Source organism: Blautia sp. BIOML-A1, assembly GCF_009883055.1.
Taxonomy (GTDB): Bacteria; Bacillota; Clostridia; order Lachnospirales; family Lachnospiraceae; genus Blautia_A.
Genome location: NZ_WWVR01000032.1, coordinates 1 through 40943, shown reverse-complemented (window position 1 = coordinate 40943; position 40943 = coordinate 1). Strand labels below are relative to the sequence as shown.

31 protein-coding genes, 1 other RNA gene and 1 other annotated feature are annotated in these 40943 nt (G+C 44.3%); of the genes, 27 read left to right on the top strand and 5 right to left on the bottom strand.

What is annotated here, in order from left to right:
- Positions 1-215: 215 nt before the first annotated feature.
- The 18 genes from GT674_RS13055 (at position 216) to GT674_RS12970 (ending at position 21379) form a co-directional block, all read left to right on the top strand.
- Positions 216-836, top strand: coding sequence for a metallophosphoesterase family protein (locus GT674_RS13055; RefSeq protein ID WP_161286108.1), 621 nt, complete (start codon positions 216-218; stop codon positions 834-836).
- Between the two features lie 624 nt (positions 837-1460).
- A complete protein-coding gene (locus GT674_RS13050) occupies positions 1461-2537 on the top strand; it encodes a DNA cytosine methyltransferase (RefSeq protein WP_192926033.1) in 1077 nt (358 codons plus the stop codon).
- 181 nt (positions 2538-2718) lie between these two features.
- Entirely contained in the window at positions 2719-3339 is a 621-nt protein-coding gene (locus GT674_RS13045) for an HNH endonuclease (protein WP_161286107.1), read from the top strand.
- Between the two features lie 84 nt (positions 3340-3423).
- Complete coding sequence (gene ylxM / locus GT674_RS13040; protein WP_161286106.1) at positions 3424-3747, top strand: YlxM family DNA-binding protein; 324 nt, start codon at positions 3424-3426, stop codon at positions 3745-3747.
- A gap of 3 nt (positions 3748-3750) precedes the next feature.
- Positions 3751-5097 (top strand): signal recognition particle protein, encoded by a 1347-nt coding sequence (gene ffh / locus GT674_RS13035; protein ID WP_161286105.1) that lies wholly within the window; start codon positions 3751-3753, stop codon positions 5095-5097.
- 50 nt (positions 5098-5147) lie between these two features.
- Positions 5148-5393, top strand: coding sequence for a 30S ribosomal protein S16 (gene rpsP / locus GT674_RS13030; protein ID WP_005424344.1), 246 nt, complete (start codon positions 5148-5150; stop codon positions 5391-5393).
- A 61-nt stretch (positions 5394-5454) separates the two neighbouring features.
- Entirely contained in the window at positions 5455-5685 is a 231-nt protein-coding gene (locus GT674_RS13025; RefSeq protein WP_005424345.1) for a KH domain-containing protein, read from the top strand.
- 58 nt (positions 5686-5743) lie between these two features.
- Positions 5744-6250 carry a ribosome maturation factor RimM gene (gene rimM / locus GT674_RS13020; RefSeq protein WP_161286104.1) on the top strand — a complete coding sequence of 169 codons (507 nt, stop codon included), beginning with the start codon at positions 5744-5746 and terminating at the stop codon, positions 6248-6250.
- Complete coding sequence (gene trmD, locus GT674_RS13015; protein ID WP_161286103.1) at positions 6251-7015, top strand: tRNA (guanosine(37)-N1)-methyltransferase TrmD; 765 nt, start codon at positions 6251-6253, stop codon at positions 7013-7015. It abuts the gene before it with no gap.
- An 11-nt stretch (positions 7016-7026) separates the two neighbouring features.
- Complete coding sequence (gene queA / locus GT674_RS13010; RefSeq protein ID WP_161286102.1) at positions 7027-8052, top strand: tRNA preQ1(34) S-adenosylmethionine ribosyltransferase-isomerase QueA; 1026 nt, start codon at positions 7027-7029, stop codon at positions 8050-8052.
- Positions 8053-8201: 149 nt separating this feature from the next.
- A complete protein-coding gene (locus GT674_RS13005; protein WP_161286101.1) occupies positions 8202-8783 on the top strand; it encodes a DUF6553 family protein in 582 nt (193 codons plus the stop codon).
- A gap of 44 nt (positions 8784-8827) precedes the next feature.
- Complete coding sequence (locus GT674_RS13000) at positions 8828-11752, top strand: insulinase family protein (RefSeq protein WP_161286100.1); 2925 nt, start codon at positions 8828-8830, stop codon at positions 11750-11752.
- A gap of 29 nt (positions 11753-11781) precedes the next feature.
- Positions 11782-12690: a GTPase Era gene (gene era / locus GT674_RS12995; protein ID WP_161286099.1), complete on the top strand. Its 909-nt coding sequence runs from the start codon at positions 11782-11784 to the stop codon at positions 12688-12690.
- Between the two features lie 3 nt (positions 12691-12693).
- Positions 12694-13446, top strand: coding sequence for a DNA repair protein RecO (recO, locus tag GT674_RS12990; protein ID WP_161286098.1), 753 nt, complete (start codon positions 12694-12696; stop codon positions 13444-13446).
- Between the two features lie 78 nt (positions 13447-13524).
- Complete coding sequence (locus GT674_RS12985) at positions 13525-14919, top strand: glycine--tRNA ligase (RefSeq protein WP_161286097.1); 1395 nt, start codon at positions 13525-13527, stop codon at positions 14917-14919.
- 892 nt (positions 14920-15811) lie between these two features.
- Positions 15812-17062: a 6-phosphofructokinase gene (locus GT674_RS12980; protein WP_161286096.1), complete on the top strand. Its 1251-nt coding sequence runs from the start codon at positions 15812-15814 to the stop codon at positions 17060-17062.
- Between the two features lie 165 nt (positions 17063-17227).
- The gene (ppdK, locus tag GT674_RS12975; protein ID WP_161286095.1) at positions 17228-19858 is read left to right on the top strand and encodes a pyruvate, phosphate dikinase; all 2631 of its coding nucleotides are present in this window, start codon (positions 17228-17230) and stop codon (positions 19856-19858) included.
- 189 nt (positions 19859-20047) lie between these two features.
- Positions 20048-21379, top strand: coding sequence for an MATE family efflux transporter (locus tag GT674_RS12970; protein ID WP_161286111.1), 1332 nt, complete (start codon positions 20048-20050; stop codon positions 21377-21379).
- Between the two features lie 182 nt (positions 21380-21561).
- Here the strand turns inward: GT674_RS12970 and GT674_RS12965 are convergent, their stop codons facing one another.
- A complete protein-coding gene (locus GT674_RS12965) occupies positions 21562-22941 on the bottom strand; it encodes an aldehyde dehydrogenase (RefSeq protein ID WP_161286094.1) in 1380 nt (459 codons plus the stop codon).
- A gap of 257 nt (positions 22942-23198) precedes the next feature.
- Here GT674_RS12965 and GT674_RS12960 point away from each other — a divergent pair, with 257 nt between their 5' ends.
- Positions 23199-24797 (top strand): hypothetical protein, encoded by a 1599-nt coding sequence (locus tag GT674_RS12960; RefSeq protein WP_161286093.1) that lies wholly within the window; start codon positions 23199-23201, stop codon positions 24795-24797.
- Between the two features lie 27 nt (positions 24798-24824).
- Here the strand turns inward: GT674_RS12960 and GT674_RS12955 are convergent, their stop codons facing one another.
- Positions 24825-25520, bottom strand: coding sequence for a YoaK family protein (locus tag GT674_RS12955; RefSeq protein WP_161286092.1), 696 nt, complete (start codon positions 25518-25520; stop codon positions 24825-24827).
- Between the two features lie 212 nt (positions 25521-25732).
- On the opposite strand from GT674_RS12955, the gene GT674_RS12950 reads away from it, so the two are divergent.
- A complete protein-coding gene (locus GT674_RS12950; protein ID WP_161286091.1) occupies positions 25733-26647 on the top strand; it encodes a LysR family transcriptional regulator in 915 nt (304 codons plus the stop codon).
- Between the two features lie 26 nt (positions 26648-26673).
- On the opposite strand, the gene GT674_RS12945 is transcribed toward GT674_RS12950, so the two are convergent.
- The 3 genes from GT674_RS12945 to GT674_RS12935 are packed head-to-tail and all read right to left on the bottom strand — an operon-like array spanning position 26674 to position 30430.
- Positions 26674-28032 (bottom strand): CapA family protein, encoded by a 1359-nt coding sequence (locus GT674_RS12945; RefSeq protein ID WP_161286090.1) that lies wholly within the window; start codon positions 28030-28032, stop codon positions 26674-26676.
- A 15-nt stretch (positions 28033-28047) separates the two neighbouring features.
- Positions 28048-29325 carry a 3-phosphoshikimate 1-carboxyvinyltransferase gene (aroA, locus tag GT674_RS12940; protein WP_161286089.1) on the bottom strand — a complete coding sequence of 426 codons (1278 nt, stop codon included), beginning with the start codon at positions 29323-29325 and terminating at the stop codon, positions 28048-28050.
- A gap of 13 nt (positions 29326-29338) precedes the next feature.
- Positions 29339-30430, bottom strand: coding sequence for a prephenate dehydrogenase (locus tag GT674_RS12935; RefSeq protein ID WP_161286088.1), 1092 nt, complete (start codon positions 30428-30430; stop codon positions 29339-29341).
- A gap of 219 nt (positions 30431-30649) precedes the next feature.
- On the opposite strand from GT674_RS12935, the gene GT674_RS12930 reads away from it, so the two are divergent.
- The 7 genes from GT674_RS12930 to pheS all read left to right on the top strand — a co-directional run bounded on the left by GT674_RS12930 (position 30650) and on the right by pheS (position 40752).
- On the top strand, positions 30650-32737 hold the full coding sequence (locus tag GT674_RS12930) for an elongation factor G (RefSeq protein ID WP_161286087.1): 2088 nt from the start codon (positions 30650-30652) through the stop codon (positions 32735-32737).
- A 319-nt stretch (positions 32738-33056) separates the two neighbouring features.
- Positions 33057-35459 (top strand): leucine--tRNA ligase, encoded by a 2403-nt coding sequence (gene leuS / locus GT674_RS12925; RefSeq protein ID WP_161286086.1) that lies wholly within the window; start codon positions 33057-33059, stop codon positions 35457-35459.
- Positions 35460-35526: 67 nt separating this feature from the next.
- Positions 35527-35705: non-coding RNA, 6S RNA (ssrS, locus tag GT674_RS12920), on the top strand.
- A 62-nt stretch (positions 35706-35767) separates the two neighbouring features.
- The gene (locus GT674_RS12915; RefSeq protein WP_161286085.1) at positions 35768-36820 is read left to right on the top strand and encodes an aldose epimerase family protein; all 1053 of its coding nucleotides are present in this window, start codon (positions 35768-35770) and stop codon (positions 36818-36820) included.
- Between the two features lie 224 nt (positions 36821-37044).
- Entirely contained in the window at positions 37045-38139 is a 1095-nt protein-coding gene (locus GT674_RS12910; RefSeq protein ID WP_243149126.1) for a SpoIID/LytB domain-containing protein, read from the top strand.
- Between the two features lie 300 nt (positions 38140-38439).
- Complete coding sequence (locus tag GT674_RS12905) at positions 38440-39345, top strand: YihY/virulence factor BrkB family protein (RefSeq protein WP_161286084.1); 906 nt, start codon at positions 38440-38442, stop codon at positions 39343-39345.
- A gap of 1 nt (position 39346) precedes the next feature.
- Positions 39347-39569: a binding site (T-box leader), on the top strand.
- Positions 39570-39732: 163 nt separating this feature from the next.
- On the top strand, positions 39733-40752 hold the full coding sequence (gene pheS / locus GT674_RS12900; RefSeq protein WP_161286109.1) for a phenylalanine--tRNA ligase subunit alpha: 1020 nt from the start codon (positions 39733-39735) through the stop codon (positions 40750-40752).
- The last annotated feature ends 191 nt before the right edge of the window (positions 40753-40943 follow it).

The window sequence follows — 40943 nt, the reverse complement described above, 5'->3', positions numbered from 1 at the left end:
ATCTCAAGGCTTATGGAGAAAGACTTGCAGGCTGACACTGAAACGTCAATGCAAATATGTACGGATACGTTAGTCCGGAATTTACGCCTATGGAGAGTACAAGAACTTGTGAGTAGATTGATATTTATATCATCAAAAACATACTCGTTGAAGTAGGAATGAAACATAGAAGTTTATAACTTTTTATAAGTTTTCAGTAACGGGATATGCAATAGATGAAAATACTTGCCATAGCAGATGAAGAATCCAAGTATCTATGGGATTATTTCGAAAAAAGCAAACTGGAGGGAATCGATCTTATCATCTCCTGCGGAGATCTGGATCCGCGTTATCTGTCCTTTCTTGCTACATTTACATCGGCTCCGGTCTTCTATGTACATGGAAATCACGATGATAAATACGAAAAGATCCCACCGGAGGGCTGCATCTGCATTGACGACAAACTTGTTGTCTACGAAGGAGTACGAATCCTGGGGCTTGGGGGATCTATGCGTTATAAACCCGGCACCCACCAGTATACAGAATGGGAAATGAACAAAAGGGTATTAAAGCTTTTTCCGAAGATATGGTTTCGCGGAGGGATTGATATCCTTGTGACACATGCACCGGCCTATCAGCTGAATGACGGACGTGATCTTCCGCACCAGGGTTTTAAAGTCTTCCGTCGCCTGATGGAAAAATACCGCCCCAAATATTTCCTCCACGGACACGTTCATATGTCATATGGAAGAAAACACAAGCGTTATGACAAATACGAAGAAACAAATGTGGTCAATGCATTTGACCGCTGCGTATTTGAATTCGAGGCAGAAGAGCCCGAGAAACAGTTCCAGTAATCTCAGGTATTTGTTAAGAAAAAACACTTGATATAAATTCCTGAGAAATGCAGGAAATACAGGACTTTGCGGAATATGGAATTTGATTCTGTGACAAATTTGTGCCAAATGGAGAAAAATCCATAGAAATACCGAGATCAGGCATATTGATTTCCGAAAAGGCATATGCTATAATTGCCGTAGGCAAAGAATGAAATACATGTCTAACACAGACAAAAGCCCTCAGTACTGGGAATACTGGGGGATTTCTTTTTGTGCTTTTACGGTGCACGAACCGAGGCCAGCTGCTGTTATTTGTCACCGTCTAACCATTTGATGATGTAGTGGCAGGCTACACCAGCCGCAACAGCGACTAAAAAAGATACGATTGCATTCAACGCAAGCACCCCCTTTCTGTTGCCAGATTGAGGGCAGCAACATACATAGTATAACATAAAGAAGAACAAATTGGAGTATATAATAGGAGAAATTTTTAAAAAGAGAAATGCTTGTTATAGTATGAAAAATGTATTATAATATACAGGAACGATTTGTTCTTTAAAATGTGGATTAAAGTTATTGACAGAAAGAAAAATGTAACTGTTCACAGTAACAGAAAAATACTATAAGGAGTGGTTAATATAGATGATTGAGGAACAAAAGCCTGTTCAGATTCTAGAATTGTTTGGGGGAATTGGAAGCCCAAGGTGTGCACTTCGTAATCTTAATATACCTACAAAAGCAATAGATTATGTGGAAATTGATGAAAAAGCAGTTCGATCATATAATTCTATATTTTCAGAAGAATTATCATATAAGACGCAAAATATTATAGGTTGGAATTTATGTCCCGATATTTTGATACATGGAAGTCCCTGCCAGGATATGAGTATTGCCGGACATCAGGGGAAAGCAACGATGGTAGATGGAAGAGTCAACAGAGGAAAAGGAGCAGATCAAGGAAGCGGAACGCGCTCAAGTCTGATGTGGGAAACAATACATATCATTCAACAGATGGGAAACTGGAAACCAAAGTGGGTGATATGGGAGAACGTGCGGAATGTTATGAGTCGTCATATGATTGCAAATTTTTCCAGATACCAGGAAGAAATGGAAGATATGGGATATACAAATAATTATGAAGTATTGGATGCGAGAGAGTTTGGACTCCCGCAGGCAAGAGAAAGAGTGTTTACGGTTTCTAGTCTTGGAAAAGAAAAGTTTTGTTTTGACGATCTGATTCGAACCCCAATGCGTAATATTAGTGAGTTTTTGGAAAATAATGAGAAAGTACCAGAAGTATATGATGTGACACAACCTTCCGTAAGAAATGTGATTGGTGTGACTGGAAGTGTAAGAAGGGCAACCGTTATACGGGATTATGCATTCACAATTACCACACGACAAGACAGAACACCTGCACAGGTGATAGATTGTGGAAATGGAAGATACAGATACTTAACGGAACGCGAATGCTGGAGATTGCAGGGATATACAGACGAAGATTTTGAACGAGCAAGACAGGCACAGCAAAAAAAAGGCAGATACTATACGGCATTATATAAACAGGCTGGCAATAGTATTGCTGTGCCAATTTTCGAAAGTATTTTCAGAAAGATAATTTTAAATGAGGTAGATGATAGAAAAAATTTATCTTTAATAAAAAATGTTCTTAAAGAAAACGCAGTAACAGATGAGTTTTTCTGCTGGTTGATATTCTAACGTGCTGATTGTAAAAATATAAACTGGGATGTATACTTATAGGTAAGTGATTCTGTATGAATTAAAAAACATCAGTGGGGTAAAGTATATGAATGGATATGCTCTTATGACGTATTATGAAAAATATCTTAAAGAGATATGCAAGGTGTCAGATTCTACAATTGATCATTAGCAAAGAGCAATGCGATACATTTCAAAATTTCTTGTCAAGAAAGAAAAAATAAGACAGTCAGTCTATGAAATCCAGAATCTTGATGAACTGAAAATAATAAAGGAATATTTATACACAAATCCAGAGTTTGTTGAGCTAAATATACGTGGACACAGGATGTACAGTGCTGGATTTAACAATTATCTGAAGTTTGCTAATGGCAAAGGTTTTGAGAATATTCATAATCAGATAGAGGTTATGGATATTGAAGTTCCAGTTGAGGATAAACGTGTTATTGCCATGGAAAACTGGAAAAGATCTTCTATAATCAAATTGCAGTCTATAGAGTCAGCAGGATATGAATGTGAACTAGATCCAAAGCATAAAACCTTTATTGCAAAGGGGACAGGGCATCCATACATGGAAGGGCATCATGCGTTACCAATGAGGTATCAGGAGATGTTTCAAAACAGTCTGGATGTTTACGCGAATGTGGTTTGTCTATGTCCGATATGTCATAGACTGCTGCATTATGGCATTGCATCTGAAAAAACAGATGCTGTGGATAAAATATATTATGACAGAGCTGACCGGCTTGCGGCAAGTGGCATAAAGATTAGTAAAGCAGAATTTGAGAAATTAGCAGAATAGTAATTATAGAATAAAAAACATCTGTCAAGAAAAAACACTTGACACCTACGCCAAAATACGATATGATACCCAAGGTGGTTACAGATGGAAAGATTTGTGGAACAGACATTGTTATATGATTTTTATGGAGAATTGCTTACGGAACGACAGCAGCAGGTATATGAGAGCGTTGTTCTGGAGGATTATTCCCTCAGTGAGGTAGCAGAGGATCTGGGGATCAGCCGACAGGGTGTCCATGATATGATCAAGCGCTGCAATCACACGCTGGAGGAGTACGAGGCGAAGCTTCATCTGGTAGAGAAATTTCTGAATATCAGAGAGCAGGTTCATCGGATCAAAGAAATTGCGGCCGATTATCAGGCACAGGAGATTACAGAAATTTCCAATGAAATTTTAGAGGAGTTATAACGCATGGCATTTGAAAGCTTGACGGAAAAATTACAAAATGTATTCAAAAAGCTGAGAAGTAAAGGCCGACTTACAGAGGAAGATGTCAAGATAGCCCTGAAAGAAGTCAAGATGGCTCTTCTTGAAGCGGATGTAAACTTTAAGGTTGTAAAGCAGTTCACGAAATCTGTGCAGGAACGTGCGGTCGGACAGGATGTCATGAACGGACTGAATCCGGGACAGATGGTGATCAAGATCGTTAATGATGAGCTTGTAAGCCTTATGGGAAGCGAGACAACAGAGCTTCCACTGAAACCGGGAAACGAGATCACAGTACTGATGATGGCAGGTCTTCAGGGTGCAGGTAAGACAACTACAGTTGCCAAGCTTGCAGGCAAACTTAAATCCAAGGGAAAACGACCGCTTCTGGTTGCATGTGACGTATATCGTCCGGCAGCGATCACACAGCTTCAGGTAAATGGAGAGAAGCAGGGTGTGGAAGTTTTTTCCATGGGAGATAAGCAGAGCCCGGTAGACATTGCGAAGGCGGCAGTTGAGCATGCCAGAGCCAATCAGCAGAATGTAGTTCTTCTTGATACCGCAGGCCGACTTCATGTGGATGAGAACATGATGCAGGAGCTTGCAGACATCAAGGCAAATATACAGGTGGATGCGACACTTCTGATCGTAGATGCGATGACAGGTCAGGATGCGGTAAACGTAGCCAAGACTTTCGTTGACAAGGTTGGAATCGATGGAGTTATCCTTACCAAGATGGATGGTGACACCCGAGGCGGTGCAGCACTTTCTATCAAGGCAGTAACCGGAAAGCCGATCCTTTATGTAGGTATGGGAGAGAAGCTTTCAGATCTGGAGCAGTTCTATCCGGAACGTATGGCTTCCAGAATCCTGGGAATGGGAGATGTGATGAGCCTTATTGAGAAAGCGGAGGCGGCACTTGACCAGGATCAGGCGGCAGAGATGCAGAAGAAGCTCAAAAAAATGGATTTTGACTTCAATGACTATCTCACCAGTATGGAACAGATGAACAAGATGGGCGGTATCGGCAGTATCCTCAACATGCTTCCGGGAATTGGCAGTAAGGCCAGGGAACTTGAAGATATGATCGATGAGAAGGCACTGGAGCGTACCAAGGCGATCATCCTTTCCATGACACCGGCAGAGCGGAGCAATCCGGGGATTATGAATGTATCCCGCAAGAACCGTATCGCGAAGGGTGCGGGTGTGGACATTGCAGAAGTCAACCGTCTTGTGAAGCAGTTTGAGCAGAGCAAGAAATTAATGAAACAGATGCCTGGAATGATGGGCGGTAAAATGGGTAAAAGAGGCGGCTTCAAGCTTCCTTTTTAATAGATAAATCAACCAAAACAATAAAAGATATCATAATGGAGGAAACAAAAATGGCAGTTAAAATCAGATTAAGAAGAATGGGACAGAAGAAAGCACCTTTTTATAGAATCGTAGTTGCAGATTCCCGCAGCAAACGTGACGGAAAATGCATCGCTGAAATCGGAACATATGATCCGAACATCGAGCCAAGTGCTTACAAAGTAAACGAAGAAGAAGCTAAAAAATGGCTTGCAGCAGGAGCTCAGCCGACAGACGTTGTAGCAAGAATCTTCAAAGAGGCCGGAATCGAGAAATAAGAGATACGATACGGAAGGTATTTCTTAAGATCCTGTCATAGACAGTACAGGGAGGTATGTAATGAAAGAATTAGTTGAAGTAATTGCAAAATCTCTTGTGGAGCATCCGGATGAGGTGGTAGTCACCGAAAACGAAAAAGAAGATGCAGTTATCATTGAACTGAAAGTGGGCCCTTCTGATATGGGAAAGGTCATCGGAAGACAGGGACGTATTGCCAAGGCAATCCGTACAGTAGTTAAAGCGGCTTCTTCAAAGAGCAGCAAAAAAGTAATTGTAGATATTCTGCAATAAAGAAAGTATCGGAGCTGTGGAAACATAGCTCCTTTTTACATCTTAAAGGGAGTTTTTTATGGAAGATTTATTAAAGGTCGGAGTGATCACCACTACACATGGTGTGAGGGGAGAGGTTAAAGTATATCCTACTACGGATGATGCAGAACGTTTTCTGGATCTGGATTATGTACTGCTGGATACAGGCAGAGAGTATCGAAGATTGGATATCAAAAATGTAAGATTTTTCAAAAACCTTGCCATCCTTAAATTTGATGGTATCGATAATATCAACGATATCGAGAAATATAAGGGGTGTGCTCTCTGGATCCCGCGGGAAGAGGGTCAGGAACTGGGTGAAGATGAGTACTATATCGCGGACCTTCTGGGAATGAAGGTAGTCCTGGAGGATGGAACGGAGTTTGGAACACTTAAGGATGTGATGGAGACGGGAGCGAATGATGTCTATATCGTTAATTCCAGGGAACACGGAGAAGTCCTTCTTCCGGCGATCAAAGAGTGTATTCTGAATGTAGATCTGGAAAGCGGTACAATGACCATACATTTGATGAAGGGACTTATATAAATGAATTTTCATGTTTTGACACTTTTTCCGGAAATGATAGAGCAGGGAATGAACACCAGTATCATCGGACGTGCGATCGCGGGAGGATATCTGTCCGTTGATGCGATCAATATCCGTGATTATGCGTTTAATAAGCATCAGAAGGTGGATGATTATCCCTACGGCGGCGGCGCCGGAATGCTGATGCAGGCAGAGCCGGTTTATCTTGCATACCAGTCTATCGAGGAAAAAATCGGCTACAGGCCGAGAGTGGTTTATCTCACACCTCAGGGAAGCGTATTTAATCAGACCATGGCGAAAGATTTTGCAAAAGAGCAGGATCTTGTTTTTCTGTGCGGACATTATGAGGGAATTGATGAGCGCGTGCTCGAGGAAGTGGTTACAGATTTTGTTTCTATCGGAGATTATGTGCTTACAGGCGGCGAACTTCCGGCGATGGTCATGATGGATGCTGTCTCAAGAATGGTTCCGGGAGTTCTGAGTAATCAGGAATCGGGAGAGACGGAGTCTTTTGCAGGAAATCTTCTTGAATATCCTCAGTACAGCAGACCGGAAGAATGGCATGGCAAAAAGGTTCCTCCTGTCCTTTTATCAGGACATCATGCCAACATCGAAGCGTGGAGAAGAGAACAGTCTATCCTGCGTACAGCAAAGAACCGGCCGGATCTTCTCAAAAAGGCAGATCTTACCAACAAAGAGTGGAATCAGATCCGCCAGTGGAAGAAACAGTGGAAAGAAGAAAAAGAAAAGAACGATAACCAATAAAAGGAGTAGTTATGAAGACATCAGATTTTTATTATGATCTTCCGAAGGAACTGATCGCACAGGATCCTCTGGAAGACCGCAGTTCTTCCAGGCTTCTTCATCTTTCTATGAAAGACGGATCCATGGAACACAGACATTTTACAGACATTCTAGATTATCTGAAAGAGGGAGACTGTCTGGTCATCAATGACACAAGGGTTATCCCTGCCCGTCTTTACGGACACAAAGAAGAAACCGGTGCACTGATCGAGATCCTGCTCTTGAAACGCCGTGAAAATGATATCTGGGAATGTCTTGTAAAACCGGGCAAGAAGGCAAGACCGGGAGCAAAGATCACATTTGGTGACGGAATCCTTAAGGGTGAGATCATCGATGTTGTAGATGAGGGAAACCGTCTGATCCAGTTCCAATATGATGGAATCTTTGAGGAAATTCTGGATCAGCTTGGAGAAATGCCGCTTCCTCCATATATTACACATAAATTAAAAGACAAGAACCGCTATCAGACCGTATATGCAAAGAATGACGGTTCCGCGGCAGCACCGACAGCAGGACTTCATTTTACAAAAGAGCTTCTGGAGCAGGTGAAGGCGAAGGGCGTCAATATTGCTCATGTGACACTTCATGTAGGACTTGGAACCTTCCGGCCGGTCAAGGTTGATGATGTGGAACAGCATCATATGCATTCTGAGTTCTATATGGTAGAGGAAGACCAGGCGAAGCTCATCAATGACACAAAGAAGCAGGGCGGCAGGGTGATCTCTGTAGGAACGACAAGCTGCCGTACTCTGGAATCTGCGACAGATGAGAATGGAATTCTGCGTGCAGGAAGCGGCTGGACAGAGATTTTTATCTATCCGGGCTACCGTTTTAAAATGATTGACGGACTGATCACAAATTTTCATCTTCCGGAGTCTACGCTTATGATGCTGGTTTCTGCTCTTGCAGGTAAAGAGCATATTATGGCAGCTTATGAAGAGGCTGTACGCCAGAAATACAGATTCTTCTCCTTTGGGGATGCGATGCTTATTCTGTAAACTGGGACTACCCTTTTTTCTCCATCTTTGCTATAATGGGCATATTGGAGGGAAGAGGGTTTTTTATTACTTTATAGAGAATGATTTCGTAATGTTGGTCTTCACCTTCAGAAATCGTGGCAGAATAGAATATCTACAGGAGGGTATATATGGATACACCAATCATTGCACAATATTATAGAGAAAAAGATCCGGCCAAGCGCAGAGAGCTTCTGGAGCAGGCAATCGCACAGGAGGGAAATACCGAGGAAAATCAGGTTCGTAAGGAAATCTGGGATGCACGTTATGGCATGGAATCTGACCTGGGAGGACGGGCAGACGGTTATCTGAAGTTCTGGATGACCATAGAGTTCAACCGTGCTTCCGGAAACAGATTATTTGGTTCCAGGAGTGCACGAAAGAGCCTTCAGAAAGAACTGGATCAGGTAAGCTTCCATGAACTTATACAGAAGAGCGAGCTGCACAGAGAACTCGTCTATCGAGAGTGTGAGCATCTTGTCAAGCTGTATATGGATCTCTGCCAGACAGACAAGAGTTATAATACGATACTTTGCGGACTTGTGACAATGAAGAAGGATGACGTCAAGTCAAAGCTTAAGAATGATATCTATGAAACAACCGTAAAAGTACCCAGAAATCTTGGCATGGAAGAAGAACTGGCTCTGCTCACAAAGGCAGCCCGCAAGGTCTTCGAGGATTATTTCCCGGGCGAGGGCGGACTTCCGGAATAAATCCGGTAAAATAAGAAATACTACATATAAAAACGGAGGCAGCAATGGATTTAAGTAAAGTGACTGCATACAAGGTCATCAAAGAAAAAAAATTAACTGACATCCGTTCTACAGGCTACCTGCTCCGGCATATCAAAACCGGAGCAAGGGTAATGCTCATTGAGAACGATGACGAAAACAAAGTGTTCAATATCGCTTTTCGTACCCCGCCGAAGAACAGCACAGGTGTTGCACATATTCTGGAACATAGTGTGCTCTGCGGATCCAGAGAGTTTCCACTCAAAGATCCGTTTGTCGAACTGGTCAAAGGCTCTTTGAACACTTTTTTGAATGCCATGACTTATCCGGACAAGACCTGTTATCCGGTGGCAAGCTGTAATGATCAGGATTTTCAGAATCTGATGCATGTTTATCTGGATGCAGTTTTTTATCCGAACATTTATGAGAAAGAAGAAATCTTCCGTCAGGAAGGCTGGAATTATCACCTGGAGAAACCAGAAGGCCCGCTGACCTATAATGGTGTTGTTTATAACGAAATGAAGGGAGCTTTTTCTTCTCCGGATGATGTTCTGGAGCGTGAGATCATGAACTCTCTGTTCCCGGATATCACTTATGGATGCGAGTCCGGCGGAGCTCCTGAGAATATTCCAGATCTTAGCTATGAAGAATTCCTTGATTTCCACAGAACGTATTATCATCCGTCCAACAGCTATATTTACCTGTACGGAAATATGGACATGACAGAGAAACTGGATTTCATCGACAGACATTATCTATCTGCTTTTGACAGCCTGGATGTGGATTCTGAGATTAGAGAACAGAAGGCGTTTGATGCAATGCAGGATCTGACAAAGGAATATCCGGTTGCAGAGAGTGAGAGTGAGGAGGATAATGCATATCTTTCTTACAATGTTGTTGTGGGAACTGCCATGGACAGTCTTACTGCCATTGCGTTTGAAGTCTTGGATTATGCACTTTTAAGCGCACCGGGGGCACCGCTTAAGAAAGCACTTCTTGATGCGGGAATCGGCAAGGATATTTATGGTGCTTATGAGGATGGAATCCGTCAGCCGTATTTTGATATTATCGCAAAGGGTGCGAATGCAGACAAAAAAGAAGAATTTGTTTCCATTATCCGAGATGTTCTTCAGAAAGTTGCAGAGACAGGAATTGACCGTAAAGCACTGGATGCCGGAATCAACAGTATGGAGTTCCGCTACAGGGAAGCCGATTTTTCTTCCTATCCGAAGGGTCTGATCTATGGCCTTGATATTCTTGGAAACTGGCTGTATGACGATGAGCATCCATTTGCACAGGTAGAACTGATTCCGGTATTTGAGAAACTGAAATCTCTCAAAAACACAGGGTATTTTGAAGAACTGATCCGTAAATATCTTCTTGACAATCCACATGGCTCGGTACTGACCCTGATGCCGTCCAGAGGACTTGCCGCAAGAAAAGCCAAGGCTCTTGAAGAGAAACTGGCCGCTTATCTTGGGGGATGCACCGAAGAAGAAAGACAGGAGATGGTAAAACGAACCAGTGCACTGGAAGCATATCAGGAAGCAGAAGAAGATCCGGAGGCTGCAAAATGTATCCCGATGCTTAAGAGGGAAGATATCCGTAAATCTGCGGATAAATTTTATAATGAAGAACTGGATGTGGATGGAAGTCTTTTCCTGTATCATGAGGTTTCAACAAATGGAATTGCCTATCTGGATCTGATGTTTGACCTCAAGAACCTTGCACCGGATAAAGTTCCATATCTGGGACTCCTTAAATCCGTGCTTGGATATGTAGATACCGCACATTACACTTATGGAGAGCTTTCCAATGAGATCAATGCCGAGACCGGTGGAATTGCCTGCGGCGTTGAAGTTTTTGACCGTGCAGATTCTGTGGATGAGTACAGAGCCTTCTTTGGTGTCAAGGGTAAGGTAATGTATCCGAAGATGGATGTGATTTTCCGTATGATCCGTGAGATTCTTAACACATCCGATGTGACAGATACCAGAAGACTTCATGAAATCATTTCGAGAGTCAAATCAAGAGCACAATCATCTCTTGTAAGTGCAGGACATTCCACAGCAGTGCTCCGTGCAGCTTCCTATGCATCTCCGATGGCAGCTTTTCAGGATGGAATGGCAGGAATCGCATACTATCAGTTTATTGAGAAACTGGACAGGGAATTTGATGACAGAAAGGAAGAGATCATTGAGAACCTCAAGTCTCTGATGGTCGAGATCCTTCGCCCGGAAAATCTCTGTATCAGTTATACAGGAGAGAGAGAGTCCCTTGACAGTGTTCAGAAACAGATCAGGGAATTAAAGAAAACGCTTCATCAGGAAGTGACAGAAAGTTCTTCTTCTGAAATGATCTGCCAGAAGAAAAATGAAGGATTTATGACTTCCGGACAGGTACAGTATGTGGCACAGGCAGGAAACTTCCGCAAAAAAGGCTACGACTATACAGGTGCACTTAATATTCTCAAGGTTGCCTTAAGCTATGATTATCTCTGGATCAATATCCGTGTTAAGGGCGGTGCTTACGGATGTATGAGCGGATTTAAATACAGTGGCGAGAGCTTCTTTGTGTCCTACCGTGATCCGCATCTGAAACGTACCTTTGATGTTTTTGCCGGAATTCCGGATTATGTACGTGGTTTCCAGGCAGATGAAAGAGAAATGACAAAATACATCATTGGAACTATCAGTGGAAAGGATGTACCGAAGACTCCGCAGATGAAAGGAAGCATTTCCAAGGCAGCATGGTTCTGCGGTCTGACAGAAGAGATGGTGCAGAAAGAACGTGATGAGATCCTGAATGCACAGGCTGAGGATATTCAGGCACTGGCTCCACTGATCGAGGCGATCTTGTCTGATGAAGAAATTTGTGTTGTAGGAAGTGAACCAGAAGTACAGAAAGAAAAAGAACTCTTCATGAATATCAGTCCGCTGATCAATGGCTGAAACGGAGAGGATTTTACAGGAGTGAAAGAATGAAAGATAATTTTAAATCCGGATTTGCAGCGATCATCGGACGTCCGAATGTTGGAAAATCAACACTGATGAATCATCTGATCGGACAGAAGATCGCGATCACATCCAAGAAACCGCAGACGACCAGAAACCGTATCCAGACGGTATATACCTGCGAAGACGGGCAGATCGTTTTTCTGGATACTCCGGGTATTCACAAGGCGAAGAATAAACTGGGCGAATACATGGTCCAGGTAGCGGAGAGGACACTCAAAGATGTAGATGTGATCCTTTGGCTGGTAGAGCCTACCACTTTTATCGGTGCAGGAGAGCGTCACATTGCAGACCAGCTTAAAGGACTTCATGTTCCGGTTATCCTTATTATCAACAAGGTCGATACCGTGGATAAGGATGAGATCCTGAAGGCGATCGACACGTACCGTAAGCTTTATGATTTTGACGAGATCATTCCGTGTTCTGCACTTCGAAACCAGAATACAGAGGATATTATTCCATGTATTTTGAAATATCTGCCATATGGACCGATGTTCTACGATGAGGATACGGTAACAGACCAGCCACAGAGACAGATTGCAGCGGAGATCATCCGTGAGAAGGCACTTCATGCATTGGATGCAGAGATTCCGCATGGTATCGCGGTCGCAATTGACTCTATGAAAGAACGTCCCGGAAAAAGGAATCTGGTTGATATTGAAGCGACGATCATCTGTGAGAGGGATTCCCACAAGGGCATTATCATTGGAAAGCAGGGTGCCATGCTCAAAAAAATCGGCAGTAACGCCCGCTATGAGCTGGAGAGAATGCTGGATGCCAGGGTTAATCTGAAAATCTGGGTCAAGGTTCGTAAGGACTGGCGCGACAGTGACTTTATGATCAAAAACTTCGGCTATAACAAGAAGGAAATCTGATAAATGAGTGATCTGATCACCGTGCAGGGAGTTGTGATCTCTGCGATGCCGATTGGCGAATACGACAAAAGAATTGTTTTGCTGACCAGAGAGAGGGGAAAGATTTCGGCTTTTGCCAAGGGGGCAAGACGACCGAACAGTCCGTTTCTGGCAGCAGCAGATCCTTTTGTTTTCGGAACCTTTACTTTGTTTGAAGGCAGAAGCAGTTATAATCTGAATCAGGTGTCAGTATCCCACCATTTTGTGGAACTGGCAGCAATGCAGCCGGGAGTTTATTATGGGTATTATTTCCTGGAACTGGCGGATTATTTCGGGCGGGAAGGGACTGACGAGAGGGAGATGATGAATCTTCTGTATGTTACGGTCAGAGCTCTTCTGAATCCTAAGATGGATAATCGTCTGATCCGCTGTATTTATGAACTGCGGACGATGACGGAGCAGGGGCTTTGCCCGGAACTGTTTCAATGTGCGTTGTGCGCAAGAGAGGAAATCCCGGAAGGCCAGACTTTCTTTTCGCAGGAACTGCATGGGATTTTGTGCGCCAAATGTGCATCCGGACAGAAGGGAAATCTTCGGATTTCACCTTCGGCACTTTATGCGATGCGTTTTATTGCCACAGCCCCGATGGGAAAGCTGTATACCTTTACGGTAAAGGATGAGGTGCTTCTGGAACTGGAGCATATCATACATAGATATACGGCTGCAAATACGGACAAAAGGTTTCGAAGTCTCCAGATTCTGGAGGTTATGAAATAAATGAGTTGAAATATATTTTAAATGAGGTATAATGAGAACACTTAGGTTTTCACTAATTAAACAATGAGGAGAGATATCATGGAAAAAACAATGGAGAAAATTGTTGCTCTGGCAAAGGCCAGAGGATTCGTTTATCCTGGTTCAGAAATTTATGGAGGTCTTGCAAATACCTGGGACTACGGTAACCTTGGCGTTGAACTTAAGAACAACGTAAAACGTGCATGGTGGCAGAAATTTATTCAGGAATCCCCGTACAATGTCGGTGTGGACTGTGCGATCCTGATGAATCCACAGACATGGGTTGCATCCGGTCATCTTGGCGGATTCTCCGATCCTCTGATGGACTGTAAGGAATGTCATGAGCGTTTCCGTGCAGACAAACTGATCGAGGATTTCTGTGCAGAGCATGACATCGCAATTGAGGGAAGTGTAGACGCATGGTCTCAGGAGCAGATGATGGATTTCATCAAGGAGCATGAAGTTCCGTGTCCGTCCTGCGGCAAGCACAACTTCACAGATATCCGTCAGTTCAACCTGATGTTCAAGACATTCCAGGGTGTAACTGAGGATGCCAAGAATACAGTTTATTTAAGACCTGAAACAGCACAGGGTATTTTTGTAAACTTCAAGAATGTACAGAGAACTTCCCGTAAGAAGATTCCGTTTGGTATCGGACAGATCGGTAAATCCTTCCGTAACGAGATCACACCGGGTAACTTCACATTCCGTACCCGTGAGTTCGAGCAGATGGAACTTGAATTCTTCTGCGAGCCGGATACAGACCTTGAGTGGTTTGCATACTGGAAGCAGTTCTGTCTTGACTGGCTGAGTTCTCTTGGTCTTAAGGATGACGAGGTACGTTATCGTGACCACGATAAAGAAGAGCTGAGCTTCTACAGCAAGGCCACCACAGACGTAGAGTTCCTGTTCCCGTTTGGATGGGGCGAACTGTGGGGAATCGCTGACAGAACAGATTATGACCTGACACAGCATCAGAATGTATCCGGACAGGATCTGACATACTTCGATGATGAGAAGAAACAGAAATATATTCCGTATGTTATTGAGCCGTCACTTGGTGCAGACCGTATGGTACTTGCTTTCCTGTGCAGTGCATATGACGAGGAAGTTCTGGATGCAGAGAAGAACGATGTTCGTACCGTGCTTCATTTCCATCCGGTTCTGGCTCCGGTTAAGATCGGTGTCCTTCCGCTGTCCAAGAAGCTGAACGAGGGTGCGGAGAAGATCTTCCACCAGCTCAGCAAGAAATATAACTGTGAATTTGATGACCGTGGAAATATCGGTAAACGTTACAGAAGACAGGATGAGATCGGAACTCCGTTCTGTATTACTTATGACTTTGAGTCTGAGAATGATGGTGCTGTAACAGTCCGTGACCGTGATACCATGGAGCAGGTTCGTGTGAAGATTGAAGAGCTTGAGGCATATTTCGCTGACAAGTTTACATTCTAAGTAAATAAAGAGATATATAAATTCACCCGTATGATATATATGATACCGGCAAACAGGCTTCGGAAATCGTCATTTCTAAGATGTGAATTGCATCGTTAAAACCGTCTGTAAAAATCATAAACTCGCTTCGCTCAAACAGTATGATTTTTACAGACAACACGATTTATTCCCATCTAAGAACTGTCAGATTTCCTGCAGAAGGTTTGCTGTATCATATAATATCTACGGGTGTTTTGCGTTTTTTATGTAATTACTTAGATGGCAGACGACTCAGCGAAGCTATGCCGGGGGTGACGCTGGCCGCGGCGGCTTCGTCCGCCGCCAATCCACTGTCAAGAAACTGTTTGTGCAGGAGAGTATGAAAAGTTTAATGAAAGCAGTTATGTAATCTCTTGTGAAATATGTAATATCAGAAACAGCGTGGTGTATGTGTTGAGGATTCTGCGAGCCTGAGATACTTCGTAAATATACTTAACAGATAGAAATATACGTTGCCGTGAGAAATGACATTGTTTGAGCGTAAGCGAGTTATGTCATTTCTCATGGCGTTTTTAGTATATTGATAGCTGTTCTAGTATATTAGAAGTCTCTCACATGAGGAGAATACCAACACATATATAGCCTGTTTCGTGAAGTAAGCATAAGAGAGAAAATCTCCAACACATATATAGCCTGTTTCATGAAGTGAAGATGAGTGAAGTGAATATAAATGGGCAGAATTACAAGTTATATTCCGAGATATTTTGTTAAATATAAACATAATTTCTATAAATATAGATATTTACGAAATTTAAACAATACATATTGCACAAAATAACTTGACTAATCAAATAACTTTTGGTAATATTATACATTATATGTAATGCATAAATGCACAAAAGGAGATGACAGCATGGCAAAAAAACGCAATATCATCGTAGGACAGTCCGGAGGTCCTACATCAGTAATCAATTCCAGTCTGGCAGGAGTATACAAGAATGCCATTGAGAGAGGCTTCGACAAAGTATACGGAATGCTGCACGGAATACAGGGACTTCTGGATGAGCAGTATATTGATCTTTCCACACAGATCCACTCAGAACTGGATATCGAACTCCTCAAGAGAACACCATCCGCTTTTCTGGGATCCTGCCGTTTTAAACTTCCTGAGATCCATGAAGATAAGACTATCTATGAGAGAATCTTTGATATACTGAACCGTCTTGACATTGATGCATTTATCTATATTGGCGGAAACGATTCCATGGACACGATCAAGAAACTTTCTGACTATGCGATCTTGACAGGACAGACACAGAAATTCCTTGGTGTGCCGAAGACAATCGATAACGACCTGGCATTGACCGACCATACACCTGGATTCGGAAGCGCAGCCAAATACATCGGAGCCTCTACCAAAGAAGTGATCCGCGACGCACAGGGACTTACCTACAAGAAGAGCATGATCACAATCATGGAGATCATGGGACGAAACGCAGGATGGCTTACAGGCGCGACTGCACTTGCCAGAACAGAAGACTGCGACGGACCAGATCTTATCTACCTCCCGGAAGTACCATTTGATATTGACAAATTCCTTGTCAAAGTCAAAGAACTCCTTAAGAAGAAATCTTCCGTAGTGATCGCAGTTTCCGAAGGTATCCGCCTTGCTGACGGCCGTTATGTCTGCGAACTCGGAAGCTCAGGAGATTATGTGGACGCATTCGGACACAAACAGCTTGCAGGAACAGCAACTTATCTTGCAAACTTCCTTGCGGCAGAGTGCGGCTGCAAGACAAGAGCCGTAGAACTTTCCACTCTTCAGAGAAGCGCTTCACATATGGCATCCCGCGTGGATATAGATGAAGCATTTATGGTAGGTGGTGCAGCCGTTAAGGCAGCTGATGAAGGCGATACCGGCAAGATGATCGTAATCGACCGTGTTTCCGATGACCCGTATATGGCTAAGACCGGAATCTACGATGTACACAGAATCGCTAATGAGGAGAAGGTTGTTCCGAGAAGCTGGATGAATAAGGATGCTACCTATGTAACCAAAGATTTTGTAGATTACATCAGCCCGCTGATCCAGGGAGATTACCAGCCGATCATGGTAAATGGTCTTCCTAGACATCTTGTACTCAACCTCAAAAAGAAACGCTAAAACAGAATCAGTGATAAAGGGAAAGTTTTTTACATATTATGACAAAAACTTTCCCCTTTTTTTGACAGTTTAACCTTGACTAATTGTATTAAAGTCTATACAATAATTATGTGCGTAAAACATAGTTTTTTATGTGAAAGAACAATTATTAGGAGGAAATGTAAAATGGCAAAATGGGTTTACATGTTTACAGAAGGTAACGCTGATATGAGAAACCTTCTGGGTGGTAAAGGTGCCAACCTTGCTGAAATGACAAACCTTGGTCTTCCGGTACCGCAGGGATTCACAATCACAACAGAAGCCTGCACACAGTACTATGAAGACGGAAGACAGATCAATGACGAGATCATGGATCAGATCATGGAAGCGATCACCAAAATGGAAGGAGTTACCGGTAAGAAATTCGGTGACAAAGAAAATCCACTGCTTGTTTCCGTTCGTTCTGGTGCCAGAGCATCCATGCCTGGTATGATGGATACTATCCTGAACCTTGGATTAAATGAAGAAGTAGTTAATACTCTTTCCGAGAAATCAAACAACCCACGTTGGGCTTGGGACTGCTACAGAAGATTCATCCAGATGTACTCTGACGTAGTTATGGAAGTTGGTAAGAAATATTTCGAAGAGCTGATCGACGAAATGAAAACTAAGAGAGGCGTTAAACAGGACGTTGAACTTACAGCTGACGACCTCAAAGAACTGGCAGAACAGTTCAAAGCTGAATATAAAGAAAAAATCGGTTCTGATTTCCCAACTGATCCGAAGGAACAGTTAATGGGCGCTATCAAAGCTGTATTCCGTTCCTGGGACAACCCGCGTGCAAACGTTTATCGTCGTGACAACGATATCCCATATTCCTGGGGAACCGCTGTTAATGTACAGATGATGGCATTCGGTAACATGGGAGATGACTGTGGTACAGGTGTTGCCTTCACACGTGACCCTGCTACAGGAGCTAACGGTCTGTTCGGTGAATTCCTGACAAACGCTCAGGGTGAGGACGTTGTTGCCGGTGTTCGTACACCTATGCACATCACCGAAATGGAACAGAAATTCCCGGAAGCATTCGTACAGTTCAAACAGGTTTGCAAAACTCTGGAAGATCACTACAGAGATATGCAGGACATGGAGTTCACTGTAGAGCACGGTAAACTTTACATGCTGCAGACACGTAATGGTAAGAGAACTGCTCAGGCTGCTCTGAAGATCGCTTGTGACCTTGTTGATGAGGGAATGAGAACAGAAGAAGAAGCTGTTGCAATGATCGACCCACGTAACCTTGACACTCTGCTTCATCCGCAGTTCGATGCAGCTGCTCTTAAAGCTGCTACACCGATGGGCAAAGGTCTTGGAGCTTCTCCAGGAGCTGCTTGCGGTAAAGTTGTATTCACAGCTGATGACGCTGTTGAATGGGCTGCAAGAGGAGAGAAAGTCGTTCTGGTTCGTCTTGAGACATCTCCGGAAGATATCACAGGTATGAAATCTGCTCAGGGTATCCTGACAGTTCGTGGTGGTATGACTTCTCACGCTGCAGTAGTTGCCCGTGGTATGGGTGAGTGCTGTGTATCCGGATGCGGTGATATCGCTATGGATGAAGAAAACAAGAAATTTACACTGGCTGGTAAAGAATTCCACGAAGGAGACTTCATCTCCATCGATGGTACAACAGGTAACATCTATGACGGAATCATCCCGACTGTAGATGCTACAATCGCTGGTGAGTTCGGCCGTATCATGGCTTGGGCTGACAAATACAGAACAATGAAAGTTCGTACAAACGCAGATACACCGGAAGATGCTAAGAAAGCAGTTGAGCTTGGTGCAGAAGGTATCGGTCTTTGCCGTACAGAGCATATGTTCTTCGGTGAGGGACGTATCGATGCATTCCGTGAAATGATCTGCTCCACAACAGTAGAAGAAAGAGAAGCAGCTCTTGCAAAAATTCTTCCATATCAGCAGGAAGACTTCGAAGGACTGTTCGAAGCTCTGGAAGGAAACCCGGTTACTATCCGTTTCCTGGATCCGCCGCTTCATGAATTCGTTCCTACAGAAGAAGCTGACATCAAGAAACTTGCTGACGCTCAGGGTAAAACTGTTGAAGAGATCAAGACAATCATTGATTCTCTCCATGAATTCAACCCAATGATGGGTCATCGTGGATGCCGTCTTGCAGTTACCTATCCGGAAATTGCTAAGATGCAGACATCAGCTGTTATCCGTGCAGCAATCAAAGTTCAGAACGCTCATCCGGATTGGACAATCAAACCGGAAATCATGATCCCGCTTGTTGGCGACATCAAAGAGCTTAAATATGTTAAGAAATTCGTAGTAGAAACTGCAGACGCTGAGATCAAAGCAGCTGGTGCTAACCTTGAATACGAAGTTGGTACTATGATCGAGATCCCGAGAGCAGCTCTTACAGCTGATGACATCGCTAAAGAAGCTGACTTCTTCTGCTTCGGTACAAATGACCTTACACAGATGACATACGGATTCTCCCGTGATGATGCTGGTAAGTTCCTTGACGCTTACTATGATGCTAAGATCTTCGAGAATGACCCATTCGCTAAACTTGACCAGGTTGGCGTTGGCAAACTCATGAAGATGGCTATCGAACTTGGAAGACCGGTTAACCCGAATCTCCATGTTGGTATCTGCGGTGAGCACGGTGGAGATCCATCTTCCGTAGAATTCTGCCATAAACTTGGCCTTAACTATGTATCCTGCTCACCGTTCCGTGTACCGATCGCTCGTCTGGCAGCAGCTCAGGCAGCAATCGCTGAGAAGAATGCATAAGAAAAACCGTTAAGAGCATATTGTTCTTGAACTATATAAATCATAGATTTATATCTTGTGTCCAAACAGAGTAATACCGAACCTCGTGGTGTGAGAAATCATACCATGGGGTTCTTTTAACGTAATTAATATTTTTATTTTTATTGTCTGGGGGAAGTGGTTTTGAAGAATAACAAATATGAGATCGATATGTGCAATGGCACAATCATGGATAAGCTGATTTCGTTTTCGATGCCTCTAATGCTTTCCGGAATTTTGCAGCTAATGTTTAATGCTGTAGATATCATTGTTGTAGGGCAGTTTTCGGGAAGTGAAGCACTGGCGGCAGTCGGATCGACCACCGCTCTGATTGCCGTATTTACAAATTTATTTATCGGAATATCTCTTGGAGCAAATGTGCTCGCTGCACGATTCTATGCTTCAGGTAAACATAAAGAAATGTCTGAAACAGTGCATACTGCGATCACACTTGCACTGATCAGTGGTGTCATCATGGCGTTTGCCGGACTGATTTTTTCTAGGCTGGCACTTGAAATTATGGGTACACCGGATAATGTTATTGATCATTCAACACTATATATGCGTATTTACTTTCTTGGAATGCCGTTCTTCATGCTGTACAATTATGGCGCAGCTATTTTAAGGGCGGTGGGAGATACCAAACGTCCTCTGTTCTATCTGATCATATCGGGACTTGCAAATGCAGGAATCAATATGCTTCTCGTTATTGTGTTTCATATGGGAGTGGCAGGTGTCGCGATCGGAACGGTAATTTCACAGGGTATTTCCTGCATACTTGTATTACGCTGCCTGCATTGCTCAGAGGGAAGCTATCAGCTCAGATTTTCAAAGCTGACCATAAAAGGCTACTATCTGCGTCAGATTTTCCAGGTAGGAATTCCGGCGGGAATCCAGAGTACAGTGATCAATATTTCCAATGCGTTGCTGCAGTCCTCCGTAAATTCTTTTGGTTCGATTGCCATGGCAGGATATACAGCTGCAAATAATATTTTTGGATTTTTGTATGTTTCGGTGAACGCTGTAACACAGTCCTGTATGAGCTTTACAAGCCAGAACTATGGTGTACGTAAGACGAAACGTATGGACAAAGTCCTTCTGGATTGTGTTATTTTGTCCTTTGCAGTTTCATTTACTTTAGGATGCGGGGCGTATTTCTTTGGTGATAAATTACTCCGCCTGTATACCAGTGATCCAAAGGTTATCCAGTGTGGCATTGAGATTCTTGCCTACACAACGATCCCGTATTTCTGCTGCGGCATCATGGATCTGATTCCGGGTGCGCTTCGTGGAATGGGACGGTCTGGCGTGCCGATGATCCTTTCTATTATTGGTACAGTAGGAACACGTATTGTGTGGATCTTTGGATTGTTTCCACATCATCGAAGCTTAAGTTTCCTCTTTATCTCCTATCCGGTATCCTGGATCATCACAATCATCCTGCAGGTAATCTGTTATTATTTTGTAAGGAAAAAAGTACACAAAATCATTCTGAATTTATGACGGACTATTTAAGTCCGTCATATTCTTTGACTTATTGTAACTATTCAGAAGGTAGTATCCCGCGAGGTGTTTTGGCATGTTTTTTGCCAAAATCCCGAGACATATAAGGCAAAATGCCATCACCGAAGGTGATTTAGAATGCATTTTGACTCGTAACTGTGAGGATACGGAACAGTTACGACTTATTTCAGGAATTTTCGCAGCAGTTTTTCGTTGCGTGGTGTATATGGCTGGTAGCGCATGGAAAGATCGATCCAGGTTTTTTTGTTTACGATGCTCTTGTAATGTGAGAAGGTCCGAAATCCTTCTTCGCCGTGATAAGCACCCATTCCACTTTCGCCAAGACCACCGAATCCCATTTCGGAAGTTGCAAGATGAATCAGAGTATCGTTGATACATCCACCTCCGAAACTGCACTGTTCCATAAATTTCCGGGCAGTTTTTCGCCGGGAAGTAAAAATATAAAGTGCGAGAGGATGAGACATGGAGTTGATCTTTGGAATAACCTCATCCATAGAATCATAAGTTATAATCGGAAGGATCGGACCAAAAATCTCCTGCTGCATCACCGGATCATCAAAGGAGACAAAGTCAAGAATCGTCGGCTCAATGCGAAGCGTATCCGGATCGGAAGCCCCGCCATAGGATACTTTTCCGGAGGTGATCAGATCACAGAGTCTGTGAAAATGCTTTTCATTGATGATTTTTCCATAATTTGGATTCTGAAGAGGTGTTTCCGAATACTGCCGGCGGATTTGCCGGATCAGATGCTTTACAAGACGATCCTTGATCTTGCGGTCACAATAGATGTAATCAGGAGCGACACAGGTCTGGCCGCAGTTAAGAAATTTTCCAAAAACAATCCTGCGGGCAGCAAGTTTCAGATTGCATTTACGATCCACGATACAGGGGCTTTTGCCACCGAGTTCCAGAGTGACAGGAGTGAGGAACTGACTTGCCTTTGCCATAACTTCTTTGCCGACGTTCTGGCTTCCGGTAAAGAAAATATAATCGAAATGCTGATTGAGCAGACAGGTGTTTTCTTCGCGACCGCCGGTGACAACTGAGACAAGTTCTGGTTCAAAGCAGTCCCTGACAAGAGTTTCAATCATTGCCGTCGTGGATGGTGAGTAGGCACTGGGCTTAAGAATCACAGTATTTCCGGCAGCCAGTGCATCGATCAGAGGGTCAAGGGAAAGGAGAAATGGATAATTCCACGGACTCATGATGAGAACCACACCATAGGGGACTGGTTTCTTATAACTGCGGGCGGCAAACTGGGAGATCGGCGTGTGGACATCCTGTTCCTCAGCGTATTCTTCGATGTGCTGGATCATGTGTGTCAGCTCACTTAAGACGAGTCCCGTTTCGCACATATAGCTCTCAAAAGAGCTTTTGCCAAGGTCTTCATGGAGGGCATCGTGTATCTCTTTTTCATGTCCCACGATATACTCCTTTAATTTTTTGAGGACTTCTATCCGACCTTTTACAGGGAGGGTTGCTCCTGTGTAAAAATAATTTCGTTGAATTTCAATTTGTTTTTTTATTTCTTCTTCTGTCATAGAATGTACTTCCTTTTTTTTGTTTCAAGAATAACAGTCGGAAGAAAAAAAGTCAACCAACAAACAAAAATCAGAGTGGTTAGATCACTGTTACCTGTGAACAAAATATATTACTGTAAAAATTCAGAATATTCACGCGAAATTGGTTGTATGGTGTCGAAAAATATGATAAGATATAATCATCTGATATATTGTTTTTTAGTAACTGTGAAAGTGTTGAACAGTTACAATTTTTTAAAGACAGGAGGGTTTCGAGTATGAATCGAGGAAGAAATATTCTTAAAAAGACTGTAGCTGTGGCAATGAGTTCTTCGATGATCCTGGCAGGAGGAAGTAATGTATGGGCTGCTGGTTCCTATCAGGAGACAGCCAGGGCATCTCTTCAGACACTTACAGAATCAGTTGCGGGGGCAATTGATGGATATGCGCAGGATGTGAACAGATCTCTGCAGGGCTCAAAGGGAACGCTGACGCTTAAGGTAGAAGATACCGGCAAGGCAATTATTGGCTCCATGCTTGGACAGGAAGATCTGACGTGGTTACAGGATCTGAAAATGGATATGGATATTTCTGTAAAAGACGGAATAGAGGCGATTGATTCGACCATTCTTCTGAATGGAGAAAAGATCTGTGATCTGAATATATATCAGGATATGGCAGAGATGACGCAGTACATTCAGGTTCCGGAGATTTCTGACGCATATATTGCAGTTAAGACGGCGGATGAAATGAATGGTGAATCACAGGAAATCATGCAGACTTATATGAATGTGTTATCAGATCTGGATTCTGCCCTGCCGGATGCGGAGACAACCAGAACGCTTCTTGACCGTTATGGAACACTTGTGATTGACAGCGTGGAAGAGGGGAGTACTGTTGAGGAGAATGTTTCTGTAGAAGGTATCGGTGAAGACTGCACGGTATACGAAGGAAAGATCACAGGGGCTGCTGCCCGGACCATGCTTGAGAATATCCTTGTATCGGCTAAGGATGACGCAGAGATCAAGGGTCTTTTTGATCACTGGACAGAGAATGGATATTCCAGTGAAGATCAGTATACGGAATATCAGTCGGCAGTCGAGAAACTGCTGGAGGATATAAAGTCTGCAGAAACGGACGGCAGTGAAACTACAGAGGATTTTTCTGAGAGAGTCTGGGTAAATGGAGAAAACAAGATTGTCGGACGTGAGATAGGGATTGTTGACGGAGCAGATTACGAACCGATATTTACTCTGAAAACACCTTCACAGGATGGAAAGACAGCACTTCTTCTGGAAGTTGGCGCAGATGACAGTCATCTGACACTTACAGGAAGCGGTGCATCGGCTGACGGACTCTTAAATGGAGATTATATCTTTGCAGTGGATGGAACAGAGACACTTGATATCAAGGTGGAAAATCTTGAGCTCAAGCCGGAAAAACCGGGATATTATAACGGAACTTTTACCGTTTCTTTCCCGGAAAGCACATCTGAAGACAGTGGAGATGCCGCTGTATCCAATATGCTGAATGGCTTCAGTGCCGTAATTAACATGAATTCTGACGCATCTGCTGAAACAAGCACACTTGATCTTTCATTAGTGACATCTGGAGTATCACTTGGAACACTTTCTCTGACAGGCGGCTATGGTCAGGGAGCAGAAATTCCGGATCTCAAGAATCTTGGAATCGTTTATACAGCAGATGATCAGGAAGCTATGACAGAATATCTCACAAATGCGGACTGGACTGTTCTTGCAGAGAATCTGAAGAAGGCTGGTGTTCCACAGGAACTGGCAGACGGACTTCTCATGACTATGGAGTCAGCGGTTGAGGACAGCGCACCAGATACAACAGCAGAGGAGCCGGCAGCATAATAAGTCGGTAATACAAAAAAGAGGCTCTCAGGCGTGAATCCTGAGAACCTCTTCTTTTTCTGTCTCTTTCTCTCTGGAAAGAACGCGTTCTTCATTGACGAGCACAAGTGCAGCACATACAGGGAGAAGTCCTGCCCATGCACCTGTGAGATGAAATCTCTGACAGAACAGGAAACATACTGCAACTCCCAGATAAAAAGAAAGAAGTACTTTTCCATAAAAAATTCCCCTTCGAAGTGCCTCGGAATCTTTGCTGTAAAGGTATTCTGCAAATCCTGTCGTGCACTGACGGAGATTGTTGGTGCAGAAGATGCAGGAACTGTTGAATCCATCTGCACCTTTGAAGGAACACCACTGAAATGCCGTGGCAAAAAAAACAGGATACAGTGCAATGAAAGGATCCATATCCTCCGGAAGAAATCCGAGAAGGAGAAAAGCCAGGGCATCAATCAGAAGACTGACGAATTTCAGAGTGGTCTTCTGCAGCTTGTGTGAGAGAAAAACGGTTGCAACCATTGCCAAAATGTAGATCAGCAATGCAGAGAAACGGAAAAACATATGCGAATCAGAGTGTCCGGTGAGATCCATAACGAATGAGATCAGGTTTCCGGTCTGTGCAGAACCAAAAACATCACAACGGTTGAAAATTGCATAACATCCCATAAAACCACCGATAAAAGTTACGGTCAAATGTAACCGGCGTTCAAGGATTGCCTTGTCCATGTAAATCATTCCTATCTTTCTTAATCTGTGCATATTATAGTATCAAAATATTATATTGTAAATTCGATATTTTATCTATATAATATAAAAAGAATTTATAAGTAGTTCACAGGTGCTGTGAACGGAATGAACAGTAACTCTACAGGTATTATTCTCGACCGAGACAACGCTCTGAGCGTATGCATATACTGTCACAAAAGGAGGAGTTTGAATTGAATTACACAGATATCCATACATTTCTCACAATTGTATCCAGTTCATCATTGTCTAAGGCAGCAGAAGTTTTGTTCGTCTCACAGCCTGCACTGAGCCATCGTCTGTCTGCTCTGGAGGAAGAACTTGGAACAGAACTTGTTATCCGCAAAAAAGGTGCCCGCACACTGGAACTCACAGATGCAGGAAAGCGTTTTGTGCCCCTTGCCCGTAAATGGGAACAGCTGTGGCTGGAAACAAGTCAGATCCAGAATGAAAAACCATCTGATATTCTGAAGATCGCAAATGTGGACAGTCTGAATTTTTATTTCATGCCGCAGATCATCGGCAGTTTCCTGGAGAAACATAAAAACTGCAGTCTTCATATTGATACCATGCGTTCCAATATATCTTATAAGGCGGTTGAGAACAAAGAAGTAGATATGGGACTGATCACAAACCCACATTTTTTTAAGAAGGTGCAGACGGTACCGCTTTTTGAGGAAAAACTGGTTCTGGTCTGTAATGAAGATGCCAGATATGAGGACGGTATTCTCCCTTCTTATCTAAGGAGTGCGGACGAGATTTATATCCCGTGGAGTAACTCTTTTATGATGTGGCATAATTACTGGTTTGGAAACAACTCAGAGGTGAAGGTATCTCTCGATAATATGGCACTTCTGCGTCAGCTTCTTGACCTTGAGAAGACCTGGGCGATCATGCCGGCAACTATTGGACAGAAGCTTTCAGAGGAAGGCGGATGCCGTCTCGTATCACTGGAAAATGGCCCGGAATACCGTACGTGCTATGCGATCATGGGCGACCAGAGAAATGCCGGGGCACTGGTTCTGGATTTTCTCCAGGAACTTCTGGATACAGTAAAAAAGATCCCGGAGATCAGAGTACTTACTGAGAATATTCAGAAAGCACCCTGAACCTCCGGGAACTGAACAGTTACCAGTTATTCTTCATAAGAATCATCATAGGAAGTATCCTCTGTATAATCGTAGGAACTGTCTTCGTCATAATCATAAGAACTGTCTTCTGTATAGTCCGAAGAATCATCGTAAGAACTATTTTCCTCATAGCCGGAATTATCATAAGAACTGTCCTCTTCATTGTCAGAAGAATCATAATCTTCGGAAGAATCAGAAGTGGAGGCAGTTCCATCGGTGATCATAGCAGTACGTTCCTGGATCTTATTGAGAATACGTGCTGCCTCGTCACCTTCGGCGGGAGTTGGCTGATAATTGTTGTAATCCGAATCAGAGGAGACAGAGCAGGGGATGATGTTGGTGACATTGTCCGCTTTTACTCCGTTTTGATCTACAGTGAAGGTCTGCTGGAAGATCATGGTGTCCATATCACTCGGATACTGGTTTCCGCCGAAGCAGAAGTTTCCAAGACTGTAAACAATATTCTTTCCTTTATATTCTTCAATTCCCTGAAGCACATGCGGATGATGCCCGCATACCAGATCAGCTCCCTCATCAATAGCAAGGTGAGCGAGAGTGGTCTGATTGCTGTCAGGGACTTCTTCTTTTTCATTTCCCCAGTGGAAGATCACGATCGTGATCTGTGCACCCTCGGCTTTTACCTTGGCGATGTTCTGTTTGAGCTGTTCCTTGCGCTCAAGGTGATCCTTTAATTCATAGATTCCGACCAGTCCGACCTTGATTCCTTTGACTTCTGTTACAACCGTCTTATCATATCCGAAATTCAGGATTCCTGCACTGTCGAGTGCGGAGATGGTATCTTCATAGCCCTGATCGCCATAATCGTGGCTGTGGTTGTTGGCAGTGTTGACAGCTTCGACGGAACCGGAGGTAAGAATGCCGGCATATTCAGCAGGGGCCTTGAAGGCATACTCCTTGTCTTCTCGTTCTTCAGAATCGGTAAGGGTTCCCTCGAAATTGGCAATGGTCAGATCATCAGCAGAAAAAATACTCTTTACATTGGAAAAGAAATAATCTGCACCATAATTGTCATAACAGGCATTAAGACTGGTATCATAGTCGAAATTTTCGTCCGTACCCAGAGTACAGTCACCGACAACGCTGACGGTGAGAGATACAGGGGCAGTTGTTGGTAAAGGTGTGACCTGCGCATCAGAAGAAGCTTCTGTCTTTGATTTGGAAGATGCACTGGCCTTGGTGGAATTTTTTTTGCCTGCAGAACAGCCTCGTACCAGAATAAAAAGCAGCAGCAGAATCAGAACTGCACCACAGCTTATGAGTATACGCTGAGTGAGCTGCTGCTTTCTGCGATAGTAGCGGGATTTCTGATGCAGACGTTTTTTGCGTTTTTTCTTTGGCGGCATGCTTGACTCCTTATTTTATGACTGGCCTAAACGGTAAAGATCCTGATAAAATTCCGGATAGGAGATGTTGACACATTCTCCGTTCAGAATTTCTACAGTGCCGTCACAGATCATTCCGGCTACAGCAAAGCTCATGGCAATACGATGATCAAGATGAGAATCGATCACTGCACCGTGGAGTGGACGTCCGCCGTGGATGATCATGCCGTCATCCGTTCCTTCAATGTCAGCCCCCATGCGTCTGAGGTTGTCAACCATAACAGCAATACGGTCAGATTCCTTGACTTTGAGTTCCTGGGCATCGCGGATAATGGTGGTACCTTCGGCAAAAGCGGCCATGACAGCGATCATCGGAATCTCATCGATCAATGTCGGGATGATGCTTCCCTCGATGGTCGTTCCTTTAAGGGAACTGGTGCGGATCAGAAGATCGGCGGTCGGTTCGCCCTCTGTACTCTCATTGAGGAGAGTGATATCAGCACCCATATCCATGCAGACCTTTATAATTCCGGCTCTGGTCGGATTGATCCCTACATTCTTAAGCAGGATCTCGCTTCCCGGAGTCAGAAGACCGGCTGCGATAAAGTAGGCGGCAGAAGAAATATCACCAGGTACCTGAATGTCTCTTCCTTCCAGAACAGGTTCCGGTCTGATGGATGCTGTGGTTCCTTCGGAAGTGATTTCTGCACCAAAATAATTCAGCATGATCTCTGTATGGTTTCGGGAAAGAAATGGTTCCGTCACGCTGGTGATCCCATCGGCATACATACCGGCAAGCAGGACGCAGGATTTGACCTGTGCGGAAGCGACCGGTGAATCATAATGAGCGGCGTGAAGTGGTCTGCCGTGGATGATAAGCGGTGCACAGCCGTTATCAAGCCTGCTTGTGATATCGGCTCCCATGGAGGCCAGAGGTGTCATGATGCGTTTCATCGGACGGGTACGGATCGAATCATCTCCGTCCAGTTCGGAGGTGAAAGTCTGTCCGGCAAGGATTCCGGAGATCAGTCGGGTCGTAGTTCCGCTGTTGCCGACGTCAAGGATTTCAGTCGGGGTTGTGAGGCCGTGAAGCCCTCTGCCGTGTACAAGAATCTCATCTTTATTGCGGTCTATCTCGATTCCCATTTTGCGGAAACAGGAGATTGTAGAAAGACAGTCAGCGCCCTCAAGAAAATGAGAGATTCTGGTTGTGCCTCGGGCAAGTGAGCCAAACATGACTGCCCGGTGAGAAATCGACTTGTCACCGGGAACAGTCAGGGTTCCTTTTAAGTTTGTCTGTTTTTTGATTTCCATTATTATGATCAACCTACCGTTCGTATACAATATAATTTCGCTTCTTAAGAAGTGCAGTTCCGCGTTTCATGGCATCTTCCTCATAGAATTCAATCTTCAGGACACCCTGCTCAAATTCACGGTTGTGGATGATGCCGATGTTCTTGATACTGATTCCCTCCATAGCAAGGATTGTGGCAATTGTGGCAATTCCACCTGCTTCATCGACAATATCAATATAAAGAACATAGGTCTTGTTGATAAGGCCGGAGGAGGTTGTGTCGATGGAGTCACGGTAATCTCTGGAATTTGCAAACATATCATAGAGAGTTTCTGCCTCCAGATTGTCAACGGAACAGCGGGCCTGGATCAGCATCTTGATGTATTCGTCAAGCACATGGGAGATATTCTCATGATTCTCGAGGCAGATCTGTTCCCACATAACCGGAGAGGAGGAGGCAATACGGGTGATATCACGAAAACCTCCTGCGGCGATCGTCTTCATGTATTCAGCGTCATTATCCAGCTCCCTGACAAGATTTACCAGTGTGGACGCGATGATATGTGGGAGATGGCTGACACCGGCGGTGATGAAATCGTGTTCCTCACAGGTGAGGACCATCGGGATCGAACCAAGAGAGTCGATCAGTTCAGAAAATTCGGTGATCTTTTCGAGAGGAACCTGTCCGCCCGGCGTCAGGATATAGTAAGCATTTTCGAGAAGATGATCTGAGGAATACTCAAATCCGGAACGTTCGGAACCAGCCATGGGATGTCCGCCGATAAAGCAGTTTTCCATGCCAAGCTCCTCGACTGCCTTGTGGATCGGTCCCTTGACGCTTCCGGCATCTGTGATGATGCATCCGTCCTTTATGATATCCTTGAGGTATTTAAGGTATTCAATATTATATTCTACCGGAGCACAGAGAAAAATATAGTCGCAGCTGCGATAACGGTCATCTTTCTCTTCCAGTACGCCGTCAATGGCACCGCAGTTCAGTGCAGTAGCCAGAGTCTCCTTGTGTTTTGCATATGCGAGGATGTGGTAATCCGGATGAAACTTGCGGATCGTTTTTGCAATAGATCCTCCGATCAGGCCAAGCCCGATAAAACCGATGGTTTTCATGATGTCTGTATCCTTTCCGAGTCTATTTATAGACAAAACTATGTACTTATTTTAAAAGATACGATGAAAAATGTCAAATAAAGCTATAAAATAGGTGAATTCGATGAATAATTGCAAAAATAGCTCAAAAAAAGTTGTTAAAATTACATAAAATACTTGAAAAGTTGAAAGAATTTTAGTAAAATATGGACATATCAGACATACAGGGAGGTATTACATATGGACGTTTATAGAACTGACCGAATTCGCAATGTGGTTCTTTTGGGTCACGGAGGATCCGGCAAGACCACATTAGCAGAGGCAATGGCATATCTGGCAGGAATGACAAGTCGTCTTGGCAGAGTAGAAGATGGAAATACCGTCAGCGATTTTGATAAGGAGGAGATCAAGAGAAAGTTTTCAATCTCCACATCTGTGATCCCGGTTCCGTGGGATAAGGTGAAGATCAATATCCTGGATACTCCTGGTTATTTTGACTTTGTAGGAGAAGTAGAGGAAGCGGTAAGTGCAGCAGATGCAGCCATCATCGTTGTCTCCGGTAAGGCCGGGGTTCAGGTCGGTACACAGAAGGCATGGAATCTCTGCGAGAAATATAAATTACCTCGTATGATTTTTGTAACAGATATGGACGTGGACGATGTCAGCTATCGTAAGGTAGTAGAGGAGCTTACCGAGCTTTACGGCAAGAAGATCGCACCTCTGCATTTCCCGATCCGTGAGGATGGCAAGTTTGTCGGTTATGTGAATGTTGTGAAGCAGGCCGGCCGAAGATATATCGACAAAGCAGGCAAGGAGCCTTGCGATGTTCCGGAATATCTGGAAGAATACCTTGAGAAATATCATGAAACTCTGATGGAATCTGTTGCTGAGACCAGTGAAGAGTTCATGGACCGTTATTTCGAGGGAGATACTTTCTCCGTAACAGAAGTTTCTGCAGCTCTTGCAACGAATGTACAGGATGCAAGCATCGTTCCGGTATGCATGGGATCCCCGATCAACCTGCGCGGTGTATCCAACCTTCTCGATGATATCTGCGGATATTTCCCGAGTCCGGACAAGCGTTCCTGCAACGGTATTTCTCAGAAGACCAACGAGATCTTTGAGGCGAACTATGACTTTGCCAAAGCGAAATCTGCATATGTATGGAAGACGATCGCAGATCCGTTCCTTGGTAAATATTCTCTTATTAAAGTTGTCTCCGGTGTTATCAAATCCGATGATACTCTTCTGAACGTTGAGAAGGGTGAAGAAGAACGTCTGAATAAATTATACGTTCTCGAGGGCTCCAAGCCGATCGAGGTTCCGGAACTTCATGCTGGTGATATCGGTGCGATCGCGAAGCTTGCAAGCGTACAGACCGGTGACAGCCTTGCAACCAAGGCAGCTCCGGTTCTCTATCCGAAGGCTATCATTTCCACTCCTTATACTTACAAGAGATATAAGGCAGTCAAGAAAGGTGATGAGGACAAGATCGCACAGGCCCTTGCCAAGATGATGAGCGAGGACAAGACTCTCCGTGCAGTCAATGACTCTGCCAACAGACAGACTTTACTCTATGGTATGGGCGATCAGCATCTTGATATAGTAGTAAGTAAACTGAAAGAACGTTATAAAGTAGACGTGGAACTTTCCAAACCGAAGGTAGCTTTCCGTGAGACTATCCGCAAGAACTCTGATGTAGAAGGCAAACATAAGAAACAGTCCGGTGGACATGGACAGTACGGACATGTCAAGATGCGTTTCGAACCATCCGGAGATCTGGAGACACCTTATGTATTTGAGCAGGTTGTTGTAGGCGGCGCTGTTCCTAAGAACTACTTCCCGGCAGTTGAGAAGGGACTTCAGGAAAGCGTTCAGAAGGGACCTCTGGCAGCTTATCCTGTAGTTGGTGTTAAGGCAACTCTTTATGATGGATCCTATCATCCGGTAGACTCTTCCGAGATGGCATTTAAGATGGCAACGATCCTGGCATTCAAGAAGGGCTTTATGGATGCATCTCCGGTACTTCTTGAGCCAATCGTAAGCATGAAGATAACGGTTCCGGATAAATATACCGGTGATGTTATGGGTGACCTCAACAAGAGACGTGGCCGTGTTCTCGGCATGAATCCGGATCACGAAGGCAACACCATTATCGAAGCGGACGTTCCGCAGCTTGAGATTTATGGATATTCCACAACACTCCGCTCCATGACCGGCGGAAGCGGTGACTTCTCCTATGAGTTCGCACGCTATGAGCAGGCTCCGAATGATATTCAGGCCAAGGAGATCGAAGCCAGAGCAAGCAAACTGGATGCAGCAGAATAATCTGAGTAACTGTTCACAGGTAATATTCCGCGAGGTGTTTTGTCATGTATATGACAAAATCCCGAGACATACGGGGCAAAATCCCATCACCGAAGGTGATATGGAATGGATTTTGACCAAGTTACTGTGAACGGAGTGAACAGTAACTAATCTGACAGCAGAATTATCGACAGAATGACCAAAGTCCTTCGCCTCATTGATCTGGGGCGAAGGATTTTTTTCCATATCGCCGCTTCAGTACTGCAACAGAGCCATTGACAAAAGCAGTTTATTGAATTAAAATTGGTTTTTAGATAACAATGTTGGAGGAACCATAGAAATGAAATACTTTTTTAAGAAAATTGAGCCCAAGTGGCAGGCGAAATGGGAAGAGAGCAAAGTCTTCGAAGCCAAGGACAATAGCGACAAACCTAAGTTCTATGGCCTGGTAGAGTTTCCATATCCAAGTGGTGCAGGTATGCATGTAGGACACATCAAAGCATATTCAAGCCTTGAAGTTATTTCCAGAAAACGTCGTATGGAAGGATACAATGTACTTTTTCCGATCGGATTTGATGCATTCGGACTTCCTACCGAGAACTATGCAGTCAAGACAGGACAGCATCCACGTGTGATCACAGATGAGAACATCAAGAGATTCTCCAACCAGTTAAAGAAAGTTGGATTTTCCTTTGACTGGAGCCGTGTGATCGATACCACAGATGAAGATTACTACAAATGGACACAGTGGATCTTCCTCAAGATGTTTGAGAAGGGTCTTGTATTCAGAGACAGAACTCTTGTAAACTACTGCCCGCATTGTAAGGTTGTTCTTTCTAATGAAGACAGCCAGGGCGGCAAATGCGATATCTGCCACAGTGATGTTGTACAGAAATCCAAGGACGTATGGTATCTGAGAATCACTCAGTATGCCGACAAGCTTCTCGAAGGACTGGATGATGTTGACTATCCTGAGAACGTAAAGCAGCAGCAGGTTCACTGGATCGGCAAGTCCAAGGGTGCTTTTGTAAACTTTGACATCGACGGAATCGATGAGAAACTGGAGATCTATACAACCAGACCGGATACCTTGTTCGGTGTTACCTTCATGGTAATCGCACCGGAGCATCCGATCATCGATAAATACAAAGACAAAGTCGCAAACATGGATGAGATCACAGCATACCGTAATGAGTGTGCCAAGAAGACAGAGTTCGAGAGAACTCAGCTTGTCAAAGACAAGACAGGTGTACGCATCCAGGGTCTTGAGGGCATCAATCCTGTAAACGGCAAGAAAATCCCGATCTACATTGCAGACTATGTAATGATGGGTTATGGTACAGGCGCGATTATGGCAGTGCCGGCACATGACCAGCGTGACTATGATTTCGCAAAGAAATTCGGCATTGATATCATTGAAGTCATCAAAGGCGGCGACATCACCAAGGAAGCCTACACAGGTGACGGCGAGATGGTCAACTCCGAATTCCTCAACGGATATACCAATAAGAAAGATTCTATCGAGCGTATGCTGGAAGAACTTGAGAAGAAAGGCATCGGTAAAGCCGGCGTCCAGTACAAGATGAAAGACTGGGCATTCAACCGTCAGAGATACTGGGGTGAGCCGATTCCGCTGATCCACTGCCCGCATTGTGGTGTTGTTGCAGTGCCGGAAGAAGAACTTCCGCTTCGTCTGCCGGATGTCAAGGACTTTGAGCCGGGTGAGGACGGACAGTCACCACTTGCCAAAATTGATTCTTTCGTAAACTGCACCTGCCCGAAATGTGGTGCCAAAGCCAAACGTGAGACAGATACCATGCCTCAGTGGGCCGGATCTTCCTGGTATTTCCTGAGATATACAGATCCGCACAATGACCATGCGCTTGCTGATATGGACAAGCTGAAATACTGGATGCCGGTTGACTGGTACAACGGTGGTATGGAGCATGTTACCAGACATATGATCTATTCTAGATTCTGGCATCATTTCCTGTATGATCTGGGTGTTGTCAACACACCGGAACCATATGCGAAGCGTTCCATCCAGGGACTGATCCTCGGACCGGATGGAGACAAAATGAGTAAATCCAAGGGTAACGTTGTAGATCCGCTTGATATCGTAGAAGAATATGGCGCAGATACTCTTCGTACCTATGTACTATTCATGGGAGATTACGGCGCAGCAACTCCGTGGAGCGACAGCTCTGTGAAAGGATGTAAGAAATTCCTTGACCGTGTTGCAGGACTGACAGACATTCTTTCTGAGGAACCTGTTTCTGATGAACTGGAGATGAAGCTTCACCGTACCATCAAGAAGGTTTCCTCTGACATTGAGAACCTGAAATTCAATACAGCGATCGCCAGCCTGATGACTCTGCTCAATGAGATCACAGCAGAAGGACGCCTCGGCAAAGAAGACCTTGCGATCTTCGTTAAGCTCTTAAGCCCGTTTGCTCCACATCTCTGCGAAGAAATCTGGGAATTCCTGGGAGGCGAGGGTCTGCTTGCAGTTGCTCCGTGGCCGGAATATGATGAGGGCAAAACCGTTGCCAAGACCATTGAGATCGGTGTGCAGGTAAACGGTAAAGTAAGAGGAACCGTAGTTCTTCCGAATGGCTGTGAGAAAGAAAAGGCGTTTGAGATTGCCAAAGCTGATGAGAGAATTGCTTCCTTCCTTGAAGGCAAGAACCTCATCAAAGAAATCTATGTACCAAATAAGATCATCAACTTTGTTGCGAAATAATCTGAAATATTTTCGGTATTTCCTGTTGAAAAATCGCATACAATAGAGTACAATAAAACAAGAAAAGAAATTCCTGGAATGTGCGATGCCCCTTTTTTTATTTGAACCTACATTTATTAATAGGGAATCCAACATCGCTGCTGTGATGTCAGGCCTCTCGTCGTGGAAGGCAGATCATCAGTTGAGGACACCCAACCTGGCGAAAGCTAGGCGTCAAATGGAAGGGAACGGCATTCCGGGGTATATTAGAAAGAATGAGCCATGTATAATGGCTCTTTTTTTGAATAACGACGTGGGAGGAAACCGACATGGTAACAGAGAAAGTTTTTGGAAATCTGCCTTCAGGTGAGGAGGCACATCTTTATCACATTGAGAACAAGTCAGGGGCTTACATAGAAGTTTCACAGTATGGTGCGATCCTGGTGAAGATCTGTGTACCGGACAAGGAAGGCAGACTGACAGATGTTGTCCTTGGTTATGATAATCTTGAGAGTTATTTCGTAAATGGCTGCTTTTTTGGAGCGTGCATCGGCAGAAGCGGAAACCGTATTGCAGACTCCAGATTTATGATCGATGGTCAGGAAGTGAAACTGACACCGAATGAAGGCAAGAATAACCTTCACAGTGGTCCGGATGGATTTGAGAAGAAATTGTGGAAGGCCTCTGTTGAGGAGACGCAGAATGCCGTTACTCTTTCCAGGATCAGTCCGGATGGTGAGAATGGATTTCCGGGAGAATTTGAGGTATCTGTTACCTATGAACTGACGGAGGAGAACGCAGTTCGAATTGTTTATTTCGGCGTAAGTGATAAGGCGACCGTTGCCAATATGACAAATCATTCCTACTTCAACTTAAGTGGAGAGGGAAGTGGAACTGCGATGGATCAGTATCTTACCATCCATGCACAGGAATACACTCCTGTCCGCGAGGATTCAATCCCGGTTGGCGAGAATGCGCCTGTGGAGGGAACTCCGATGGATTTCCGAACCGCTAAGCAGATCGGCAGAGATATCGGGGCTGACTTTGAACAGCTTAGATTTACCGGTGGTTTTGACCACAATTATGTAACAGACGGCTATAACAAGGCAAGTATCCGTGAGATCGCATCTGCATGGTCAGAAGAATCCGGAATCCAGATGGATGTTCTTTCGGATTGTCCATGCGTACAGTTCTATGCGGCAAACTTTGTGGAGGATGAACATGGTAAGAACGGACATGTTTACAATAAACGCGAGGCCTTCTGCCTGGAGACTCAGGTTGAGCCGAACGCTGTCAATGTAGAGAACTTCCATTCTCCGATTCTGGAAGCAGGGGAGAGGTATCATTCTGAAACAGTCTACAGATTCTCCGTAAGGAAATAATCATAATTGTTCACAGCTGACAGATAATTTAACAAGATATAACAAGGATTCTCCCACCTCTATAGGCGGTGAGATGAATTGCAAACAAGAAAAAACAGCTATGATTTCTGGTTTTCTTCATATAATGGATTATGAGGAAAACCAGATTTTTTTATGTGAATGTAATTTTACTTGTGGTGCTGTTGAATAAAATGTGTGTGTATGGCAGCACAGCAGCTGGAGAGATGAAAGAACACAGGTCAGAACCTGAGATTAGGGTAGTACTTACGGATTCAGATTTTCAGTCGGTATACCATGATTCAGTGACAATTTCCCTGGATGAAGAAGAGACGGTATATGAGGCAAAAATTCTGCATGGCAGAAGAGAAATTATTTCAATCCCGGAGCAGGAAAACGGCATTGGCATTCCATCGATCAACAGACAGTACGGTATGCCTGTATACAGTGGGAGAATGGAGATCCGACCGTGTGAAGAGGGACTTTTGCTGATCAATATCCTTTCTCTGGAGGAATATCTCAAAGCTGTTGTTCCAAGCGAAATGCCTTCTGCCTATGAGATGGAAGCTCTCAAAGCACAGGCGGTCTGTGCGAGGACCTATGCATGGAAACAGATGCAGGAGGGGAGGTTTTCTGAGTATGGTGCGGATGTTGATGACAGTGTGAGCTGCCAGGTTTATCAGAACATAGCGCCGCAGGAGGCTTCTTCCAGAGCCGTGGAAGAAACAAAAGGGAAGATCATCTGCCAGGATGGACAGCCGGTGGAGGCATATTATTTTTCGACCTCTGCCGGAGTGACCAGTACGGATGAAATCTGGGGAGCTCATAAAGCCGCGTCCTGGCTGCAGAGTGTCCCCTGTAAATTTGACGAAAAGGAACCCTGGAGTGCATGGGAGGTCAGAATCCCCTGGTCAAATCTGGAAGAAAAAGCCGCCTCACTTCTGAAACTGACAGGAAGGCTGAAATCTGTTTCTGTCCAGAAAAAAAGCCAGAGCGGTGCGGTGACAGAGCTTGCAGTCGCGACAGAGAGCGGAAGCCAGAACCTGAATGGGGAATACGCTATAAGAGAATTCCTTTCGCCCGGGGGATGCCGGATCACAGAAAGAAACGGCAGTACAGTGGACGGGGGCCAGCTGCTTCCCAGTGCCTATTTTGAAATTCTGAAGCAGGATGAGGAAGGGGTCACGCTGAAGGGCGGAGGCTACGGTCATGGCGTGGGAATGAGCCAGACTGCCGCAAATGAGATGGCAAAAGAAGGCTATACCTATGAGGAAATCCTGAATTATTTTTTCAGGGATATAGAACTTGAGGAGATGTTCTGATACCTGCAAAAGGAGCGGGATGTAAGATGCCGTGAACGGAGTGGAAATAAGTTGCTGTTCACTCCGTTCACAGTAACTTGGTCAAAATGCATTTCAAATCACCTTCGGTGATGGCATTTTGCCCCGTATGTCTCGGGATTTTGCCATATCCATGGCAAAACACCTCGCGGGATATTACCTGTGAACAGTTACGAAAGTAATAAAGTTGATGGAAATTATGACGAAAAACGAACCAAAACTTGTCACATTGTACAAACTATGCTAAAATAAAAGATAAACTTGTGGATTAGGAGAGAAAGAATGGAAAATAAGAAAGTCCAAGGCACGGTGCAGCTGATCCTGGGATTCATGGACAGAATCAAAACCGACCATATCGGTGCCTACGCTGCACAGGCGGCATACTTTCTGATCATGTCGTTTATCCCTTTTGTGCTGGTCCTCACCGCACTGGTTCAATATACCCCGCTGACCTACAGAATGCTCAGGCAGGCGGTCATAGGGTTTGTTCCGACAAACCTTCAGGATTTTGTCCTCAGCATCATCGCAGAGGTATTCACAAGGAGCGCGGCGGTCGTACCAATCTCAGCACTTTTTGCACTGTGGTCCTCAGGTAAGGGTATGCAGTCTCTGATCGCGGGTCTGAATGTTATTTACCATGTAAAGGAAACCCGAAACTGGCTGACGAACAGATTATACTCCATGCTGTATATGTTTCTGTTTGTAATTGCGATCATCATAAGTCTTTTGCTGCTGGTCATGGGAAACCGTATACACTCAGCTCTTGTGATCTATGCACCATTTCTGGCTAGAATATTGGGACGGTTTCTGAGTGCCAAGACCTTCCTGGTGTTTGTAGTACTGTTTCTTGTTTTTCTGGTATTGTATCGGTATCTGCCAAACAGGAAGGCTTCTCTTAAGAGTCAGGTTCCGGGAGCGTTTATCATAGCAGTCGCGTGGTCTTTGTTCTCCTACTTTTTTTCTCTGTACTTTACATTCTTCCCGAACTTCAGCAATATGTACGGAAGTCTGTCGGCGCTTATCATGGTCATGCTGTGGCTGTACTGCTGCATGAATCTTTTGCTTTATGGTGCGGAGATCAATGCCTATTTTGAGAATCAGTTCCGCCAGGCACAGCTTACGGTATGGCAGCTGACCAAAAAAAATCTTGACAGATTTTTTTCTATGTGGCATAGTAAGAAAAGATAAGCCAAAAGCTTTGAAGGCGTTTCAAGGAAATTGTTTTCTTTCAGAGAGAGGGAGTCAGCGGCTGTAAGCTCCCTTAAGTTCAGACAGTTTCTCATTTTCCCGCCGGAGCTTCATCTCTGAACTTTTTTCAGTAGGAGATGACGTTGATGCGCGTTAAGCATGACTCAAGTGCCTGCATATGCAGGAAACAGGGTGGTACCGCGGATTATGACTCCGTCCCTTTCCAGGGATGGGGCCTTTTTTTACTTTATAGGAAATTACTCCGTAATGTTCCTGTTACACAAAAGATTTTTACGAGTCAAAATATATGCCAAAACACCTTGCGGGATACTGCCATTTGAACAGTTATCAATAATACACAAAAAGGAGATAGCGAATACCATGGATATGAAGGAAAAACTTCAGGAACTGGCAGAAGCAGCCAGAAAACGGATCGAGGAATCAGATGGTCCGGAGAAACTGAATGAAGTAAAAGTTGCCTACCTTGGCAAAAAAGGTGAACTGACAGCAATTTTAAAGAGTATGAAGGATGTCGCACCGGAAGACCGTCCAAAAGTCGGACAGATGGTAAACGAGACAAGAACTAAGATCGAAGAGCATCTGGAGGCAACCAGAAAGAAATTAGAAGAAGCACTTCGCGAAGAAAAAATGAAAGCGGAAGTGATCGATGTCACACTGCCGGCAAAGAAAGCAAAGATCGGACATCGCCACCCGAACAGCATCGCGCTGGAAGAAGTAGAGCGTATTTTTATCGGAATGGGCTACGAGGTAGTAGAAGGTCCGGAAGTGGAATATGCAGACTACAACTTTACCAAACTGAATATTCCGGAGGATCATCCGGCAAGAGATGAGCAGGATACATTCTTTATCAATGATTCCATTCTTCTCCGTTCTCAGACATCTCCGGTACAGGCACGTACTATGGAGGAGGGCAAGCTGCCGATCCGTATGATCGCACCGGGACGAGTATTCCGTTCTGACGAAGTAGATGCAACACATTCTCCGTCCTTCCATCAGATCGAGGGACTGGTTATTGATAAGAACATCACATTTGCAGATCTTAAGGGAACTCTTCAGGAGTTTGCGCAGGAACTGTTCGGACCGGAGACAAAAACAAAATTCAGACCGCATCATTTCCCGTTTACAGAGCCGAGTGCAGAGGTGGATGTTTCCTGCTTTAAGTGCGGCGGCAAGGGATGCCGTTTCTGTAAGGGATCCGGATGGATTGAAATCCTCGGATGTGGAACCGTTCATCCAAACGTATTGAGAATGTGCGGAATCGACCCGGATGAATATACAGGATTTGCGTTTGGTGTAGGTCTTGAGCGTATCGCACTTCTTAAATATGAGATCGACGACATGCGTCTTCTCTACGAAAATGACGTAAGATTCTTAAAACAGTTCTAATCTGCACAGCAGAAAGGAAACATGAGCAATAATCTAAACGAACTTTATACGTAACTATTCAGAAGGTAGTATCCCGCGAGGCGTTTTGGCATGTTTTTGCCAAAATCCCGAGACATACAAGGCAAAATGCCATCACCGAAGGTGATTTGGAATGCATTTTGACTCGTAACTGTGAGGGTACTGAACAGTTA

Excerpts from the sequence above, each read along its gene's own strand:
- GT674_RS13055 (WP_161286108.1), top strand. The coding sequence starts at position 216 with ATGAAAATACTTGCCATAGCAGATGAAGAATCCAAGTATCTATGGGAT.
- GT674_RS13050 (WP_192926033.1), top strand. The coding sequence starts at position 1,461 with ATGATTGAGGAACAAAAGCCTGTTCAGATTCTAGAATTGTTTGGGGGA.
- GT674_RS13045 (WP_161286107.1), top strand. The coding sequence starts at position 2,719 with ATGCGATACATTTCAAAATTTCTTGTCAAGAAAGAAAAAATAAGACAG.
- ylxM (WP_161286106.1), top strand. The coding sequence starts at position 3,424 with ATGGAAAGATTTGTGGAACAGACATTGTTATATGATTTTTATGGAGAA.
- ffh (WP_161286105.1), top strand. The coding sequence starts at position 3,751 with ATGGCATTTGAAAGCTTGACGGAAAAATTACAAAATGTATTCAAAAAG.
- rpsP (WP_005424344.1), top strand. The coding sequence starts at position 5,148 with ATGGCAGTTAAAATCAGATTAAGAAGAATGGGACAGAAGAAAGCACCT.
- GT674_RS13025 (WP_005424345.1), top strand. The coding sequence starts at position 5,455 with ATGAAAGAATTAGTTGAAGTAATTGCAAAATCTCTTGTGGAGCATCCG.
- rimM (WP_161286104.1), top strand. The coding sequence starts at position 5,744 with ATGGAAGATTTATTAAAGGTCGGAGTGATCACCACTACACATGGTGTG.
- trmD (WP_161286103.1), top strand. The coding sequence starts at position 6,251 with ATGAATTTTCATGTTTTGACACTTTTTCCGGAAATGATAGAGCAGGGA.
- queA (WP_161286102.1), top strand. The coding sequence starts at position 7,027 with ATGAAGACATCAGATTTTTATTATGATCTTCCGAAGGAACTGATCGCA.
- GT674_RS13005 (WP_161286101.1), top strand. The coding sequence starts at position 8,202 with ATGGATACACCAATCATTGCACAATATTATAGAGAAAAAGATCCGGCC.
- GT674_RS13000 (WP_161286100.1), top strand. The coding sequence starts at position 8,828 with ATGGATTTAAGTAAAGTGACTGCATACAAGGTCATCAAAGAAAAAAAA.
- era (WP_161286099.1), top strand. The coding sequence starts at position 11,782 with ATGAAAGATAATTTTAAATCCGGATTTGCAGCGATCATCGGACGTCCG.
- recO (WP_161286098.1), top strand. The coding sequence starts at position 12,694 with ATGAGTGATCTGATCACCGTGCAGGGAGTTGTGATCTCTGCGATGCCG.
- GT674_RS12985 (WP_161286097.1), top strand. The coding sequence starts at position 13,525 with ATGGAAAAAACAATGGAGAAAATTGTTGCTCTGGCAAAGGCCAGAGGA.
- GT674_RS12980 (WP_161286096.1), top strand. The coding sequence starts at position 15,812 with ATGGCAAAAAAACGCAATATCATCGTAGGACAGTCCGGAGGTCCTACA.
- ppdK (WP_161286095.1), top strand. The coding sequence starts at position 17,228 with ATGGCAAAATGGGTTTACATGTTTACAGAAGGTAACGCTGATATGAGA.
- GT674_RS12970 (WP_161286111.1), top strand. The coding sequence starts at position 20,048 with ATGTGCAATGGCACAATCATGGATAAGCTGATTTCGTTTTCGATGCCT.
- GT674_RS12965 (WP_161286094.1), bottom strand. The coding sequence starts at position 22,941 with ATGACAGAAGAAGAAATAAAAAAACAAATTGAAATTCAACGAAATTAT.
- GT674_RS12960 (WP_161286093.1), top strand. The coding sequence starts at position 23,199 with ATGAATCGAGGAAGAAATATTCTTAAAAAGACTGTAGCTGTGGCAATG.
- GT674_RS12955 (WP_161286092.1), bottom strand. The coding sequence starts at position 25,520 with ATGGACAAGGCAATCCTTGAACGCCGGTTACATTTGACCGTAACTTTT.
- GT674_RS12945 (WP_161286090.1), bottom strand. The coding sequence starts at position 28,032 with ATGCCGCCAAAGAAAAAACGCAAAAAACGTCTGCATCAGAAATCCCGC.
- aroA (WP_161286089.1), bottom strand. The coding sequence starts at position 29,325 with ATGGAAATCAAAAAACAGACAAACTTAAAAGGAACCCTGACTGTTCCC.
- GT674_RS12935 (WP_161286088.1), bottom strand. The coding sequence starts at position 30,430 with ATGAAAACCATCGGTTTTATCGGGCTTGGCCTGATCGGAGGATCTATT.
- GT674_RS12930 (WP_161286087.1), top strand. The coding sequence starts at position 30,650 with ATGGACGTTTATAGAACTGACCGAATTCGCAATGTGGTTCTTTTGGGT.
- leuS (WP_161286086.1), top strand. The coding sequence starts at position 33,057 with ATGAAATACTTTTTTAAGAAAATTGAGCCCAAGTGGCAGGCGAAATGG.
- GT674_RS12915 (WP_161286085.1), top strand. The coding sequence starts at position 35,768 with ATGGTAACAGAGAAAGTTTTTGGAAATCTGCCTTCAGGTGAGGAGGCA.
- GT674_RS12910 (WP_243149126.1), top strand. The coding sequence starts at position 37,045 with ATGAAAGAACACAGGTCAGAACCTGAGATTAGGGTAGTACTTACGGAT.
- GT674_RS12905 (WP_161286084.1), top strand. The coding sequence starts at position 38,440 with ATGGAAAATAAGAAAGTCCAAGGCACGGTGCAGCTGATCCTGGGATTC.
- pheS (WP_161286109.1), top strand. The coding sequence starts at position 39,733 with ATGAAGGAAAAACTTCAGGAACTGGCAGAAGCAGCCAGAAAACGGATC.